General features: G+C 66.3%; 57 protein-coding genes and 1 tRNA gene (2 of these 58 cut by a window edge). 29 read left to right on the forward strand and 29 right to left on the reverse strand.

Translation table 11 applies throughout. The features are described 5' to 3' along the window. From J3U95_RS12395 to J3U95_RS12430, 8 genes are all read left to right on the forward strand, one after another. Window positions 1-648, forward strand: partial view of an enoyl-CoA hydratase/isomerase family protein gene (locus J3U95_RS12395; RefSeq protein ID WP_208278902.1) — the 3' portion only. 141 nt of this gene lie to the left of the window's left edge; 648 of the gene's 789 nt are visible here — the last part of the coding sequence; its start codon lies off the left edge, out of view; the stop codon is at window positions 646-648. Window positions 649-664: 16 nt separating this feature from the next. Next, the gene (bioA, locus tag J3U95_RS12400; protein WP_208278903.1) at window positions 665-1,999 is read left to right on the forward strand and encodes an adenosylmethionine--8-amino-7-oxononanoate transaminase; all 1,335 of its coding nucleotides are present in this window, start codon (window positions 665-667) and stop codon (window positions 1,997-1,999) included. A gap of 2 nt (window positions 2,000-2,001) precedes the next feature. Further along, complete coding sequence (bioF, locus tag J3U95_RS12405) at window positions 2,002-3,186, forward strand: 8-amino-7-oxononanoate synthase (RefSeq protein ID WP_208278904.1); 1,185 nt, start codon at window positions 2,002-2,004, stop codon at window positions 3,184-3,186. Next, complete coding sequence (gene bioD, locus J3U95_RS12410) at window positions 3,183-4,010, forward strand: dethiobiotin synthase (protein WP_208278905.1); 828 nt, start codon at window positions 3,183-3,185, stop codon at window positions 4,008-4,010. The genes bioF and bioD overlap by 4 nt, the downstream gene beginning before the upstream one ends. A 19-nt stretch (window positions 4,011-4,029) precedes the next feature. Next, complete coding sequence (gene bioB, locus J3U95_RS12415; protein WP_109348027.1) at window positions 4,030-5,055, forward strand: biotin synthase BioB; 1,026 nt, start codon at window positions 4,030-4,032, stop codon at window positions 5,053-5,055. Between the two features lie 78 nt (window positions 5,056-5,133). Further along, on the forward strand, window positions 5,134-7,146 hold the full coding sequence (locus J3U95_RS12420; RefSeq protein ID WP_208278906.1) for an acetyl/propionyl/methylcrotonyl-CoA carboxylase subunit alpha: 2,013 nt from the start codon (window positions 5,134-5,136) through the stop codon (window positions 7,144-7,146). A gap of 44 nt (window positions 7,147-7,190) precedes the next feature. Further along, window positions 7,191-8,120 (forward strand): 2-hydroxyacid dehydrogenase, encoded by a 930-nt coding sequence (locus J3U95_RS12425; RefSeq protein ID WP_208278907.1) that lies wholly within the window; start codon window positions 7,191-7,193, stop codon window positions 8,118-8,120. Window position 8,121: 1 nt separating this feature from the next. Further along, on the forward strand, window positions 8,122-9,042 hold the full coding sequence (locus tag J3U95_RS12430; protein ID WP_208278908.1) for a hydroxymethylglutaryl-CoA lyase: 921 nt from the start codon (window positions 8,122-8,124) through the stop codon (window positions 9,040-9,042). A 71-nt stretch (window positions 9,043-9,113) separates the two neighbouring features. On the opposite strand, the gene J3U95_RS12435 is transcribed toward J3U95_RS12430, so the two are convergent. Continuing rightward, window positions 9,114-9,190 (reverse strand) — tRNA-Pro (locus tag J3U95_RS12435). Between the two features lie 99 nt (window positions 9,191-9,289). Here J3U95_RS12435 and J3U95_RS12440 point away from each other — a divergent pair. Further along, on the forward strand, window positions 9,290-9,901 hold the full coding sequence (locus J3U95_RS12440; protein WP_208278909.1) for a hypothetical protein: 612 nt from the start codon (window positions 9,290-9,292) through the stop codon (window positions 9,899-9,901). A gap of 4 nt (window positions 9,902-9,905) precedes the next feature. Here J3U95_RS12440 and rsmI read toward each other — a convergent pair whose 3' ends face one another. Continuing rightward, window positions 9,906-10,811: a 16S rRNA (cytidine(1402)-2'-O)-methyltransferase gene (rsmI, locus tag J3U95_RS12445; RefSeq protein WP_208278910.1), complete on the reverse strand. Its 906-nt coding sequence runs from the start codon at window positions 10,809-10,811 to the stop codon at window positions 9,906-9,908. A gap of 11 nt (window positions 10,812-10,822) precedes the next feature. Here rsmI and J3U95_RS12450 point away from each other — a divergent pair, with 11 nt between their 5' ends. From J3U95_RS12450 to J3U95_RS12470, 5 genes are all read left to right on the forward strand, one after another. Next, the gene (locus J3U95_RS12450; protein ID WP_208278911.1) at window positions 10,823-12,172 is read left to right on the forward strand and encodes a penicillin-binding protein activator; all 1,350 of its coding nucleotides are present in this window, start codon (window positions 10,823-10,825) and stop codon (window positions 12,170-12,172) included. 1 nt (window position 12,173) lies between these two features. Then, window positions 12,174-12,533 (forward strand): YraN family protein, encoded by a 360-nt coding sequence (locus J3U95_RS12455; protein ID WP_208278912.1) that lies wholly within the window; start codon window positions 12,174-12,176, stop codon window positions 12,531-12,533. Window positions 12,534-12,589: 56 nt separating this feature from the next. Further along, complete coding sequence (locus J3U95_RS12460; RefSeq protein WP_208278913.1) at window positions 12,590-13,186, forward strand: phosphoheptose isomerase; 597 nt, start codon at window positions 12,590-12,592, stop codon at window positions 13,184-13,186. Next, window positions 13,179-13,838 (forward strand): BON domain-containing protein, encoded by a 660-nt coding sequence (locus J3U95_RS12465; protein ID WP_208278914.1) that lies wholly within the window; start codon window positions 13,179-13,181, stop codon window positions 13,836-13,838. The genes J3U95_RS12460 and J3U95_RS12465 overlap by 8 nt, the downstream gene beginning before the upstream one ends. A gap of 72 nt (window positions 13,839-13,910) precedes the next feature. Continuing rightward, window positions 13,911-14,429, forward strand: a complete 519-nt coding sequence (locus J3U95_RS12470; RefSeq protein ID WP_208278915.1) for a TlpA disulfide reductase family protein — start codon at window positions 13,911-13,913, stop codon at window positions 14,427-14,429. Between the two features lie 4 nt (window positions 14,430-14,433). Here J3U95_RS12470 and J3U95_RS12475 read toward each other — a convergent pair whose 3' ends face one another. The 3 genes from J3U95_RS12475 to J3U95_RS12485 all read right to left on the reverse strand — a co-directional run bounded on the left by J3U95_RS12475 (window position 14,434) and on the right by J3U95_RS12485 (window position 17,727). Next, window positions 14,434-14,856 (reverse strand): PaaI family thioesterase, encoded by a 423-nt coding sequence (locus J3U95_RS12475; RefSeq protein ID WP_370662066.1) that lies wholly within the window; start codon window positions 14,854-14,856, stop codon window positions 14,434-14,436. A gap of 84 nt (window positions 14,857-14,940) precedes the next feature. After that, complete coding sequence (locus tag J3U95_RS12480; protein WP_208278917.1) at window positions 14,941-16,968, reverse strand: helicase-related protein; 2,028 nt, start codon at window positions 16,966-16,968, stop codon at window positions 14,941-14,943. A gap of 276 nt (window positions 16,969-17,244) precedes the next feature. Next, on the reverse strand, window positions 17,245-17,727 hold the full coding sequence (locus J3U95_RS12485; RefSeq protein ID WP_208278918.1) for an NYN domain-containing protein: 483 nt from the start codon (window positions 17,725-17,727) through the stop codon (window positions 17,245-17,247). 329 nt (window positions 17,728-18,056) lie between these two features. On the opposite strand from J3U95_RS12485, the gene J3U95_RS12490 reads away from it, so the two are divergent. Genes J3U95_RS12490 through J3U95_RS12500 form a run of 3 tightly spaced genes read left to right on the forward strand, consistent with a single transcriptional unit; the run spans window position 18,057 to window position 22,961 of the window. Then, window positions 18,057-20,744: a hypothetical protein gene (locus J3U95_RS12490; protein WP_208278919.1), complete on the forward strand. Its 2,688-nt coding sequence runs from the start codon at window positions 18,057-18,059 to the stop codon at window positions 20,742-20,744. A gap of 5 nt (window positions 20,745-20,749) precedes the next feature. Then, a complete protein-coding gene (locus J3U95_RS12495; RefSeq protein WP_208278920.1) occupies window positions 20,750-22,330 on the forward strand; it encodes a ribonucleotide reductase barrel domain-containing protein in 1,581 nt (526 codons plus the stop codon). A gap of 1 nt (window position 22,331) precedes the next feature. After that, on the forward strand, window positions 22,332-22,961 hold the full coding sequence (locus J3U95_RS12500) for a nucleoside/nucleotide kinase family protein (protein ID WP_208278921.1): 630 nt from the start codon (window positions 22,332-22,334) through the stop codon (window positions 22,959-22,961). On the opposite strand, the gene J3U95_RS12505 is transcribed toward J3U95_RS12500, so the two are convergent. Continuing rightward, window positions 22,921-23,313, reverse strand: a complete 393-nt coding sequence (locus tag J3U95_RS12505) for a rhodanese-like domain-containing protein (protein ID WP_208278922.1) — start codon at window positions 23,311-23,313, stop codon at window positions 22,921-22,923. The two genes, J3U95_RS12500 and J3U95_RS12505, sit on opposite strands and share 41 nt — an antisense overlap. A gap of 95 nt (window positions 23,314-23,408) precedes the next feature. On the opposite strand from J3U95_RS12505, the gene ftrA reads away from it, so the two are divergent. Continuing rightward, window positions 23,409-24,392: a transcriptional regulator FtrA gene (ftrA, locus tag J3U95_RS12510; RefSeq protein WP_208278923.1), complete on the forward strand. Its 984-nt coding sequence runs from the start codon at window positions 23,409-23,411 to the stop codon at window positions 24,390-24,392. 5 nt (window positions 24,393-24,397) lie between these two features. On the opposite strand, the gene lipA is transcribed toward ftrA, so the two are convergent. The 7 genes from lipA to J3U95_RS12545 form a co-directional block, all read right to left on the reverse strand. Next, window positions 24,398-25,390, reverse strand: a complete 993-nt coding sequence (lipA, locus tag J3U95_RS12515; RefSeq protein ID WP_208278924.1) for a lipoyl synthase — start codon at window positions 25,388-25,390, stop codon at window positions 24,398-24,400. A gap of 24 nt (window positions 25,391-25,414) precedes the next feature. Further along, window positions 25,415-26,110 (reverse strand): lipoyl(octanoyl) transferase LipB, encoded by a 696-nt coding sequence (lipB, locus tag J3U95_RS12520; RefSeq protein ID WP_208278925.1) that lies wholly within the window; start codon window positions 26,108-26,110, stop codon window positions 25,415-25,417. A gap of 117 nt (window positions 26,111-26,227) precedes the next feature. Next, the gene (locus tag J3U95_RS12525) at window positions 26,228-26,494 is read right to left on the reverse strand and encodes a DUF493 family protein (protein ID WP_208278926.1); all 267 of its coding nucleotides are present in this window, start codon (window positions 26,492-26,494) and stop codon (window positions 26,228-26,230) included. A 47-nt stretch (window positions 26,495-26,541) separates the two neighbouring features. After that, entirely contained in the window at window positions 26,542-28,464 is a 1,923-nt protein-coding gene (locus tag J3U95_RS12530) for a DUF6600 domain-containing protein (RefSeq protein WP_208278927.1), read from the reverse strand. A gap of 135 nt (window positions 28,465-28,599) precedes the next feature. After that, window positions 28,600-29,238, reverse strand: coding sequence for a LysE family transporter (locus J3U95_RS12535; RefSeq protein WP_208278928.1), 639 nt, complete (start codon window positions 29,236-29,238; stop codon window positions 28,600-28,602). 128 nt (window positions 29,239-29,366) lie between these two features. After that, window positions 29,367-29,654, reverse strand: coding sequence for an HU family DNA-binding protein (locus tag J3U95_RS12540; RefSeq protein WP_005664253.1), 288 nt, complete (start codon window positions 29,652-29,654; stop codon window positions 29,367-29,369). A gap of 89 nt (window positions 29,655-29,743) precedes the next feature. Next, on the reverse strand, window positions 29,744-29,977 hold the full coding sequence (locus tag J3U95_RS12545) for a BrnA antitoxin family protein (RefSeq protein ID WP_208278929.1): 234 nt from the start codon (window positions 29,975-29,977) through the stop codon (window positions 29,744-29,746). A 219-nt stretch (window positions 29,978-30,196) separates the two neighbouring features. Here J3U95_RS12545 and J3U95_RS12550 point away from each other — a divergent pair, with 219 nt between their 5' ends. Continuing rightward, window positions 30,197-31,138 carry a DUF808 domain-containing protein gene (locus J3U95_RS12550; protein WP_208278930.1) on the forward strand — a complete coding sequence of 314 codons (942 nt, stop codon included), beginning with the start codon at window positions 30,197-30,199 and terminating at the stop codon, window positions 31,136-31,138. Window positions 31,139-31,173: 35 nt separating this feature from the next. Here the strand turns inward: J3U95_RS12550 and J3U95_RS12555 are convergent, their stop codons facing one another. Then, window positions 31,174-31,653, reverse strand: coding sequence for a hypothetical protein (locus tag J3U95_RS12555; protein WP_208278931.1), 480 nt, complete (start codon window positions 31,651-31,653; stop codon window positions 31,174-31,176). Window positions 31,654-31,689: 36 nt separating this feature from the next. On the opposite strand from J3U95_RS12555, the gene J3U95_RS12560 reads away from it, so the two are divergent. The 3 genes from J3U95_RS12560 to J3U95_RS12570 all read left to right on the forward strand — a co-directional run bounded on the left by J3U95_RS12560 (window position 31,690) and on the right by J3U95_RS12570 (window position 34,741). Further along, window positions 31,690-32,982 carry an SDR family oxidoreductase gene (locus J3U95_RS12560; protein WP_208278932.1) on the forward strand — a complete coding sequence of 431 codons (1,293 nt, stop codon included), beginning with the start codon at window positions 31,690-31,692 and terminating at the stop codon, window positions 32,980-32,982. Continuing rightward, the gene (locus tag J3U95_RS12565; RefSeq protein ID WP_208279025.1) at window positions 32,982-33,446 is read left to right on the forward strand and encodes a DUF2269 family protein; all 465 of its coding nucleotides are present in this window, start codon (window positions 32,982-32,984) and stop codon (window positions 33,444-33,446) included. The genes J3U95_RS12560 and J3U95_RS12565 overlap by 1 nt, the downstream gene beginning before the upstream one ends. A 269-nt stretch (window positions 33,447-33,715) precedes the next feature. Then, entirely contained in the window at window positions 33,716-34,741 is a 1,026-nt protein-coding gene (locus tag J3U95_RS12570; RefSeq protein ID WP_208278933.1) for a zinc-dependent alcohol dehydrogenase family protein, read from the forward strand. On the opposite strand, the gene J3U95_RS12575 is transcribed toward J3U95_RS12570, so the two are convergent. Both J3U95_RS12575 and J3U95_RS12580 read right to left on the reverse strand, forming a co-directional pair. After that, the gene (locus J3U95_RS12575; RefSeq protein WP_208278934.1) at window positions 34,742-35,530 is read right to left on the reverse strand and encodes a glutaminyl-peptide cyclotransferase; all 789 of its coding nucleotides are present in this window, start codon (window positions 35,528-35,530) and stop codon (window positions 34,742-34,744) included. A 64-nt stretch (window positions 35,531-35,594) separates the two neighbouring features. After that, the gene (locus J3U95_RS12580; RefSeq protein WP_370662067.1) at window positions 35,595-35,957 is read right to left on the reverse strand and encodes a hypothetical protein; all 363 of its coding nucleotides are present in this window, start codon (window positions 35,955-35,957) and stop codon (window positions 35,595-35,597) included. Between the two features lies 1 nt (window position 35,958). Here J3U95_RS12580 and J3U95_RS28525 point away from each other — a divergent pair, with 1 nt between their 5' ends. Further along, on the forward strand, window positions 35,959-36,087 hold the full coding sequence (locus J3U95_RS28525; protein ID WP_267877784.1) for a hypothetical protein: 129 nt from the start codon (window positions 35,959-35,961) through the stop codon (window positions 36,085-36,087). Here the strand turns inward: J3U95_RS28525 and J3U95_RS12585 are convergent. Then, the gene (locus tag J3U95_RS12585; protein ID WP_208278935.1) at window positions 36,071-36,415 is read right to left on the reverse strand and encodes a DUF6152 family protein; all 345 of its coding nucleotides are present in this window, start codon (window positions 36,413-36,415) and stop codon (window positions 36,071-36,073) included. The two genes, J3U95_RS28525 and J3U95_RS12585, sit on opposite strands and share 17 nt — an antisense overlap. A gap of 146 nt (window positions 36,416-36,561) precedes the next feature. Here J3U95_RS12585 and J3U95_RS12590 point away from each other — a divergent pair, with 146 nt between their 5' ends. Further along, window positions 36,562-37,041, forward strand: a complete 480-nt coding sequence (locus J3U95_RS12590) for a GNAT family N-acetyltransferase (protein WP_208278936.1) — start codon at window positions 36,562-36,564, stop codon at window positions 37,039-37,041. 82 nt (window positions 37,042-37,123) lie between these two features. Then, window positions 37,124-37,771 (forward strand): DUF6624 domain-containing protein, encoded by a 648-nt coding sequence (locus J3U95_RS12595; RefSeq protein ID WP_208278937.1) that lies wholly within the window; start codon window positions 37,124-37,126, stop codon window positions 37,769-37,771. Here the strand turns inward: J3U95_RS12595 and J3U95_RS12600 are convergent. From J3U95_RS12600 to J3U95_RS12615, 4 genes are all read right to left on the reverse strand, one after another. Continuing rightward, complete coding sequence (locus J3U95_RS12600) at window positions 37,731-38,492, reverse strand: SDR family oxidoreductase (protein ID WP_208278938.1); 762 nt, start codon at window positions 38,490-38,492, stop codon at window positions 37,731-37,733. The genes J3U95_RS12595 and J3U95_RS12600 overlap by 41 nt on opposite strands. A gap of 25 nt (window positions 38,493-38,517) precedes the next feature. Next, a complete protein-coding gene (locus J3U95_RS12605) occupies window positions 38,518-39,333 on the reverse strand; it encodes an SDR family NAD(P)-dependent oxidoreductase (RefSeq protein ID WP_208278939.1) in 816 nt (271 codons plus the stop codon). A gap of 193 nt (window positions 39,334-39,526) precedes the next feature. Next, window positions 39,527-40,180 (reverse strand): oxygen-insensitive NAD(P)H nitroreductase, encoded by a 654-nt coding sequence (gene nfsB / locus J3U95_RS12610; RefSeq protein ID WP_208278940.1) that lies wholly within the window; start codon window positions 40,178-40,180, stop codon window positions 39,527-39,529. Window positions 40,181-40,227: 47 nt separating this feature from the next. Then, complete coding sequence (locus J3U95_RS12615) at window positions 40,228-41,235, reverse strand: zinc-binding alcohol dehydrogenase family protein (protein ID WP_208278941.1); 1,008 nt, start codon at window positions 41,233-41,235, stop codon at window positions 40,228-40,230. 110 nt (window positions 41,236-41,345) lie between these two features. On the opposite strand from J3U95_RS12615, the gene J3U95_RS12620 reads away from it, so the two are divergent. Further along, window positions 41,346-42,260 (forward strand): LysR family transcriptional regulator, encoded by a 915-nt coding sequence (locus tag J3U95_RS12620; RefSeq protein WP_208278942.1) that lies wholly within the window; start codon window positions 41,346-41,348, stop codon window positions 42,258-42,260. Here J3U95_RS12620 and J3U95_RS12625 read toward each other — a convergent pair. Further along, complete coding sequence (locus tag J3U95_RS12625) at window positions 42,257-43,549, reverse strand: Xaa-Pro dipeptidase (protein ID WP_208278943.1); 1,293 nt, start codon at window positions 43,547-43,549, stop codon at window positions 42,257-42,259. The two genes, J3U95_RS12620 and J3U95_RS12625, sit on opposite strands and share 4 nt — an antisense overlap. Window positions 43,550-43,622: 73 nt before the next feature. Then, a complete protein-coding gene (locus J3U95_RS12630) occupies window positions 43,623-44,240 on the reverse strand; it encodes a LysE/ArgO family amino acid transporter (RefSeq protein ID WP_208278944.1) in 618 nt (205 codons plus the stop codon). Between the two features lie 96 nt (window positions 44,241-44,336). On the opposite strand from J3U95_RS12630, the gene J3U95_RS12635 reads away from it, so the two are divergent. After that, on the forward strand, window positions 44,337-45,230 hold the full coding sequence (locus tag J3U95_RS12635) for a LysR family transcriptional regulator ArgP (RefSeq protein ID WP_208278945.1): 894 nt from the start codon (window positions 44,337-44,339) through the stop codon (window positions 45,228-45,230). Here the strand turns inward: J3U95_RS12635 and J3U95_RS12640 are convergent. Then, a complete protein-coding gene (locus tag J3U95_RS12640; protein WP_208278946.1) occupies window positions 45,155-45,622 on the reverse strand; it encodes a hypothetical protein in 468 nt (155 codons plus the stop codon). The genes J3U95_RS12635 and J3U95_RS12640 overlap by 76 nt on opposite strands. A gap of 132 nt (window positions 45,623-45,754) precedes the next feature. Continuing rightward, the gene (locus tag J3U95_RS12645; RefSeq protein ID WP_370662068.1) at window positions 45,755-48,019 is read right to left on the reverse strand and encodes a PhoX family protein; all 2,265 of its coding nucleotides are present in this window, start codon (window positions 48,017-48,019) and stop codon (window positions 45,755-45,757) included. A gap of 222 nt (window positions 48,020-48,241) precedes the next feature. On the opposite strand from J3U95_RS12645, the gene J3U95_RS12650 reads away from it, so the two are divergent. Next, a complete protein-coding gene (locus tag J3U95_RS12650; protein ID WP_208278947.1) occupies window positions 48,242-50,563 on the forward strand; it encodes a hybrid sensor histidine kinase/response regulator in 2,322 nt (773 codons plus the stop codon). Between the two features lie 3 nt (window positions 50,564-50,566). On the opposite strand, the gene J3U95_RS12655 is transcribed toward J3U95_RS12650, so the two are convergent. The 4 genes from J3U95_RS12655 to tssE all read right to left on the reverse strand — a co-directional run bounded on the left by J3U95_RS12655 (window position 50,567) and on the right by tssE (window position 54,527). Continuing rightward, window positions 50,567-50,974 (reverse strand): DUF2750 domain-containing protein, encoded by a 408-nt coding sequence (locus J3U95_RS12655; RefSeq protein WP_005664212.1) that lies wholly within the window; start codon window positions 50,972-50,974, stop codon window positions 50,567-50,569. A gap of 70 nt (window positions 50,975-51,044) precedes the next feature. Continuing rightward, a complete protein-coding gene (gene tssG / locus J3U95_RS12660; protein ID WP_208278948.1) occupies window positions 51,045-52,184 on the reverse strand; it encodes a type VI secretion system baseplate subunit TssG in 1,140 nt (379 codons plus the stop codon). Next, window positions 52,148-53,989, reverse strand: coding sequence for a type VI secretion system baseplate subunit TssF (tssF, locus tag J3U95_RS12665; RefSeq protein ID WP_208278949.1), 1,842 nt, complete (start codon window positions 53,987-53,989; stop codon window positions 52,148-52,150). Before tssF ends, tssG begins: the two co-directional genes overlap by 37 nt. Window position 53,990: 1 nt before the next feature. Continuing rightward, window positions 53,991-54,527, reverse strand: coding sequence for a type VI secretion system baseplate subunit TssE (gene tssE, locus J3U95_RS12670; protein WP_208278950.1), 537 nt, complete (start codon window positions 54,525-54,527; stop codon window positions 53,991-53,993). 158 nt (window positions 54,528-54,685) lie between these two features. Between tssE and tssK the strand changes: the two genes are divergently transcribed. Then, window positions 54,686-55,131, forward strand: partial view of a type VI secretion system baseplate subunit TssK gene (gene tssK, locus J3U95_RS12675; RefSeq protein ID WP_208278951.1) — the beginning only. Its footprint extends 895 nt past the window's final position; only the first 446 of its 1,341 coding nucleotides appear in the window; its start codon is at window positions 54,686-54,688; its stop codon lies off the right edge, out of view.

Genomic DNA, 55,131 nt, shown 5'->3' on the forward strand with positions numbered 1-55,131 from the left:
ATGGTGCGCGCCATCGTCCTGGCCGCGAACGGCCCGGCCTTCTGCGCTGGCGCGGACCTGAACTGGATGAAGAAGATGGCCGGCTATTCGCATGAAGAAAACCAGGAGGACGCGCTGCGCCTGGCCGATATGCTGCGCACCATCTACCTGTGTCCGAAGCCCACCGTGGCCAAGGTGCAGGGCGACTGCTACGCCGGCGGCATGGGCCTGGTGGCGGCTTGCGACATCGTCGTCGCCGTCGACACCGCCGGTTTTTGTCTGTCCGAAGTGAAGCTCGGCCTGATTCCGGCTACCATCTCGCCTTACGTGATCAAGGCCATGGGCGAACAGGCCGCGCGCCGCTACTTCCTGACCGCCGAACGTTTCGATGCGCTTGACGCGCGCCGTATCGGTTTCGCGCATGAAGTGGTGGCCGCCGACGCGCTTGACGCGACTGTCGCCGGCATCGCCCGTGCCCTGGTCAACAACAGCCCGAACGCCGTGAAGGAAGCCAAGACGCTGGTGCGCGACATCGTCGGCAAACCGGTCGACGATGCGCTGCTGGCGGACACCGCCGGCCGCATCGCCGCCATCCGCGCCTCATTGGAAGGGCGGGAAGGCGTGGCTTCCTTCCTTGAAAAACGCAAGCCGACATGGCTTCAATCATAGATATTGGAAACCTGAAGTGACACAATCGACCTCCTCCGAGTGGATCGCGCGCAGCCTGCGCAGCGTATGGCATCCCTGCACGCAAATGCAGCACCACGAGGAGGTGCCGCTGATCGCGGTCAGCCATGGCAAGGGGCCGTGGCTGGTCGACTATGACGGCAAGCGCTACCTGGACGGCATCAGCTCGTGGTGGGTGAATATGTTTGGCCACGCGAACCCGCGCATCAACGCCGCGCTGAAAGACCAGCTGGACAAGCTCGAACACGCGATGCTGGCCGGCTTCACGCATGCGCCGGTGGTCGAGCTGGCCGAACGGCTCTCGAAGCTGACCGGCCACGCGCTGGGCCACGCCACCTTCGCCTCGGACGGCGCTTCCGCCGTCGAGATCGCGATGAAGATGAGCTTCCACGCCTGGCGCAACGCCGGAAAGTCGAGCAAGCAGGAATTCGTCTGCCTGCAGGGCAGCTACCACGGCGAGACCATCGGCGCGCTGTCGGTCACCGACGTCCCGCTGTTCAAGGATGCCTATGGCCCGCTGCTGCGCGCCTCGCACGTCGTGAGCGCGCCGGACGCGCGCAACGCGGCGGAAGGCGAGACCGCCCAGGACGTGGCGCGCCGCGCGATCCTGGAAGTGAAGGAGCTGTTCGAACAGCGCGGCGACAAGATCGCCGCCATCATCGTCGAACCGCTGGTGCAGTGCGCGACCGGTATGGCGATGTACGATCCGCTCTACCTCAAATTGCTGCGCGACCTGTGCGACCAGCACCATGTGCACCTGATCGCTGACGAGATCGCGGTCGGCTGCGGCCGCACCGGTACCTTCTTCGCCTGTGAGCAGGCGTCGATCTGGCCGGACTTCATGTGCCTGTCGAAAGGCATCAGCGGCGGCTACCTGCCGCTGTCGCTGGTGCTCACCCGCGACGACATCTACCAGACCTTCTACAGCGAAGACATCACGCGCGGCTTCCTGCACTCGCACTCGTACACCGGCAATCCGCTGGCCTGCCGCGCCGCTCTGGCCACGCTCGACATCTTCGAGGAAGACGATGTCTTGAACCGCAATCGCGAGCTGGCGACGAAGATGACGATCGCGCTGGCGCCGCTGGCAGAACATGAACGCGCGCGCCACTTCCGCCAGCGCGGCATGATCTTCGCGTTCGACGCCATCGAACCGGACAAGGATCGCGCCTCGACCTTTTCGCGCCGCTTCTTCTCCACCGCGGTGGAGAACGAACTGCTGCTGCGCCCGATCGGCCGCACCGTTTACCTGATGCCGCCCTACGTGCTGGACGACGAGGACGTCGCCGGCCTGGCCGCGCGCACGCTCAAGACCTTTGAGTCGGTGATCTGACCATGGACCTGATCGCCGCCATCGACCGCAAGCTCGACGCGCTCGCCGCCCACAGCCTGGTGCGCAAGCGTCGCGTGACCGACGGCGCCTGCGCGCCGCGCCAGATCGTCGACGGCCGCGAACTGCTCGCCTTCTGCAGCAACGACTACCTCGGCCTGGCCGCGCACCCGCAAGTGATCGCGGCCCTGCAAGAGGGCGCGGCGCTGCATGGCGCCGGCAGTGGCGCCTCGCACCTGGTGTCGGGCCACGGCCGCGCGCATCACGTGCTGGAAGAGCGCCTGGCCGAGTGGATGGCGCCGCACCTGGAACAGGCGCGCGCGCTCACGCTGTGCACCGGCTATATGGCCAACCTGGCGATCTTGACCGCGCTGGGCCAGGATGCCGACGCGACGATCTTTTCAGAGGAGCTGAATCACGCCTCGCTGATCGACGGCGCCCGCCTGGCGAAGGCCGGCGTCATGGTCTATCCGCATGGGGACGTCGACGCGCTCGAGGCGCAACTGATGGCCAGCAGCGCCGCCACGAAGATCGTCGTCACCGACAGCGTCTTCAGCATGGACGGCAACCTGGCCCCGCTGCCGGCGCTGCTGGCCGTGTGCGAGCGTCACGGCGCCTGGCTGGTGGTCGACGACGCCCACGGCTTCGGCGTGCTGGGGGCGAACGGCCGCGGCGCGCTCGAGCACTTCGGCCTGCGCTCCCCCAACCTGGTGTATATGGGCACGCTCGGCAAGGCGGCCGGCGTCGGCGGCGCCTTCGTGGCCGCGCACGCCAGCGTCATCGAACTGCTGGTGCAGCGCGCCCGTCCGTACATCTACACCACGGCCTGCCCGCCGGCCCTCGCGCACGCCCTGCTCGCCAGCCTTGATATCATTGGCGGCGCCGAAGGCGAAACACGACGCGCCCACCTGGCGGGGCTGATCAAGCAATTGCGCGAATCGCTGGATTTCCAACGTTGGAAACTGGTCGAGTCGCACACCGCGATCCAGCCCGTCATCATCGGCAGCAACGACGACGCGCTGCGCGCCTCCGCCGCCCTGCATGAGCAGGGCCTGTGGGTGCCCGCGATCCGCCCGCCGACCGTGGCGCCGGGCACGGCGCGCCTGCGCGTGACCCTGTCGGCCGCCCACGGCATCGACGACGTCGCGCAGCTGGCACAGGCGCTCAACAGACTGGAAAAAGCCTCATGAAAAACCTGAACGAGACGGACGATCCGATCGCCGCACCGCCGCCGGTGCTGCCGGAGGTCGAGCTCGACGAACCGGCGCTGGAGCCCGAGCTCGAGGCGCGCGCCATCGACGGCCTGCCCTCCCGCTTCGCCTGCTTCGTCACCGGCACCGACACCGAGATCGGCAAGACCCTGGTCTCGAGCGCCATCCTGCACAAGCTCGCCGCCAGCGGCGTGCGCGCCTGCGGAATGAAGCCGGTGGCGGCCGGCGCCGAACTGCGCGACGGCGAACTGCATAACGACGACGCCGACATGCTGTTCAACGCCGGTAACGTGCACCTGCCTTCGTCGATCACCACGCCGTACATGCTGCGCGAACCGGCGGCGCCGCACATCGCCGCCGCGCTGGAGAATGTCACCATCGAATCGGCGCCGATCATCGCCGCCTTCGCCGAGATCCAGGCCGCATCCGACGCGGTCGTGGTCGAGGGCGTGGGCGGCTTCCGGGTGCCGTTCAACGACAATTTCGATAGCGCCGACCTGGCCGCGCAACTGAACCTGCCGGTGATCCTGGTGGTCGGCATGCGCCTGGGCTGCATCAGCCATGCCCTGCTCACGGTCGAAGCGATCGTGGCGCGCGGCCTGGTGCTGGCCGGCTGGGTCGCCAACACGGCCGATCCCGATATGCGCTTCGAGCGCGAGAACATCGAGGCGCTGGCACAGCGCATCCCGGCGCCGCTGCTGGGTCGCGTGCCGCGCCTGCAAACACCGACGGCCGCCGCGGCGGCCGAATTCATCGATCTCGCTGGACTGCCGGGATGGCCGTCCACGCGAGGCCAGTCCTGAAGGAACCACTATGTCCGATATGAATACCATCGCCCTGCACCGCCCTGCGGCCGCCATCAAGCCCGCGGAGAACGCCACCTGGCCGCTGGCCGACGTGCTCGCGCTGTTCGAGCTGCCTTTCCCCGAACTGATGCACCGCGCCTCGACCCTGCACCGCGAATACTTCCCGGACGGCGACGTCGAACTGGCGACCCTGCTGTCGATCAAGACCGGCGGCTGCGAGGAAGACTGCGGCTACTGCCCGCAGGCGGCGCGCTACGATACCGGCGTCGAAGCCAAGAAGATCCTCGACATCGACACCGTGCTGGATGCGGCGCGCGCGGCGAAAGCCAGCGGCGCGACCCGCTTCTGCATGGGCGCCGCCTGGCGCAGCCCGAAGGAGCGCGACATGGAAAAGGTCGAGACCATGGTGCGCGAAGTGAAGGCGCTGGGCATGGAGACCTGCGCCACGCTGGGCATGCTGGAGGCCGGCCAGGCCGAGCAGCTGAAAAAAGCGGGCCTGGACTACTACAACCACAATATCGACACCGCGCCGGATTTCTATAACAACGTCATCTCCACCCGCGAATACCAGGACCGCCTGGACACGCTCGGTCGCGTGCGCGAAGCGGGCCTGAAGGTCTGCTGCGGCGGCATCGTCGGCATGGGCGAGACGCGCGAGCAGCGCGCCGGCCTGATCGCCCAGCTGGCCAACCTGAACCCATATCCGGAATCGGTGCCTGTCAACCACCTGGTGCAGGTGGCAGGCACGCCGCTGCACGGTATGGAAAAGCTGGACCCGATCGAATTCGTACGCACCATCGCGGTGGCGCGCATCACCATGCCGCAAGCGCGCGTGCGCCTGTCGGCGGGCCGCCGCGAGCTGGGCGAAGCGGTGCAGGCGATGTGCTTCATGGCCGGCGCCAACTCGATCTTCTACGGCGACAAGCTGCTCACCACCGACAATCCGGAAGCCGACGACGACCGCGTGCTGCTCGAAAAGCTGGGCCTCAAGACGCGCGCCGCCACGCTCGATTCGGTGCAGAAGGAAGCTTGCGGCTGCTGATGTAGCACCCTGCGCGGCCGGGGAGACACGGCCGCGCGCACAACTCGTTCGAACAACCATAAGCGAAAGATAAAACGCATGTTCACCAAGATCCTCATCGCCAACCGTGGCGAAATCGCCTGCCGTGTGGCCGCCACCGCGCGCCGCATGGGTATTCGTACCGTCGCCGTGTATTCCGAGGCCGACGCCGGCGCAAAGCACGTCGCGGTATGCGATGAGGCGGTCTTGATCGGCCCCGCGGCCGCCAAGGACAGCTATCTTCGTGGCAGCAAGATCATCGAGGTGGCCAAGGCTACCGGCGCCCAGGCGATCCACCCCGGCTACGGCTTCCTGTCCGAGAACGCCGAGTTCGCGGATGCGGTGCAGGCCGCCGGCCTGGTGTTCATCGGCCCGCCGGCATCCTCGATGCGCGCGATGGGCTCGAAGTCGGCCGCCAAGCAGCTGATGGAGAGCGCCAACGTGCCATTGGTGCCGGGCTACCACGGCGACGAGCAGGATCCTGGTTTTCTCCGCCAGCAGGCCGACAGCATCGGTTACCCGGTGCTGCTCAAGGCCAGCGCCGGCGGCGGCGGCAAGGGCATGCGCGTGGTCGAGCGTTCGGAAGATTTCGAGGCCGCTCTGGCCTCGTGCAAGCGCGAGGCGATCTCCAGCTTCGGCGACGACAAGGTGCTGGTCGAGAAATACCTGATCCGCCCGCGTCACATCGAGATCCAGGTCTTCGCCGACAGCCTGGGCAACTGCGTCTACCTGCACGAGCGCGACTGCTCGGTGCAGCGCCGCCACCAGAAGGTGCTGGAAGAAGCGCCGGCCCCGGGCATGCCGGCGGACCGCCGCGCGGCCATGGGCGAAGCCGCGGTGAACGCCGCTCGCGCGGTCGGCTACGTCGGCGCCGGCACGGTGGAATTCATCGCCAACCAGGACGGTTCGTTCTACTTCATGGAGATGAACACCCGCCTGCAGGTCGAGCATCCGGTGACCGAGATGATCACCGGGACCGACCTGGTCGAATGGCAGTTACGCGTCGCCTTTGGCGAACCGCTGCCGAAGAAGCAGCATGAGCTGGCCATCCACGGCCACGCGATCGAGGCGCGCGTGTATGCGGAGAATCCCGAGAAGGGCTTCCTGCCGTCGATCGGCACCTTGCGCCACATGGACGTGCCGCAGGCGGTGGCGTTCGAGCTGGGCGCGGATGGTATGAACCCGGCAGCCGTGCGCGTCGACTCCGGCGTGCGCGAGGGCGATGCGATCTCGCCGTTCTACGATCCGATGATCGCCAAGCTGATCGTCTGGGGCGCGGACCGTACGCAGGCGCTGGCGCGCATGTCGCAGGCGCTGAGCGAGTTCCGCATCGTCGGCCTGGCCACCAATATCGCTTTCCTGAAACGCCTGGTCGAAGGCCAAGCGTTCGCGAGCGCCGACCTCGACACGGGTTTGATCGAACGCAAGCAATCCTCACTTTTCCCGCCCGCGGCCCCTGCCCCGCTCGGTGCGCTGGCCCTGGCCGCGCTCGCCCTTACCAACCACGAAACCGTGCACGGCGCCGCCAACGACGCCGACCCATGGAGCCAGGCAAGCGGCTGGCGCATGAATGGCGACTACCGCCGCACCCTGTCCTTCAGCGATGAGTACGGCGACTATCGCATCGGTCTGACTTACCGCAATAGTGGGTGGGAAATTGACCTTGATAAGCAGCGTCAGCGCATACAACTAGTATCGCAGAACGATGCCGAGCTGGCCCTGCGCCTGGGCGAGACCGCCCTGCACGGCTGTGTGCGCCGCGACGGCGACGCATTCCACGTGTTTACCGGTGGCCGCCATCACACCCTGACGTACAATGACCCGATGGCACATGCCGGTGAGATTGAATCGGCGGGCGGTCGCCTGACGGCGCCGATGCCGGGCAAGGTGGTCGCGGTGCTGGCCCAGTCCGGCAAGACTGTTGCAAAGGGCGAGCCGCTGGTGATCATGGAAGCGATGAAGATGGAACACACGATTTCCGCGCCGAGCGACGGCCTGGTGGAAGAAGTGCTGTACGAGGTCGGCGACCAGGTGGCCGATGGCGCGCCGCTGCTGGCTTTCAAGGCAGCATAGACAGACACATACAAGAACCACCCTGACAAAAACGAGGGGGAGACATGCGCATTGTCCTGTACCGGGGCGATGGCGTCATCGAGCCGTGGGAACGCGAGTTCTCGGCCGTGATGCCAGGCGTCGAGACGGTCACCTGGAAGGAGGGCCAGCTATTGCCCCCCTGTGATTACGCGGTATTGTGGAACCCGGCACCCGGCCTGCTGGCGCAGCTGGACGAGGTCAAGGCGATCTTCCTGATGGGCGCCGGCGTCGACGCCGTGCTCAAGTTCGGCGAGACGCTGCCGCGCGTGCCGCTGGTGCGCCTGGGCGACGCCGGCATGGGCGTGCAGATGGCCGAGTACGTGGCGCACGCCGTGCTGCGCTACTTCAGGCGCTTCGACGAATACGAACAGCAAGCGCGCCACGGCGCCTGGAATCCTCTGCCCCAGCATCCGAAAGAATCGTTCACGATCGGCGTCATGGGACTGGGCAAGCTTGGCATGCCGGTGGTCGAGGCGATGCGCCATTTCGGCTTCCCGGTGCGCGGCTGGAGCCGCAGCCCGAAGGATATCCCCGGCCTGCCGACCTATGCCGGCATGGAGCAGCTCGACGAATTTTTGCATGGCACACGCGTGCTGGTCTGCCTGCTGCCGCTGACCGCGGACACGACCAACCTGCTCGACCGCCACCGGCTGGGCAAGCTGGCGCCCGGCGCCTACCTGATCAACGTCTCGCGCGGCGCGATCCTCGCCGAGCCCGACCTGATGACCCTGATCCGCTCGGGGCACATCGCCGGCGCCACGCTCGACGTGTTCCGCCACGAGCCGCTGCCGGCTCCGCATCCGTTCTGGAACGAACCGCGCATCGCCCTCACCCCGCACATCTCGGCGCTCACCATGCGCCTCGACGCCGTGCGCCAGATCGCCGACAAGATTGGCGCCCTGGAAGACGGCCAACCGGTCGACGACCTGGTCGACCGCCAACTTGGATACTGACATGACCCACCAGCCCGCCCTGCCTGCGAAAGTAAAAATCGTCGAAGTCGGCCCGCGCGACGGCCTGCAGAACGAGAAGGAAGCGCTGAGCGCCGACGTGAAAGTGGAACTGGTCGAGCGCCTGGCGCGCGCCGGCTTCGTCAACGTGGAAGCGGCCGCCTTCGTCTCGCCGAAATGGGTGCCGCAGATGGCGACCAGCGCCGAGGTGCTGGCGCGCATCGAGCGCCTGCCAGGCACCATCTATTCGGCGCTGGTGCCGAATATGCAGGGCTTCGAGGCCGCCCTGGCCGGCGGGGCCGACGAGGTGGTCGTGTTCGGCGCGGCCTCGGAGGCCTTCTCGCAAAAGAACATCAACTGCTCGATCGCCCAATCGATCGCCCGCTTCGAACCGGTAGCGCGCGCCGCGAAGGAACACGGCCTGCGCCTGCGCGGCTCGATCAGCACGGCCTTCGGCTGCCCCTACCAGGGCGAGGTGCCGCTCGATGCGGTGGGCGACGTGGTGGCGCGGATGCGCGACCTGGGTTGCGACGAGATCGACATCGCCGACACCATCGGCGTCTCGACCGCCCGCAAGACGCAGGCCGTGATGCTGCGCGCGGCGCGGGAATTCCCGATCGGGCAACTGGCAGGCCACTTCCACGACACCTACGGCCAGGCGCTGGCCAACATCTATGCAGCGATGGAAATCGGCGTGGCGATCTTCCACTCCTCGGTGGCCGGCCTGGGCGGCTGCCCCTATGCCAAGGGCGCGACCGGCAACGTGGCGACCGAGGACGTGCTGTACCTGATGCAGGGACTGGGCATCGAGACCGGCATCGATCTCGACCAGGTGGTCGACGCCGGCCTGTTCATCTCGCAGCAGCTGGGCCGCAAGAGCATTAGCCGCGCCGGGAATGCGATCGCGGCCAAGCGCGCCGGATAAATCGTCGGGGTGGACGACACCCCACAACGAAAAAAGCCGACAACTCACGTTGTCGGCTTTTTTCTTAATGCTGGTCGGAGTACAAGGATTCGAACCTTGGACCCCCTGGTCCCAAACCAGGTGCGCTACCGGGCTGCGCTACACTCCGAAGAAGCGAGATAATATCGGTTTCGCGTGACCTGGTCAAGTTTTCGTTGCAAAATAGCGAGCTGGTAGCTTTCTAAAGTTAAGTTGAGGTATGTATGTCATGCATATGGCTCTAAACTTTGGCGAGCCGGTCAGCCTGCAACGAGACAACCGGCGCATCGTCATCGGCGTCGCGGTATCGATCGCGGTGCACGCATTGTTCCTGCTGGCGTACCGGAACACGACGTTCAAGACCATGGAGATCGGGCCGGCCGAGCCGACGGTGCTCTCCGTCATGATCGCCCCTCCGGCGCCGCCACCGCCGCCACCCGAGCCGGAAATCGTTCGTCCCGCAGCGCCGGCCCCGAGCGCCCCCACTGCACCACGCACGACCCGGCCGGCGCCACCGCAGGCCGTGATCGCAGTGCCGGAAAGCGCAAGCGCCACTCCCGATCCATTCGTCGTGCAACAGGACGAAACAGCTGAACCGGCGCCGAAGTTCGACATGAACGCGGCGCGCGAGACGGCGCGCGCGAACGCCCACCTGCGCGACCCGTCGAAAGAAGGCACGGCGCTGGCGCAATTCCCCGAGCCGGCCCTGCAGACCGAATCGAAGCTGGCGCGCGGCATCCGCGAGGCCAAGCGCCGCGATTGCAAGGACGGTATTCCGGGCGGGCTGCTGGCGCCGATTTACTTATTGATGGACAAGAAGGATTCGGGGTGCAAGTGGTGACCCCTCATTCGCCCTTGATCTGCAGCGCCCGCTCGTAAAGCGCATTCTTCTTGCGGCCAGTGATCTGCGCCGCCAGGTTCGCCGCCTGCTTCACGCTGCATTCGCTCAGGAGAATCTGCAGCACGCGCTCGGCCTCTGCGTCTTCCGCGTCCGTGGCTTCGACGGCGCCGGCCACCAGCACCACGAATTCGCCGCGCTCGCGGTGCTGGTCGGCCTTGACCCAGGCCAGCGCATCTTTCAGTTCGCAGCGGTGCACTTCCTCGAACATCTTGCTCAGCTCGCGGGCGAACACCACTTGCCGGGTCGGCTCGAACGCCGCCGCCAGCGCCTCGACGCAATCATTGATGCGATGCGGCGCCTCATAGAACACGAGGGTCGAGGTCTCGCGCACCAGCGGCGCCAGCGCCGCCTCGCGGCCCTTGGCCTTGGCCGGCAGGAAGCCGACGAAGTGAAAACGGTCGTTCACCAGGCCGCTCGCCGACAGCGCCGCGATCGCGGCCGAGGGGCCGGGCAGCGGCACCACGTTCAGGCCGGCATTGCGCACCGCGTCGACGATGCGGGCGCCGGGATCGGACACGCCGGGCGTGCCGGCGTCGGACACCAGCGCCACGCGCTGTCCGGCGCGCAGGCGCTCGACGATTTTATCGGCCACTTCACGCTCGTTGTGCTGGTGCGCGGCGATGGTCGGCTGGGAGAGGCCGAAGCGCTGCAGCAGCGCGCCGGTCTTGCGCGTGTCCTCGCAGGCGACCACGTCGGCCAGCGCCAGCAGGTGTAAAGCACGCAGGGTGATGTCAGTAACGTTGCCGATCGGAGTAGCCACGACGTACAGCGTTGCGGTAGGATAGGACTGCTGGGCCGCCTCGCCCATGACGGGAAGTCGGGCGATGTCGATGGTCTGCTGATCTGTCATAAAGGGTTCCGATGCTGAAGAAAAAAAATCTACCGGGCTTGCTCGCGGCCGCCGTCATTACACTATTAGCCGGTTGCGGCAGCACGCCGCTGCCTCCCGATACCGGCTGCGGCATGCCCGGCGGAGTATGCGGTCCCGCGACGCCGGTGACGAATGCGCCGCCGCCGGCGCCAGCTTACACGCCGCCGCCGCGTGACGAAAGTGGCGTACAGACCAATCCGGTCGAACTGCCGCCGAGTGCCGGCGGCAGCCCGCGCGCCGCGGCGCCATCGTCGGCGCCCTACAGCGGCCCGGCCGTGCGCGTGGCGCTGCTGCTGCCGCTCGACTCGCAGGCGCTGGCCCAGCCGGCCGAGGCGGTGCGCGCCGGCTTCATGGCCGCCCATGAACAGCAGCGCGAGGGCGTCACCGTCAACCTGGTGCCCACCGGCGACTCGGCGCAGGCGGCGCTCGACGCCTACCGCAGCGCGGCCGAACAGAACGATATCGTGGTCGGCCCGCTGGCGCGTTCCGCCGTGGTGTCGCTGGCCACCAGCGGCGCGGTCAACAAGCCGACCATCGCCCTGAACCACCCGCAAGTCAACTCGCCGCTGCCGCGCCAGATGCTCGTCATCGGCCTGTCGCTCGAGGACGAAGCGCGCCAGGTGGCCGACTGGGCCGCCGGCGAGCAGCCCGTCGGCCAGGCCCTGGTGCTCACCGGCCGCGCCGCCTGGCAGCAACGCCTGTCGGGCGCCTTCAGCCAGCGCTGGGCCGAACTCGGCCGCATGCACGCGACGGTCGAACTGCCGGCCGAAGGCGGCTACGTCGACGGCAATGCGCTGGCCGAGCTGCGCGCCCGATTATCAAGCGAACCGCCGCAGCTGGTCTACGCCGCGCTCGACGCCAACGGCCTGCGCCAGGTGCGCATGGCGATCGGCACCTCGCTGCCGACCTATGGCACCGCGTCGATCAACCCGGGCCGCGATCCGGCCAGCGTGCCGTCCGAACTGGTCGGCGTACGCATCCTCGACCTGCCCTGGACCGTGCAGCCCGATCACCCCGCCGTCGCCGGCTATCCGCGCTGGAGCAGCGGCAGCGAAGCGCTCGACCTGCAGCGCCTGTACGCGCTCGGCATCGACGCCTTCCGCATCGCGCGCGAACTGGCGCAGCGCCCTACCGGCTCGTTCGAGCTCGACGGCGCCACCGGCCGCCTGTCGGTCAACATGGGGCAAGGTGAACGCGCCTTCCGCCGCGTCGAGACCGGCGTCGTCGTGCGCGACAACGGCCCGACTGAACAAATCCTCACCGACGACGCCGGCGGCGACAGCGTCCCGCCTCCGCGCCGCGTGTTCGAACCGGTCGCGACCGGCGTGACCGGCCAATGAGATGTGGCCCTTGCGCCTGTCCCGACGGCAGGCCCAGGGCCAGCAATGGGAACGCGCCGCCCTCGATTACCTGCGGCGCCATAAACTGTCCCGGGTCGAGGAGAATTTTCGCTGCAAAGGCGGCGAGATCGACCTGATCATGCGCGATGGCGCAACCCTGGTGTTCGTCGAGGTGCGCCAGCGCGCCGACCGCGAACACGGCGGCGCCGCCGCCAGCATCACCCCTGCCAAGATCCGCCGCCTGGTCTGTGCGGCGCAAGTCTATCTGTTGCGTTTTCCCATCACTCCTCCCTGCCGTTTCGACCTGGTCGCCATCGATGGCGAGCAAATTGAATGGTTGCGGAACATCATTGAAGTGTAAGCAATTTTTACTGCGCTTGCTCAGGTGGGGTTGCCGCTGCACTATAATCCTCGGCTATGAATACTCAACGCATCCTCGCTCACTTCCAGGAGAGCGCCGACCTGAAGATGAAGTCGGCCGCCACCCTGGCTCCTTCCATTTCGGCGGCGGTAGAACTCATGTTCAGCGCCCTCTCCAACGGCAACAAGATCCTGGCCTGCGGCAATGGCGGCTCGGCCGCCGACTGCCAGCACTTCGCGGCCGAGCTGGTCGGCCGTTTCGAGCGGGAGCGCTTCCCGCTGCCGGCGATCGCCCTGACCACCGACACCTCGATCCTGACCGCGGTCGGCAACGACTACAGCTTCAAGGAGATCTTCTCGAAGCAGGTGCAGGCATTCGGCCAGGCGGGCGACATCCTGCTGGCGATTTCGACCTCGGGCAACTCGGCCAATGTGCTGGCCGCGGTCGAGGCGGCCCTGGAGCGCGAGATGCGCATCGTGGCCTTCACCGGCAAGGACGGCGGCCAATTGGCTAAGCTGCTGACCGATGCCGACGTGCACATCAACGTCCAGCATGCACGCACCGCGCGCATCCAGGAAGTCCATCTGTGCGCCATTCACTGCATCTGCGACGGCATCGACGTCGCGCTGTTCGGAGGAGACGAGAATGCGTAACACCCGCCGGCCCATGGCCGCGCTGCTGACCAAGACGCTGTTGACCAAGATCGTACTGGGCACTGCCCTGGCCGCCTCGCTGTCGGGCTGCTTCGGCCTGGTGGTCGGCGCCGGCGTGGCGGGTGCCGTTTCGACGGTCGACCGCCGTACGCTGGGCGCCCAGACCGAGGACAAGTCGATCACGGTCAAGGCCGAGCTCGAAATGCGCAAGGTCACCGGCGACGCCGGCAACGTCAACGTCACCAGCTTCAACCGCCGCGTGCTGCTGACCGGCGAAGTGCGCGACGAAGCGATGAAGCAGGCGGCCGAGCGCGAAGTGCGCAAGATCGCCAACGTGGTATCGGTCATCAACGAACTGCAGGTCTCCGGCTCGTCGAGCTACACCTCGCGCTCGAACGACGCCCTGATCACCACCAAGGTCAAGGCCAGCCTGGTCGACATGAAGACCGTGTCGGCGATCTCGTTCAAGGTCACCACCGAACGCGGCGTGGTCTACCTGATGGGCCTCGTCACCCCGCGCGAAGGCAATATCGCCGCCGACGTCGCCAAGGGCGTCTCGGGCGTGACCCGCGTGGTGAAGATCTTTGAATACATCAACGAAGAAGATCCACGCGTGCGGCAGAACAGCCCCGTGCAGGCTTCGCTGGACTAATCCGGAGGTCTCACTGACCATCCAGGACGGCAGGACTATAATGGTCCTGCCGTTTTTTTATATCGATCGACCATGACCGCTCCCACCTCTTCCCGTTCCTGGTTCAAACCCGCCGCCATCGGCGCCGTGGTGCTCGCCCTGGCCGGCATCGGCTACGCCTCGTTCAGCAGCACGACACAGGCGCCGGACGTCACCTTCATCAGCATCGCCGGTGAAAAGATCAGCACCCAATCCTTGCGCGGCAAGGTCGTGATGGTCAACTTCTGGGCCACTTCCTGCGTCACCTGCGTCAAGGAGATGCCGGACATGGTCGCGACCTACAACAAGTACAAGGACCAGGGCCTGGAATTCGTCGCGGTCGCGATGCAGTACGACCGCCCCGACTACGTGCTGAACTTCACCGAGCAGCGCAAGTTGCCGTTCAAGGTGGCGCTGGATTCGGCCGGCGACATCGCGCGCCAGTTCGGCGACGTCACCCTGACCCCGACCACCTTCCTGATCGACAAGCAGGGCCGCATCCTCAAGACCTATGTGGGCGAGCCGGATTTCGCGGCCGTGCACAAGCTGATCGAGAAAGAACTGGCGGGCTGATTCTTTACGCTTTTGGGTAGAGGATCATCTGGGTGCAGCGGAACAGGGCGATGGTCTTGCCGCTGGCCTGGTCCGTGACGGTGGCGTCCCACACCTGCGTGGTGCGGCCCAGGTGCACCGCAGTGGCGGTGCAGGCCAGGGTGCCTTCGCGCGCGGTGCCCAGGTGGTTCGATTTCAGTTCGATGGTGGTGAAGTTCTGCGCGCCTTCCGGCAGGTTGCTGACGCAGCCATAGCCGGCGCAGGTGTCGGCCAGGGTGACCACGCTGCCGGCGTGCAGGTAGCCATTGGGCGCCAGCAGCTGCGGCTCGACCTTCATCTCGGCCGACAGCTTGCCGGGGCTGACTTCAGTAATGCGGATGCCCAGGTGGCCGGGGAGGAACTTGGCGCCGAATTCGTTGAAGGCTTCCGGGATGTACTTGGTATTCACGTATGTCTCGATGTTGTTGTAAAAAACGGCATCGTACACCGGTAACGCCCCGCCGGTTCGAGTGAAGCTTCTATTCAGGCAGAATCAACGGCGCTTGCCGCCCTGCCTGTTGCCTGGCTTGCCGCCCGGCCGGCCGCCCTGCTTGCCGCCACCCTGCCTGCGGCGCGCCGCCGAATTCTGCTGCTGCAGCACTGCATCGACCCGCTCCGCCGCCTCGCGCGCCAGCTCCTGGGCCAGCGCGATGCTCGGGAAGTACTCCGGTTCGCGGTAGCCCAGCCAGGCATAGGCCGAATAAACGCGGCAGGTATCCTCGACCTCCTGCAGGTTCATGTAGAACAGGTGCTGCGGATTCGGATGCGGCTGCAGCTTGACCACCTTCTTCTTGGCCAGCGACAGCGCCCAGTGTTCCCAGGCGCTTTGCAGCACCGGCACGCGGCTCGAGATCGGCACCAGCGACAGCATGAATTTTTCAGCCACCGACAGCGGCAGCGTGTCGAGCCATTCGGCGCGCTCGTTCTGCTCCTCGGTGATGCGCGGATAGAAGAAGCCGTCCGGCACGTCGATATTGTGCACGAAGCGTTTCAGGAGCTTGACCAGCGAGGTCTCGCCGGTCACCGCCGCGATGCGGTGCAGCTGCTCGAGCGACGGCGCGACCGCGAAGCCGGTGGCGGCCACCGGCGGGATCTTTTCCTTCATCAGTGCGCGCATCACCTGGTGGGTGTCGTCGTCGTAGCCGGCGACGAAGCCTTCCTCGTGCACGCCATAGCGCCCTGCCCGGCCCGCGATCTGCTTGGCCAGCGCCGCCGGGATCTCTTCTTCCTCATAGCCGTTGTACTTGACCGTGGTGGTCATCACGATGCGCGCGATCGGCATGTTCAGGCCCATCGCCAGCGCATCGGTGCCGACCACGATGTCGGCCTGCCCCTCGCGGAAGCGCTCGGCCTGGGCCCGGCGCACCTCGGGCGACAGATTGCCGTAGACCGTCGCCACCGACAGGCCCTTCTCGGTGATCATGTCGCGCCACATCAGGACCTCGCGCCGCGAGAAGCAGATCACGGCGTCGCCGCGGCGCAGATTCGACAGCTTGCGCACGCTGGACGGCTCCATCGACAACGGCCCCATACGCTTGAGCACATGGACTTCGAGCGGCACCTCCAGGCGCTCGGCCAGCGCCTCGATCGCGCGCCGCGCTTCCACCGCGCCGACCAGGTAGACGACGTTCGCCGGCGCGCCGCACACGGCGGTGGTCCAGGCGGCGCCGCGGTCGCGGTCGGCCAGCATCTGGATCTCGTCGATCACGGCGACTTCCACCGGCGTCTTCGTGTCGAGCATCTCCACCGTGCTGGCGACGTGGGTCGCGCCTTCCTCGAGGCGCCGTTCCTCGCCCGTGACCAGGCTGACCTTGATCGGCTCACCGTGCGGCCGTGCAGCCTGCAGGCGCTCGTAGTTCTCCAGCGCCAGCAGGCGCAGCGGCGCGAGGTAGACGCCGCTGCCGGCCTTGGCCAGCGCTTCCATCGCGCGGTGGGTCTTGCCCGAGTTGGTGGGCCCCAGCAGCGCGATGAACTTGCGCTGCATGCGGCTGGCCACCTCGAACGAGCGCGGGTACTCGGCCAGGTTGATGCTTTCCTTGGTGCGCGCCGCGTGGCGCTCTTCCTCTTCGCGCTCGGCCGCGTGGGTCAGGCGCTGCGAGATGCGCTGGAACACGTACTCGGCCGGCTCGGAGGTTTCCAGCTCGTCGAGCACGTCGAGGAAGGTCATCGGATCCCAGCCGAATTCGTCCGCATCCTCGGCGATATCGCGCACGAATTCCTTGGCTTCAAGGTGCAGGCGCTGCAGGTCTTGCTCGTCGGTGCGCTCCTCGATCAGCTCGCGCCGCGCCAGCAAGTCCATCTTGCGCCACTTGCTCGGCTTGGCCAGCACGCCGCGCGCCGGCACCAGGCGGTAGGGCACACGCAAGCCTTCGTACAGGACCTCGCCGGAAAAGCGCAGGAAGACGCGGCCTTCGAGCTTGACCAGCTCGATGCCGCGCGCGGCCAGGCCGAGTTCGCGCTCGAGGAAGGCGTCGTCGGGCTCGGTGTTGTCGGAAGGAAGTAGATCTCTGTGGTCGGTCATGATGTCAGGCAGGATGTCTTGTTGCCGCCACTATATCGTGCGGAGACCCCAGGCATCGCGCGGGGTGCCGGAACGCAAAGCGAGGACGGCGCCATTCCCGCTCTGCTTTCCGGCGATAGGTCAACGTTTACGACATTTTCTCCTCGACGGCTTCGACGACTTTGGTAGCGACCTGGGTGACGACGGCAACGACGATAGTCTTGAGCAAAGTATCAAACATGGCATTCTCCTGAAAAATCAAAAAGACAGCGGAACCGCCGCTGCGCCGGTAAAAATTCAGTGCAGCGGACGGCCGATCAGTTCGCGCAAGCCATCGATGTTGGCGTAGGCGCTGGCCGCTTCCGCGAGGGCGGGATGCAAGGTGCCATCCCAAGCCAGCACCACCACGTTCTTGCCGGCGCGGCGGGCGTCATGGACGGCATTGGTGAAGCCGCCGTCGCCGCTCAACACCACGATGGTGTCGCAATGACGGAACGCGGCTGCGGCGCGGATCTGCTTCCTGACGTCGCCATCGACCAGACGTTCGTTCTCCATCGGGTGGCCGGCCTCGTCATACAGCAGCTCGAAGCTGTTCACCTTCCAGCCGAGACGCCTGGCCAGCTCATAGTAGGCGGTCTGGCTGGGACGATCGTGTGCGGCAAGGCTGACCGACATCGTGGCCGCCACCAGCTTCTCGCCGCTCAGGTGTTCCAGTACCAGAGCCGGGTCGACCCGAAAGTCCCAGCCCAGGCCGCCACGCAGGATGTTGGAGTTGTCCATGGCGATGCAAGTGTGACCGATGATCTGGCTGCGGATATCGACATGACCAATGCCCACTCCTAGGTTGGCCGGACGATGAAATTTTCTTGGCGGCGTGCGCAACGGCAACAGTACAGGCATCATATGTATCATCCTCACATCCTCGTTGATCGGAACAGGAGCGATGAACGGTGGCGGTGTAGCGGTGTTCAGCGCGTGGACCGAACTATGAAACCACTTCGCGCAGGATGCAATTTTTCAGCGATTTTTGCGATAATCGCAAAATTCGTCGCAGTTGACTAAGATTTTTTGAACGCCTATGATGGTTTCATCGATTGATGGAGCCTTTCATGCGTAATCCTGTTCAAGCTTCGCCGCGCTTTGGCGAATTCAAGTCTTACGACAAAGTCGCCTCCAGGTTGCTCGCTTCCCACCCGGATGTATTCTATAAGCCTGGCAAGAGCAAGGAAGTCCTGGTGCGCTCGCTCGGCGCCAAGATCGGTGAGCTCGACCGCGGCAAGACGGCCTGGTGGCTCAAACGCGAAAGGGAAATGCAGTGCCTGATCGACTTGCTGGAAATCGAGCGGGATGACCTAGGCCTGTACCAGAAGAGTGGCAAACACATTGTTGCCCTGCCCGTCTTCCCCGACTTCCCGCCGCTCGATCTGCAGCGTGAGAACTACTGGAGCATCGCTGCGCCCCAACTGCTATCGAAAGAACAATACGACGACAGCCGTTATGCCGTCCGCTCCATACCGAAGCTCGATGCTTGGTTCTCCGCACGCGGACATATCAGTTCGGACAAGACCATGGAATGGCTGCATGTGCCTGATAAAACCGAATACCAACTGCTGACCGAGAAGCTCGATGCAACAGGCCGCCATCAGTTCATTGGGCATCCTTCCGTGCGGGAAGCGCTCGTCAACGATATCGAGCACGTGCACAGCCAGCAGCCCTTGGTACTGGCAATCCATGAGAACCCCGAGGCAGACCACGTGAACGTCTTGCTCGGCTACCGTCAGGGTGCACCGCTGCTGGTGATCTCGCCATTTCCCATGCCGAACCTGTGGACGAAGGACGCCGAGGAGGACGAGAAAGACGGAAAAAGCACCGAGCCTGCAAGTCCGGAAAAGGACATACCAGCCGGGCCGGATGACGTACGCAACTGGATCTGGACCATGCTCCCTGACTGGCGCATGCGCTTGCTGGACTGGCTCGAGAAGCGCATGACGAAGCTTGAGGTCGACAGCTTCTTCACCAGTGGAGCCGCAGATGGCGTGCTCCAACAATTTGACCCGAGCGGCAAGTGGTTCGCCAGCGTCGAAGATGTGCTGGTACTGTGCCAGGCCGTGAGCGAAAAGCGGGAGAAGAAACTGCAAGCGAGTGCGGGCAGCAGTGCCGACGTCAATGAACTGCTCGCTTTGCTATTCAACGACGACACCTCGGGCGTCCATCTGATCCGGCCTTTGGTAGAGCGACGCTGGAAACGCTGGGATCTCGCCTGGGAAGGCGAGTTGGATCAGCAAACGTGGAACAGGCTGGTAGACAATTTATCCTCGTTCGAGTCGTTGCTAAAGCAAAAAGTGATTGTCCAAGGCATGAAAGGATTCGATTTCCGGCGTCCGATCCTGACCCGCTTGCTGTTGCGCAGCCACTTGATGGCGGCAATGAAGGAAGGCGACCTGACGTCATGGGCGCCGGCGTGCTTCGACAACCAGCGTCGTCCGATGGTGGACGCGGCGCTCGACGTACTCGATATTAACGAGCTGGAACTGATCTCTAGCCAACTACGCGAAGCCCCCGCGTTGGCTGACACGATCGGCGCCAGTGAAGCTGTATTCGCCGCCATTGGCCGCCGCATCATTCGCGAAGAAGACATCGGCAGCGAGCTTCCTTTACTGGCCGACCAGGTATTGGCTCACCTGACCTTAGAAAAAGACCTGCTTTTCCCTTGCTCGCGTCCATTGAACGATATGGCACAACAGCTCGAGTGGATCGGTGCCTGCTGGGCCTGGAGCCTGACGCCCGCGCCAGATTCGGAACACCGACACAACTGGATCTTCCCTGGATGGAATACTGCGCCTTCGGAAACCCTGCCGAAATTGATTGACTTCTACGCGAGCAGCACTTCCACCCACCATTGGAGCCAGATGGCGGTTCCGGTACGCGATTTCCTCTCGGTCGTCACCCGCTGGCTGGCGCGCCATGATTCCCCGCCCATGTACAAGCACATGCCGTTGCTGTTCAACGCGGGACTGCTGGCATGTGCGGCGGCAAACCAGTGGGAAGCTCGTGATTACTGGTGGCATGGCCTGCTCGGTTCTCCTGTCCCTGAGCAGACCTTACTGCGCCAGGTCGAGTCGGCAGACCCCGCGGTGAACCGGCGCACTGCGCTGGCATGGTGGCCGTCCCTGGTCAAGCACCGTCGCGAGGAATTCAATCGGAAGCTCGCGCAAAGCCAATTTGTGGGGTCTGGCTTGTTCACGCGTAACCCCAGGGAGCCTGGCTACTCGGCCCTGCTTGGCTGGGTAATGGAACAAATGGACAAACACGGTGAACAGGCATTGCGCGGACTGGATGACGAAGACCGCCAATTCCTGATCAGGCATCCTGCCGCCCTGTCGACACCGGTCAAGCGTCAGCTCCTGAAATCGTTGGCAAAAGACTTTCCGAAAGACTGGCATCCCATCCAGTTCATCAACCTGCTGCTGCACTACGGGCCAGAGACCGCCGCCGAAATGGAAGCCTTCCTCGACAGAAACGAGCTTGGCGATCAGGCCGCCGGATACCTGTGGGAATGGGCGCCGCGCAGGGCTGAAGAACTGCTGCGCAAGAGCCAGGTCAGCCACGACGCTTTGCGCCGGCTGGTGCTGGCTTCACCCGACTTCGCCATCGGCAACGCGGTCGCCCTGCTGAAACAAGAACCCGCGCTGCTCGAGCCGCACCGACTGCAGCAATGGGCCCGGGCCCGCCTGCCCAATGCGCGCTTGCACGCGCAAGACCTGATGTATTTTCTGACGTCCACCAGGGAGAAGTGATAACAATGAAATCGTATAAAGCGTTTACCTTGGGAACCAGTCCCTTCGTCGGACCGCTGGAGAACCGTATTCTGCACCAGCACAAGGAACAAGGCTGGGATGGCCTGGCCGACCGAGTGGCCGCTCTGGCCTTACAGGCCGAGGCTTTGCGCCCTGAGCCCGACCGTGATGCCTTCCCGGAACGCGTACGCGACGCCATGATGAACGGGAAAATGCTCCCCAACAGCCCTTTGCTGGTGAATGCCGGACACAACGAGCAACGGATCTTTGCCTGCTTCGCCGTCGATGTGCGCCGTCCGCTCGAAGATGCGCTCGCCACGTTCCGCTACATCCATGACGGCATGGGCGGGGTGGGCTATGCGGTCAGCGGCAAGGAGCTCGACTTTCCCGAGCTCATCCGCTCGATCGACGACGACACCGTCCAGCACCAGGCCGGCCGTCCACGTCCCGCTTCGAACGCCGTGACGATGCCGATGAGCGGCCGTCTGGATGATTATCTGGACCTGGCTGGTACGCTAAAAGTGACCAATATGAACGTGGCCCTGGATGACGGCTTCATGGCCAGCGTCCGGCACGACAGCGCCAGCTTGGAACGCCTCGAACGCGTTGCGCAGTCGATCCACGCCACCGGCCAGCCTGGCGTCATCTTCCCGGATCGTATCGCCCGCATCGCCAACACCGAGGCGCCAGTGATGGCCGCCAACGTGTGCGGCGAAGCGCCGCTGGCGACCGACGAATCTGCGCTGCTGGCCTCGCTCAATCTGGTCGCCTTCTGTCATGCAAACGACGATGGCATTGTGCGTTTCGACGAAGCGGATTTCCAGGCCCATGTGAAGCTTGCGGTGCGCTTCCTCGATGGCATGCATGATGTGCACTGCCACGCCAACGAAACACTACGCCGTAACACCGAAGCAACCCGCAAGATCGGCGTCGGCATCATGGGCTTCGCCCACGCCCTGATCCTGTGCGGCATGCGCTACGGCGACGAAGCCAGCGTGGCATTCGCCGAGCGCCTGGGACGGCTCATGATGGATGCCGCCAGCACCGAATCCGAACGCCTTGCGGCGCTGCTTGGCCCCTATCCCGCCTGGCAGCCCAGCCACGGTCCGGCACGCCGCAACGGTGCGCTGGTCGCCATCGCCGGCACCGCCACCATCGCCCTGATCGCCGGCGCCTCGTGCGGCGTCGAACCCTTGTTCTCGCACGTATGGAACCAGATCGTCATCGGCGAACATATTCGCATCCTGGATCCTGTGATTGGCTTCGTGCTGGAGCAGCACGGCATCGACAGCCGCCAGGCGCTCGCGCGCCTTTTGATCGGCGAGAGCCTGTCCGCGATCGCCGGCCCTGCGCTGGCAGCGTTGATGCCGGCCGCAATCGAGATCCCAGGTACGTCGCATATCAAGGTGCAGGCGGCGTTCCAGAGACACATCGACGGCGGCATCACCAAGACCATCAACTGCGTCAGCGAGACCAGCGTCGGGCAGATCCGCGATTGGCTGATGGACGCGCACGAAGCCGGCTGCCTCGGATTGACGATCTACCGGGCCGGCTCGCTCGACGGCCAACCCATGGCGGGAGTGTGAAATGGCGCTGATCGTGAGTTTCGACGGTCCCAAGGCGGTCGGCAAGACCACGCTGATCGAGCGGGTGCGCGAGCGCCTGACCGGCGCCGGGCACGAGGCCGCCGTACTGGTGGAAAAAGAACTACTGCCGCCCGCGATCCAGAACCAATTGGCCTCACTGTATGCGACGTTTCGAGCAGCCCCGACGGCCGCCGCCGACCAGGCGATCGCCGATGCCCTGCGCGCCGGCAGGGCCGACATCAGCACGCGCCACTTGGCCGCGCGCGGCGGCATCGTGTTGCTCGACCGCTGGTATCCGTCGGACGCCGTGTTCCGACGCTACCTGTCCGCACAAGACCTGGTGGCGAACAATATCGCCGCCGGCGCGCGGGTGCCGGACCTGGTAATTGCGCTCGTGTGCGCCCCCGAGGTCTCCTGGAAGCGAGCCCATCAGCGCCAGCGCTCGCTGGACAGCAAGGTCATCGCAGACTACGACAGCCACGCGGCGTCGACCGACAACTTCAGGCAGGCGGCCGCAACGTTCGATTGGATGCTGATGGAGTCGGATCGGCGCACGCCTGACGAGCTGGCACTCGCGGCCTGCAAGGCGATCACGGCAACAGCGCAAAACCTTCATCCAGCCAGCCCGTGACGCCGCCGATCATCAGCTTGACCGGCCGCCCCAGCCGGGCCAGGCGCTCGGCGCCGCGGTGCGCCCCGTTGCAGTGCGGCCCGGCGCAGTAGACGACGAACAGGGTATCCATCGGATAGTCGCGCAGCTTGGCCTCGACCAGCTTCGCATGCGGCATGTTCAGGGCCCCGGGCACGTGGCCGGCCGCGTACAGGGCAGGGCCGCGCACGTCGAACAGGACGAAATCGGGTTGTCCGCCCGCGAAGGCTGCATGCACGTCGGCGCAGTCGGTCTCGTATTCGAATGCGGCGCCAAAATGCGCCAGCGCCCTGTCGCTCGGCGCCGCCGGAACCGCGGAAACGGGTGTAGTCATGGTGCTTGCTCCTCGTTGAAAAAGAGCCTCGAGTGTGGCAGCGAAGGCGGGCCGGGGGCAGGGGCCGGGATGACAGAAACTGGTAACATCGCGCCATGCCCCACCACGTCGCCATCCTCGCCTACGACGGCCTGTGCACCTTCGAATTCGGCTGCGCGGTGGAGCTGTTCGCCCTCGAGCGGCCGGAGCTCGGCGTGCCCTGGTACACGCATGCGGTGTGCGCCGTCGAAGCCGGCCCGCTGCGCGCCATGGGTGGCCTCTCCGTCGTCGCGCCGCACGGACTGGAGGCGATCGACGCCGCCGACACGATCGTCATCCCCGGCTGGCGCGACGCGGCTGAGCCGCCGCCCCCAAGCCTGGTCGACGCGCTGCGCCGCGCCGAAGCCCGCGGTGCGCGGCTGTGCGCGATCTGCTCCGGCAGCTTCGTGCTGGCCCATGCCGGGCTGCTGGACGGCCGCCGGGCGACCACCCACTGGCGCTACCTGGAACGGCTCGCGAACGACTTCCCGACAATCGAGGTGGAGCAGGGCGTGCTGTACGTCCAGGACGGACGCATCGTGACTTCGGCCGGCTCGGCCGCCGGCCTGGACATGCTGCTGCACGTAGTGCGCAGCGACTTCGGCGCCGAGCTGGCCAGCCGCGTGGCCCAGCGCCTGGTGATCCCGGCCCACCGTGACGGCGACCAGGCCCAGCTCGTGGCGCGCCCCTTGCCTTCAGCCGAGAGAAATGCGGTCGCGCAGCTGATGGATTGGGTAAGAGAAAACGTGCGGGCCGGGCACACGGTGGAGTCGATGGCGGCCCGGGCGCGGATGACCAGGCGCACCTTCCAGCGCCGCTTCAAGGACGCCACCGGCGTGACGCCGCTGGCCTGGCTGGTGCGCGCACGGGTCGCGCTGGCGGAACGGCTGCTGGAAACGCGGCCGGCGCTGACGATCGATGCCGTCGCCGACCTGGCCGGCCTGGGGTCGGCCGAATCGCTGCGGCGGCATTTCAGGAACCATGGACTGCCGCCGCCGGCGCGCTATCGCCGGCTGGGCAGGACGGCTGCCGGGGCAGCCAGGGTAGCCGAGGCGGCTTAGGCGGCTTAGGCGGCGACGCCTGCGTTATGCGCCTGCTGGTCGGCGTGGTACGACGAACGCACCATCGCGCCCACGGCCGCGTGCACGAAGCCCATCTCGTACGCCTTCTCTTCGAACATCTTGAAGGTGTCCGGGTGCACGTAGCGGCGTACCGGCAGGTGCGAATTGGTCGGCGCCAGGTACTGGCCGATGGTGAGCATGTCGATGTCGTGCTCGCGCATGTCGCGCATGACTTCCAGGATCTCTTCGTCGGTCTCGCCCAGGCCGACCATCAGGCCCGACTTGGTGACCGCGTTCGGGTACATCTTCTTGAAGTCGCGCAGCAGCACCAGCGAGTGCTTGTAGTCGGCGCCCGGACGCGCTTCCTTGTACAGGCGCGGCACGGTTTCCAGGTTGTGGTTCATCACGTCCGGCAAGCCGTCGGCGAAGATGTTCAATGCTTTTTCGAGGCGGCCGCGGAAGTCGGGCACCAGCACTTCGATCTTGGTGTTGGGCGACAGCGCGCGGGTCTTCTGGATGCACTCGACGAAGTGGCCGGCGCCGCCGTCGCGCAGGTCGTCGCGGTCGACCGAGGTGATCACGACGTAGGACAGGCGCAGGTCGGCGATGGTCTTGGCCAGGTTGCCCGGCTCATTGACGTCCAGCGGATCCGGACGGCCGTGGCCGACGTCGCAGAACGGGCAGCGGCGGGTGCACTTGTCGCCCATGATCATGAAGGTCGCGGTGCCCTTGCCGAAGCATTCGCCGATGTTCGGGCAGCTGGCTTCCTCGCACACCGTCACCAGCTTGTTGGCGCGCAGGATGTCCTTGATCTCGTAGAAGCGCGACGAGGCGGTGGCGGCCTTGACGCGGATCCAGTCCGGCTTTTTCAGGCGCTCGACGTCCGCGATCGGCACGATCTTGATCGGGATGCGCGACGTCTTGCTGGCGCCTTTCTGCTTTTCGCTGGCGTTGTAGGCGGATGCGGAGGCGATGCCGGTGTCGATTTCGGAAGTCATTTGGCTCGTTGCCCCAGAAGGGCGTCAGTTGGTTTGTTCGGTTCGGACCTGGCTGGGTTCGATCTGCGGGCCGAGATGCAGGATCAGGGCCTGGGCCAGCGCCTGCTGGACGTCTGCCAGCGGCGCCTCGACGCCCATGGTGCGCATGTCGACCGTGGCCAGTCCCGAATAGCCGCACGGGTTGATCCAGGTGAACGGGGCCAGGTCCATGCCCACGTTCAGCGATACGCCGTGATAGGTGCAGCCGTTGCCGCGCACCTTGAGGCCGAGCGCGGCGATCTTGGCGCCCTTGCGCGGGCCTTCGGCGATATAGATGCCGGGCGCGCCGGCGATGCGCTCACCGGCCAGATTATACGCCCCTAATACGTCGATCACCGCCTGTTCGATTTTTTCCACAAACTGGCGCGCGTACAGCTTGCCGCCCGGCTTGTTGCGGCGCAAGTCCATCAACAGGTAGATCACGACCTGGCCCGGGCCGTGGTAAGTGACCTCGCCGCCGCGGTCGGTCTGGACCACCGGCACGCCCTGCGGCGCCAGCACGTGGCCCGGATCGGCGCCCAGGCCCAGAGTGAACACGGGCGGGTGCTCGACGACCCACAATTCGTCCCGGGTCTCGGGCGTGCGCGCGTCGGTGAAGGCGCGCATGGCGGCGAAGGTGGGTTCGTAGTCGGCACGGCCGAGTTCACGGATGAGCGGCGCGGCGGGGTGGATCGAAGACATGGAATCGGGGCGAGGCATCGGGCCATAGTATGGACAGCCCCGTCATTATAAGCCAGCACGATGGGGCGTGCCTGCCGAACAGGCAGCCTGCCCCGTTGACGAGATGGCAAGCCGCCCTTACAGGACCATCTTGACCATCGGGTGGGTCGACAGGGTGCGATACACCTCGTCCAGCATCTCGCGGCTGGTGGCGGTGACGGTGACGGTCAGGCCGGTGTAGTTGCCCTTGGCCGAAGGACGGGATTCCAGCTTGCCTTCATGGAAAGTCGGATCCAGCTGGGTCACCAGCGCGACGATGGTGGGAGCGAAATCGATATGGGTCGCGCCCATCACCTTGATCGGGAATTCGCTCGGGTATTCGATGAGGGATTCTTTCGGGTCCATGACTAATCCTGTGTAAATGCGCATTGTAGCCAATGCCGGCGTTTTCCTCAGCGTTCCTGCATGCGTTGGCCGCGCGCATCGGTATGGGCGCGCTGCTCGCCGCCGCCACGCGGCGTGAACGCGGGCGTCGAAGGTTGCGGGCGCGGCGCGGGCGGGGCGACCATCTGCGGCGGCGGGGCGGGACGTGGCGGCGGGGCGGTCACCATCTGCGGCGGCGGACGCACATCGGGCCGCGGCATCGGACGCGGCTCGGGGCGTGAAAAGGCCGGCGCCGGATTGGTCGCCATGGCCGGCGGCCGCTGCTGTTGCAGTTGCTGGCTGCGTTCGGCCCGCTCGCGCATGCGTTCGCGCTGCTCGCGTTCGCGCTCGGCGTGGCGCCCGAAACTCATGCGGTCGGCCTGCATGCGGTTGTCCAGGTCGCGCTGCATGCGGTCGCGTTCTTCCTGCTGGCGCACGACGCGCTCCTGCTGCTGCATGCGCTCGCGCGACAGGCGCTCGTTGCTCTCGCGCTGGCGCGCCATCGGGTCCGGCTCGAGGCGGCGATCCTGCACGAAGCCGTCGCGCGTCACCTGGCCGGTCTCCAGGCGCTGGCGCACCTCGCGCCGCTCGAGCAGGTCGCGCCGCGCGTCGTTCCCGCGGTTCCAGTCGGCGCGCGTCACCAGCGGCGGCGGCGGGGCGCTGCCCTGTCCGCGCGGCAGCGCGAAGTTCGCGCGGTCGGGGCGCGGCGCGCGTGGCACGACCACCGGACCACGGCCGCCGAAGTGCTCGCGCGGCACCACGGTCAGGCCGTGGTGTCCCGGCCGCTGCTGGGCCGCGCGGCGGGTGGCGTGGCGCCAGTCGTTCAGGCGCCGCAGGCGCTCGCTGGACAGGCGATAGCCGGGCACGTAGCGGTCGTAGGGGCTGAGCGGATACCAGCCGTGCGCGTGCAGGTCGTGCGAGGCGAAGCCGACGCTCCAGTTGCCGCCGCCGACCCAGCCGACCAGCGCCGGCGACCATACCGGCCGCCGCTCGAGGCGGCCCGGGGCCCAGGCCCAGCGGTTGTGCACCTGCACCCAGCGGCCGTAGTGGAAGGGCGCATAGCCCCATGGCGCGTTGTCGACCCAGGTCCAGCCCCAAGGCGCGATATAGCTCCACTGGCCGTCGCGGTAGGGCGTCCAGTCGGATGCCACCACGGTCGGCGTCCACAGGGTGCCGTAATCGGAATGGGTGCTCCAGCTGCCGTAGCGGTCGAGCTCTTCGTAGCCGGTCATCTCGGTGCCGATGTGGCGCGAGGACTGCTCGGCCACCAGGGTCTGGTCGCGCGTCAGGGCCCAGTCGTCGAATTCGTCGCGCCGCGCCTGCTGCGTACGCACGTCCTCGTCGCGCACTTCGGCGGCGCGGCCGGTGCGGACGGTGAGGCTGGCGCCGGCGCCGTCGACCTGGGCCTCGCCATCGAGCACGCTCACCAGGCTGGTGTCGGGCACGCGGTCGGCATCCACGCGCAGGCGGCCGGGCTGGGTCAGGCGCACGGTCGCCTGGGCCGTACGCAGCTCGAACTCGGGCACCACCTCGCTGTTCATGACGCGGATGCTGGCGCTGCCGAAATGCAGGCGCAGGCGCAGGCTGTCGTCGTCCAGTTCGGTAAACTCGAGCGAGCTGTCGCCATCCAGGCGGATCGAGGTGGAGCCGATCCGGATCTCGGTGCGGGCGCCGGGCGAGGTCGTGACGAGGTTGCGCGTGGTGACCGGCCAGTTGACCACGGCGGCGCTGCTCTCGCTGCCGACGTCGCCGCCGATCTCGACCTGGCCCTGGACCAGGGAGACGCGGCCCACCCGGCCCGGCGGCTCGGTCTCCATGACACCGTTGCCGGTCGCCTCGGCCTGGCCCGGCGGGTCGGTCTGCAGCACGGTCTGCGCGGACGCGCCTGTGGAAAACGCGGCCAGGGTGGCCACGGTCAGCAGGGCGGCAGTATGGGCGAGGCGATGGGTCATGACATGCTCCAGGATGGAACGCGGACGGGGTGGCTCAACCTCATTACAACGCCCGAGCTCCCGCACGGACAACGCGGGTAACACAAAGTTGCATCTGCCGGCGTAACAGAAATAGTAGCCGGCCTCATGGCGCATTCAGGCCGGCTGGCGCTTGACGAAGAATAGCATCGAGCCGATCAGCACCAGCACCGCGCCGAACACGCGGTTCTGCAGGCGCATGTGACGTGGATCGCGCATGAAGCGCTGCATCGAGGCGGCCAGGGCGGCGTAGCCGTGCATCACGATCGAATCGATCGCCACCATGGTCACTCCCAGGATCGCCAGCTGGGTGAGCAGCGGCGCATCCTTGGCGATGAATTGCGGCAGCACCGCGACCATGAAGATGATGCCCTTGGGGTTCGTGGTATTGGTGAGAAAACCGGTCAGCACGCGCTTGCCGAACGACGGATGCGCTTCCAGGCCGGCGGTCGACGCCGTCGGGCCGGGCGCCGGGGCGGCGCGCCACTGGCTGACGCCGAGGTAGATCAGGTACAGCGCGCCGATCACCTTGACCGCCGTGAAGGCGACCGAGGACGCCAGCAGCAGCGAACCGACGCCGGCGCCGGCGATGACCAGCACCAGGACCAGGCCCAGCTGCAGGCCGAGGACGGTCGCGCTGGCCTTCCTGAGGCCGTAGGCCAGGCCATGCGACATCGACAGGACCGCGCCGGAGCCGGGCGAAATGGCGATCAGCGAACCGGCGATGACGAAGGCGATCCAGGTAGCGAAGCTCATGGTGGCGAAAAAATGAAAGTACTGCGGAGGAGAAGCGGGGAAACTACGGCGGAGACGGCAAATAAACGGCAAATTCAGCCAGCGCGCGCGACCCGTAGACGGGCCGCGACGCGAGGCCGGGGTATTGATTACTTCTTCTTGGTCGGGTTGACCGCTGCCTTCAGGGTCGCGCCAGCCGAGAAACGCGGGCTCTTCGATGCCGCGATCTTGATCACTTCGCCGGTGGCAGGGTTACGGCCCTTGCGTGCGGCGCGCTTAGTCACCGAGAAGGTGCCGAAGCCGGTGATGCCCACCGTGTCGCCCTTTTTCAGGCGCTCGGTGATGATCTCGATGATGGTGTTCACGGCGTCGCCAGCGGCAGCGCCCGACATCTCGGTGCGCTTCGCGAATTCTGCGATCAGTTCGCCTTTTTTCATAAATCCCTCCGGGGTTAAAAGAGCGGGAAGATTAGCATAAATATTGCTATGTGTAATGCCGCTCCCCGAGGGAAATTTGAAAGGAAGCCTTATGCGACGCCAGATTCGATGACCGGACCGCCCAAACGGTTGCGCAGCGCGGCGTTGATCAGGGTTTGGTAACCGGTGCCGCAACGCTCGGACAGGTTGCGGAATTCCTTCAGCACCTCGTCGTCGAGATAGATCGTGATGCGGGTCTTGCGCTTCGGCGGGCGGGCGCGGCGAACCGGAGCGGAGGTGGCGGCGGAAACGGAAGCGGCAGGCTGGATCGACTCGGTATTCATTGGATGATCTCCTTCGTTTGGGGGGACGAGGCTGCAGTGCCGCAACCTTCAGCGTTGCACTATACGTATGCAGACCGCTGGTCACACGTCAAAAGCGACGAGATGCAGATTTCCAGGCATGAAACGCAAAAAGCCGCGCCGAACGGCGCCGCGAACCGTGTAGCCAGCATTTGGCGGCTCGGTTAATATCGTATCAACTTGACATGAAGGAGCAGAACCATGGCTGGAGTCGGATTACTTGCACTCTTGGACGATATCGCCACCATCCTGGACGACGTCGCCGCGATGAGCAAGGTCGCGGCCAAGAAGACCGCTGGCGTGCTGGGCGACGATCTGGCGCTCAATGCGCAGCAGGTCTCCGGCGTGAAGGCCGATCGCGAGCTGCCGGTGGTGTGGGCGGTGGCCAAGGGATCGATGGTCAACAAGGCGATCCTGGTGCCGGCGGCCCTGGCGATCTCGGTCTTCCTGCCCTGGCTGATCACGCCGCTCCTGATGATCGGCGGCGCCTTCCTGTGCTTCGAGGGCTTCGAGAAGCTGGCGCACAAATACCTGCACAGCGCGCGCGACGAGGCCCAGCACAAGGCGCAGCACGAGGCAGCCGTGGCCAACCAGGCGGTCGACATCGTCCAGCTCGAAAAGGACAAGGTCAAGGGCGCGGTGCGCACCGACTTCATCCTGTCGGCCGAGATCATCGTGATCTCGCTCGGCGTCGTGGCCGGCATGGCGCTTGGACAGCAGGCCCTGGTGCTGACCATCATCGCGGTGGTGATGACGGTCGGCGTCTACGGCCTGGTGGCAGCCATCGTCAAGATGGATGACGCCGGCCTGCACCTGAGCAAGAGCCAGAGCGGCGCCGCGCGCGGTCTGGGCAGGGGTCTGCTGGCCGCCGCGCCACGCCTGATGAAGACGCTGGCGGTGGTCGGCACCGCCGCCATGTTCCTGGTCGGCGGCGGCATCATCTCGCATGGCGTGCCGGCGCTGCACCACTTTTCGCAAGGACTGGCCGCATCGGTAGCCGATGTGCCGGCGGTTGGCGGGGTGCTGGCCTTCCTGGCGCCGATCCTGTTCGATGGCCTGGTCGGCGTGCTGGTGGGCGCCGCGGTGCTGGCCGTGGTGACCATGGTGCAGCGCATGCGCGGCAAGAAGGCGGCCGCACACTGATGTTCCCGTCGGCGCGGGCCTCCTGCCCGCGCCTCTCATCCTGGTGTCAAAGGCTGATCCTTGCGCGTCAGGACCGCCCCGATCGCCAGGCCAATCGCAAACCCCACATACACCACGCCCAGCGCATTGCGCGACAGGCGCTTTTCATACCCCGGCTGCAAGGACCTGGGCGTCAGCTTGTAGTCGGTGAAGGCGGCGAATGCCGACGTTGCCGCCGAAGCGGCGGCGATGGCCATCGGATTCTTTCCATCCATTACGCCCCCCAGGGCGCGTTCGAACACGAAGGACCAGAAGGTCGCGCTGGCATGATGGATCAGGTAGCCGGGCACCGTGTAGCGCAGCGAGAAGCGGTCGCGGTAGCCTGCTTTATCACCATGGACATAGTGGCTGACGGCATTGGTTGGTGCGAAAGCACTGCCGGCCTGGATCTTGCCGACCAGCGCCATCGCCACCGTGGAGAGCACGCTCGAGGTCGCACCAGAGATGAGTGCGCGCTGTAATGCCGAATTTTCCATACAATCCTCTTTTACTTGATGTGAAGGGAAGCACGGATGCGGATTTTGCTGACGGGGGCAAGCGGTTTTATCGGGCAACATCTGCTGCAGGCCTTGCTCACCGAAGGGCACCACGTCGTGTGTGCGCTGAGAGCACCCGAAGCGAAGCTTCCGAAAAGCGATGACCCACGCCTAAGCACTATCCACGCCGATTTTTCCAAAGATACCGATAAATCCACCTGGCTGGCGCGCCTGTCGCACATCGACGCCGTGATCAACACGGTGGGGATTTTCCGCGAAAGCGGACGCCAGGATTTCGCGCGCCTGCACCGCGACACGCCGCGCGCGCTGTTCGCGGCCTGCGCCGAATCGCACGATGTGCAGATGGTGATCCAACTGTCGGCGCTGGGCGCCGACCGCGATGCCCAATCGCCCTACCACCTGTCCAAGCGCGATGCCGACGACTACCTGGCCGGTTTGCCGCTGCGCTCCTACATCGTCCAGCCCTCGCTCGTGTATGGCCGCGATGGCGCCAGCGCGCGCACCTTCCGCACCCTGGCCAGCATGCCGTTCACCGTGCGCTTCGGCGGCAAGCCGCAGCTGGTGCAGCCGATCCACGTCGACGACCTGGTGCTGGCCATCGTCGGCCTGCTCAAGCACCGCCTGCCGATGACGCCGGGGGCCGGCACCTCGATGCGGGTGCCGCTGGTGGGGCCGCAGGCGATGCCGTTCACCGACTATCTGGGCCTGCTGAGATCGAGCATGGGCATGGGGCGCCAGCGCGTGTTGCCCCTGCCGGGACCGGTAGCGCGGCTGGCGGCCGCCATCCTGCCCGGCACATTGATCAGCCGCGACGCGCTGAGTATGCTGGACCGCGACAACACGGCCGACGTCATGCAAACGGCGATGCTGCTCGGCCATCTGCCGCGCTCACCGAACGAGTTCATCGGCGACCCGGACGGCGAACGCGCGCGCGCCAAGCTCGGCTGGCTGCTGCCGATGCTCCGCTACAGCATCGCGGCGGTCTGGATCCTGACCGCGATCGTCTCCTTCGGCCTGTATCCGGTCGAGGCCAGCTACGAGCTGCTGGCGCGCACCGGCATTCCTCCCGACCTGCAACCATTGATGCTGTATGGCGCCGCCACCTTCGACCTGCTGCTGGGACTGGGCATCCTGTTCCTGGCGCGGCGGCGCTGGCTATGGCTGGCGCAACTGGGCCTGATCGGCTTTTATACGATCGTGATCGCGGTCAAGCTGCCTGAATTCCTGCTTCACCCCTACGGGCCGCTGACCAAGAACCTGCCGATGCTGGCCGCGATCTGGCTGCTTTACCAACTCGAGGAAAAATGATGGATTACGTGGTGCTGAAGTGGCTGCATATCGTCTCGTCGACGCTGCTGTTCGGCACCGGGATCGGATCGGCCTGGTACATGCTGTTCGCGAACGTCAGCCGCGACGTGCGCGCGATCGCAGTGGTGGCGAAATACGTCGTCATCGCCGACTGGCTGTTCACGGCCACCACTGCCATCCTGCAGCCGCTGACGGGCTTCTACATGATCCACCTGGCCGGCTATCCGCTGCACAGCAAGTGGATCATGTGGTCGATCGTCCTGTACGTGATCGCCGGCGCCTGCTGGCTGCCGGTGGTGTGGCTGCAGATCCGCATGCGCGACATGGCTACGGAGGCGGCCCGGCTCGATACGCCATTGCCGACGCTGTACTGGCGTTATTTCAGGATCTGGGTGACGCTGGGCGTGCCGGCGTTTGCGGCGTTCATCGTGATTTTCTGGCTGATGGTGGCCAAGCCGATGTAGCGGGTTGAATCCTTCATTTCAAAATATGTTTGCGCCATGGCCCACCCACCCCGGACGCCCATGCCGAAGGCGATCAGACAGGCTACCACGAGGACTGCTTTAAGCACTTTCCAAGCTGCTTGATCTTTCATTTTTCCCTCTGCGAGTTACAACCAAGAATCCTAATTTATCATCAACGCCGGCACCCGGATACGAAACTAGCGAGCGTCCCGCCCTTGGACAGCCGCGTACAATGGCCCGCGTACCGACCAACCAGAAGGGGATTACGCATGCGGGCTTACCAGATTCTTCACGGCGCAAACATCGACGGCCTCCAGTGCATCGACTACCCGGAGCGCGACCTCGGCCTGGGCGAAGTACGCATCCGCGTGCATGCCGTCTCGCTCAACTACCGCGACCTGATGGTCGCCGGCGGCAACTACCTGGTATCGGTCGAGGATCCCATCATCCCGTGCTCGGACGGCGCCGGCGAAGTGCTGGCGGTCGGTCCCGGCGTGACCCGGGTGCAGGTGGGCGACCGCGTGGCCGGTTCCTTCTTCCCGCACTGGCTGGAAGGCGGGCCTACGCCTGATAAAGTGCGTCACGGCCTGGGCGGCGACATCGACGGCATGCTGGCCGAGGAAGTCGTCCTGCACGAGGACGCGCTGGCCATCGTCCCGGCCAGCCTCTCCTTCATCGAGGCGTCCACCATGCCGTGCGCCGCGGTCACCGCCTGGAACGCGATCTTCGTCTCCAGCAATCACGTCAAGCCGGGCGATACCGTGCTGCTGCTGGGCACCGGCGGCGTCTCGATCCTCGGCCTGCAACTGGCGCGCGCGGCGGGCCTGCGCACCATCGTCACCTCGTCCAGCGACGAGAAGCTGGCGCGGGCGCGCGCGCTGGGCGCCCACCACACGATCAATTACCAGGCGATTCCCGAGTGGCACGACGAGGTGCTGCACCATACGCACGGCGTCGGTGCACAGGTGGTGCTGGAGGTGGGCGGCAAGGGGACGGTGAACAAATCGGTATCGAGCGCCGCGATGGGCGGCACCGTCGCCGTCATCGGCGGCGTCAGCGGCTTCGGCGGCGAAGTCAATCCGGCTTCGCTGCTGTCCAGCGCCAAGCGCCTGGTGGGCATCTATGTCGGCAGCCGCGCCATGCTGGAAGACGTGATGCGCTTCGTGGACGTGGGCGGCGTCAAGCCGGTGATCGACCGCGTGTTCCCGTTCGGCCAGGCGCGGGAGGCGTATCGCCACATGGCGTCCGGCGCGCACTTCGGCAAGGTGGTGATCGACATAACCGACCGCTCCTGATCAACGTCGAAGCTTCGGCACCAGCTCGATCTCGAACAGCTTGGGCCACAGCTTGCCGGTAACGAACAGGCGCTTGCCCTTGCCATCCCAGGCGATGCCGTTGAGGACGGCGTCGACTTCCTTCGTGCCGCGCTGGTCCGGCGGCAGCAGCCCGGTCAGGTCGATCACCCCGAGCACCTTGCCGCTGTCGGGATCGATGCGGGCGATGAGTTCGCTGCCCCAGATGTTCGAGTACAGCTCGCCGTCGACCATTTCCAGCTCGTTCAGGCGGTCGACCGGGCGGCCCTCGGCCGTCACCTGCACCCGGCGCAGCTCCTTCATCGTCTTCGGATCGAGGATGCGGATGAAGGAACTGCCGTCGCTCATGTACAGCTGCTTCGCATCGCTGGCCAGACCCCAGCCCTCGCCCTCGTACTTGAAACTCTGCTTGAGCTTGAAGGTCTTGAGGTCGAACACATAGCCTACCTGCGAAGTCCAGGTCAGGCCGATCAGGTTGTTGCCCACCGCGGTCGAACCTTCGCCAAACACCTCCTTCGGCAAGTCGGCCTTCTGCACCACCTTGCCGGTCTTGAGCTCCACCTTGCGGATCGTCGAGCGGCCATACTGGCCGGTGCTTTCGTACAGGTGGCCGTCGCGGTAGAACAGGCCTTGCGTGAAGGCCCCGGGATCGTGGGGATAGGTATTCTTGACAACAAAACCGTAGACCGGCAGCGCGGCCTGGGCGGCGCCGGCGCTCACGCAGGCGATGGAGCAGGCGACGGCGAAGGTGGAGATCTGTTTGAGCATCATGGTTGGCTGAAAAAGCGGCAACAGACTGTAGCACGATAGCCGCCGGTTCGCCCTCGAGTGCGCATCAGACATAGGCCAGCAAGCGCCCGCAGGCGATCACGGCGATCCAGAGCAGCAGCGACAGCGCCGCATGCAGCCTGGCCCAGGCCGGCGCGCCAGCCGGCCAGTCGGCGGCCCCGCGCCAGGGGCCGGCATGGAAGACGAGGGCATTCACGCCGGCCGCAGCGATCAGCGCCAGCTTGAGCACGAAGACATCATTGTCCAGCAGCTCGGGCTGGGTCGAGAACATCAATAGCCCACTCGGCACGATCAGCAGCAGTCCGAACCAGGACCACGGAAGCAGGTGGCGCGCCAGCGCCTGCACGGGAAGCGTACGGCCGAAGCCGAGCAGGCGCAGGTCGAACATCGCCGCCGCGCCCACCAGCACCGTGAAGCCGACGATGTGGACGATCTCGACGACCGGATACAGCCAGGCATCGTCGCGCAGGGCCTGGGCCAGCGGCGTCGAGGCGGCCCAGGCGGCCGCATCCTTGATGACGCTCAGCGCAGCTCCGTGACCTTCTCGCCGACGGTGATGCGCTCGGCGCGCAACTCATCGGGCTTGCTGCGATTGGGATAGCCGTAGACGGTAACCTTGTTGCCGACGGCCAGCATATCCTTGGCCAGGCCGCGGTTTTCCATCCGTCCGGGAGGCGCCAGCACTACGAGCCAGGTCTTGTCGGCCGTCTTCAGGCGCACGAAGCCGTGCGGCTGCTGGTAACCGGATTCTTCGATGGTGCCGGTCAGCTGTTGCGGTTGCTTGGCATCGTATTCGCTCCACCCGTGGTGGGCGGAAGCGGTGGCGGCCACGATGGACAATACGGCGGCCAGGAGTGTGCGTTTCATTGTGTTCCTCCAGGGTGAAGAAATCCATGATGCATGCGGCAAGCATATCCTTGAACAGGGAGTGAAGCGCGCACGACTGCTCTACGGGAATGGCTATCCCGGCGGCGGTATAGTATGCATTTATTGCCCGCATTCAAGGAGACGCCATGCCATCGCGCCGCCCGGCCACCCTGGCCGACCTGTCGACATTATGGGAATTGCGCACCCGGGCGGTGCGCGCCGGTTGCGCCGACCATTACCCGGCCGCGGTGATCGACATCTGGTGCGCCGCCCCGGCTCCCGTCTCGCTGCCGCTGCTGGTCCAGGCCGGTGGCGCCGTCGTGGCGGAGGAAGAAGGGCATATCGTGGGCTACGCCGTGCTGAACCTGGATACCGGCGAAATCAATGCCGCCTTCGTCGAGCCGAGCCACCAGGGCCGCGGCATCGCCCTGCAACTGCTGCAGCAGCTGGAATCGATGGCGCGCGAACGCGGACTGGCCCGCCTGTTCCTGTCGGCCTCGCTCAATGCCGTGCCGTTCTACGAACGCGCCGGCTTCGTGTCGCTGCGCGAAGAGTTGTATTCGCACCGATGCGGAGTCGATCTCGCATCGGTATTCATGGAAAAGCAGCTAGCCCGGCCTTCCTGAGACAGCGGCTCATGCAGGACGAATGGACCGGTGCGCCGGCGCCGCTTACACTCAGCCATTCGTCCACTTCGCCCAAGCGCCGATGCACCGTTTTCCTGCAACCCTGGGGATCGCGATTTCCGCCATCCTGACCGTCCTGCCAGCCCACGCCGCCTGCGACAACTATCCGCAAGAACTCGCCACGCGAGTCAGCGCCGACCAGGCCTTGCGCTCGCGCCTCGATTTCAGCAGGATGAACGATCCCGACCAGAAGAAACTGATGCAGCAAATGGGCATCGTCGACCGTGCCAACACAGCGTGGCTGAAAGCCGCGTTCGAGCAATGCGGTTTTCCGGACAAGGACAAGCATGGCGAGAAGGCCCAGGGAAACGCCTGGCTGCTGGTCCAGCATGCCGACCACGATGTGGCGTTCCAGAAGCACACCCTGTCGCTGCTCGAAAAGATGGCCGCGCAGCGCGGCGAACCGGTGCGCCCCAGCTTCGCCTACCTGGCGGACCGGGTCGCGGTGGCCGAAGGGCGGCCGCAGCTGTACGGGACGCAGTTGATGGCGCCGGCCGAGCAGCCCTGCAATTTTGACTTCAACACGATGGACGAGCGCGAGAAAGTGGAAGCGCGGCGCGCCGCCCTGGGGCTGCCGCCGCTCGACATCTACAAGGAGATGGTCCTGGAGAATTCGAACTGCGCGCCGCCTAGTGCGTCGGAATCGGGTTCGCCACCAGGTAGGCATTGAACTCGTTCACCAGCTTGTGCTCGCCCGGCCCCGCGTTATCCCGCATCGGCTGGGCCGACTCCACCACCACCTCTTCCTTGCCGGTCGCAAGACCCTCCATGGTCTGGGCGATGAAATCCTCCAGCGGCATGGCGCGCGGATCGTCGCCCTTGTGGATCAGATCCGTGTTCACCCATGGCGGGGCGATCTCCTGCAAGCTCACCGAGGTATCGCGCAGCATGAAGCGCTGCGACAGCGTGTACGAGTGCAGCGCCGCCTTGGTGGCCGAATACACGGCGGTCGAGGCCAGCGGCACGTAAGCCAGCACCGAGGTGTTGTTGACGATGGTGGCGCGCGGCTGGCGTTTCAGGTGGCCCAGCAGCGCGGAACTCATGCGGATCGGACCCAGCAGGTTGGTGGTGACGGTGGACAGCATCACGTCTTCGTCGACCGCCCCGGCCGCATCGTCGAAGGGCATGATGCCGGCGTTGTTGACCAGGACGTTCAGGTTCGGGAAGTCCTGCGTGAGCCGGGCCGCGACCTGTTTGATGCTGGCGGGATCGGCGATGTCCAGCTCGACCGCGTGCATTCCCGGGTTGGCCTTCACCACCTCGTCCAGCAGCGCCTTGCGGCGGCCCGCGATGATCACGGTATTGTCCAGCTTGTGGAAGGCTTCCGCCAGGCCGCGGCCAATGCCCGAGGTGCCGCCGGTGATGAGGATGGTGTTGTTGGTCATTTGCATGGTGTTCTCCTTGAGATAGCGGTGATCAGGCGGCGTTGGACAGGACTGTGGCGTAGCGTGCGGCGGGCTTGGTATGCGACAGGTTCGGCCCCAGCGCGCGGCGGGCGCTTTCGAAGGCGTCCCAGTCGGCGCTGTCCGGCAGGGCCGGGATGGTGATGATTTCGCCCTGGTCGAGCCCGGCGAGCGCGGCATCGACCATGTCGTCGACGCGCATCACGATCTCTTGCGGCAGGTGCGCGACCGGCACCCCGGCGTGGTCCCAGAATTCGGTGGCGGTGGCGCCCGGCAGCACGGCCTGGACCCGGATGCCCTTGCCGCCGACTTCGTGCTGCAGCGACTGGGTGAGCGCCAGCACGAAGGCCTTGCTGCCCCCATAGGTGCCGTTGAGCACCTCGGGAGCGATGGCGGCGATCGACGAGATATTGATGATGGTGCCCTGGCCGCGCGCCACCAGGCGCGGCACGACGGCGCGCGTCAGGCGGGTCAGCGCCGTCACGTTCAGGGCGATCATGCGGTCGAGGTCTTCGACGCTCGAATCGAGCATGCTTGCGGTGGCGCCCAGGCCGGCGTTGTTCAGCAACAGGGTGATCGACGCATCGCTTGCCAGGCGCTCTTCCACGCGGCGCAGGTCGGAAATTTGCGTGAGGTCGGCAGGCAGGATGTCGACCTTGCGGCCGGTCTCGGCGCGCAGCCGCGCGGCGACCTGCTCGAGGCGCTGCTGGTTGCGCGCCACCAGCACCAGGTCGTAGCCGCGTTCGGCCAGGCGTTGGGCGTAGCGGGCGCCGATGCCGGTCGAGGCGCCGGTGATCAGGGCGGTGGTGGCTTGTGCGGTCGTGGTCATGTCGTTCTCCTTGTTGGTGTTTCGTTGTCGATGGAAACAGTCTACGGAGACAAAGCATGTCCTGTTGGTCGTATATCCCTCAATTTCAGCCATCATGCGTGTGGCCGAATCCGAGGGGCGGACGCAAAAAAAACGGCGTGCATCGCTGCACGCCGTTTTCACGCACCACCCGCAGGTGGCAAACCTCACGCGATCAGATGAAGGTGAACGTCGCTTCCTGCGTCAGGCGCGATTTAGGCAGGCCGGCATTGAAATCGCTTTCCGACGAATAGCCGAAGCTCACCAGCACCAGGCTGGTCAGGCCTTTCGCGTTCAGGCCGAATTCCTCGTCCAGGATCTTCTGGTCGAAGCCTTCCATCGGGGTCGCGTTGATCTCGAGCGTGGCCGCGCCCAGCAGCGCGGTGCCCAGCGCCAGGTAGACCTGCTTTTCGAGCCACTGCGCCACGTCCTTGCCGCCGAAGCGGTGCTGGTTGACGTAGCCGCGGCGGGCGCCGTCCTGGCCGGCACGCGCGGCGGCGTCGCGGAAGCGGCCATCGCGTTGTTCCTGGTCCAGCAGCGCTTCCAGGTGCGCCTCGTCCATGTCGATGCGCGAGCACAGCACGATTACGTGCGAGGCATCATTGATCTTGGCCGCGTTGTAGGCATAGCCGCCCTGCGCCGCCTTGGCGATGCGCGCACGGCCTTCCGGCGTGTTGGCGACGACGAAGTGCCACGGCTGCGAATTCACCGACGACGGGCTGCTGCGCAGCAGGTCGTACACTTGCTGCATCACTTCTTCGGGAATGCGGCGCTCTGCATCGTAGGCTTTGGCGGTATGGCGTTTTTGTGCGGCCGACAGGATATTCATGGTGCTCCTTCTGATGGACAATCCAACGATCTTAAGCGATCTGCGTCTTAAAAGTTTTCGAGCACGATTTTTCCGATCGCGCGGTTGCTTTCGATAAGGGCGTGGGCGCGGCGCAGGTTGGCGGCATTGATGGCGCCGAAGTGCTCGCCCAGCGTGGTGCTCAAGGTGCCGTCCTCGATCATCGCGGCCACCCGGTTCAGGAGCTCGTGCTGGCGCACCATGTCGGCGGTTTCAAACATCGAGCGGGTGAACATCAGTTCCCAGTGCAGCGAGATCGACTTGCGCTTGAGCGGCACCGCGTCGAGCGTGGCCGGATCGTCGATCAGCGCCAGCTGGCCCTGCGGCGCCAGCGCTTCGATGATGTCCTGGTAATGGCGGTCGGTGTGGGTCAGGCTGATCACGATGTCGACGTTGGCCAAACCCAGCTCTTCGAGCTGCGGCTGCATCCGGCGGGTGTGGTCGACCGTGTGGTGGGCGCCCAGCTTGGTCACCCATTCGCGGGTGGCGTCGCGCGAAGCGCTGCCGATCACGGTCAGCTTGGTGAGCCGACGCGCGAGCTGGGTCAGGATCGAACCGACGCCGCCGCCGGCGCCGATGATCAGCAGCGACTTGCCTTCACCGCCGCCTTCCGGCACGCGCAAGCGGTCGAACAGCAACTCCCAGGCGGTGATCGAGGTCAGGGGCAGGGCGGCCGCCTCGGCGAAGCCGAGATTCGCGGGCTTCCTGCCGACGATGCGCTCGTCGACCGTCTGGAACTGGCTGTTGGAGCCGGGGCGGACGATCGAGCCCGCATAGAACACTTCATCGCCCGGCGCGAACAGGGTCACGCTGGCGCCGACGGCGCGCACGATGCCGCTGGCGTCCCAGCCCAGCACGCGCGGCTCGCTGACGGCGGAACCCAGGCGGATCTTGGTGTCGACCGGATTGACGGACACGGCGCGCACTTCGACCAGCAGGTCGTGCGGGCCGGCCAGCGGCATGGGCAGCTCGGTGTCGACCAGGGCCTGCGGGTCGTCAATGGGCAGGCCGTGTTGGGTATAGACTATCGCTTTCATTTTCTTCTCCAGGGACAAAGTGGGGGCAATACAGTGACGACGATTCTAGAGAAGAGCCGGCCGGCGAAACACCGCCACGGCAGGGTTTCACTTTCACTGTGGGAGAGAAAATGATCCGTCTCGACGACCTGTCGCTGTTCGTGCGCGCCGCCGCCCTGGGCAGTTTTTCGCAGGCCGCGCGCGAAGTGAACCTGCTGCCCGGCCAGGCCAGCGCGGCGATTGGACGGCTCGAACGCGAACTCGACGTCCGCCTGTTCGCACGCTCGACGCGCAGCCTGCGCCTGACCGACGAGGGCAAGCGCTACCTGCCCTTCGCCCAGGATGCGCTGCAGGCGCTGCGCGATGGCCATGACGGCATGCGCGGCGAGAATGCGTCCCTGTCCGGCACCTTGCAGGTGGCGGCGCCGTCCGACTTCGGCCGCAACGTGCTGCTGCCGTGGATCGCCCAGTTCCGGTGCGCGCACCCGGGCCTGGACATCCAGCTGCTGGTGTCGGACCAGGTGGCGGACGTGTTCCGCGATCCGGTCGACATCGCGCTGCGCTACGGCCAGATCGACGACGCCAGCTTCATCGCGCTGCCGGTGGCGCCGGAGAACCGGCGCGTGCTGATCGCTTCTCCCGCCTACCTGGAACGGCATGGCCGCCCGCGAACGCTGGCCGACCTGGCCTCGCACTGCTGCCTGGCCTACCGCCTGCGCGGGCGCATCTATGACCGCTGGTGCTTTCCCCTGCCTGAAGGTGACCAGGTGGTGCAGGTCAAGGGGTCGCTGGTGAGCGACGACGCCGACGTGGTGCGGCGCTGGGCCGTCGCCGGCGAAGGCATCGCCTATAAATCCTGGCTCGACGTCTATGCCGACGTGGCGGAGGGAAGGCTCGAGGTGGTCTTGCCGGAAGTCCCCGGCGAAGCCACCCCCTTGAACCTGGTGTGCCCGCACCGCAAGCAATTCTCGCCCGCGGTGAAGCTGCTGCATGCGCTCGTGAAGGACCGCTGCGCTCCATTGCTGGAGCGCTTGGGCAGCCTTTAAAGCGCGCCGCCCTTGACGATGGCGCCGCCCTGGATCACCACCGCCGGCGCTTCCAGCAGGGTGACGTCGACAGTCGGATCGCCCTTCACCGCCACGATGTCGGCATAGCGGCCCGGTTCGACCACGCCGACGTCCTTGCGCGCCAGGGCCTCGGCCGCGTTGACGGTGGCGGTCTGGATCGCCTGCAGCGGCGTCATCCCGTACTGGACCATGACGGCGAACTGCTTGGCGTTGCCGCCGTGCGGGTGCACGCCGGCGTCGGTGCTGAACACCATCTTGACCCCGGCCGCATGCGCCTTCTTGAAGTTCTGGCGCTGCAGTTCCGTCACTTCGCGGTCCTTGCGCAGATTATCTTCCAGCACGCCGTTCTTCTTGCCCTCGGCCGCCGTGTAGCTGCCGTTATAGATGTCCATGGCCAGCCAGGCGCCGTGTTTCTTGGCCAGGGCAATGCCTTCGTCGTCGATCAGGCTCGCATGCTCGATCGTGTCGATGCCGGCGCGGATCGCGTCCTTGATGCCGGCCGCGCCGTGGGCGTGGGCCGCCACCTGCAGGCCCCACTGGTGCGCTTCGTCCGCCGCGGCGCGCAGCTCGGCCAGGGTCATCTGCTGCTGGCCCGGTTCGGTATTGCGCGAGAAGACGCCGCCGGTGGCGCAGACCTTGATCACCTGGGCGCCGTACTTGCGCAGTTCGCGCACCGACTTGCGCACTTCGTCCGGGCTGTCGGCGTTGTACTTGTTCTTCTCTTCCATCGACGGCGGGAAGTAGGTGCTGTCGCAATGGCCGCCGGTCGCGCCGAATGACCAGGCCGCGGGCACGATGCGCGGGCCGCGCACCTTGCCGGCGGCGATCGCCTGGCCCAGGCCGACGTCGTTCCAGTCCGACGCGCCGAGATTGCGCACCGTGGTGAAGCCCGCGTCGAGCGTCTTGCCCGCATGGGCCACGGCCAGCGCCGACCAGAAGCGGTCGCTGTATTCGAGGCCCTTGTAGCCGCCGTAGGTCGGGTCGGCATCGAGGTGCACGTGCATGTCGATCAGGCCGGGCAGCAGGGTCATGCCGGGCAGGGCGATGCGGGTCGCGTCGGCGGCGGCCGGCGTGGCGGCGTCGGGCTTGAGGCTGACGACCTTCCCGTCGCGCACCAGGATCTCGGGGTTCTGGATCATGCGGCCGCTCTTGACGTCGAGCAGGCGGTCGGCGGTGATGACGACATCCGCGGCATGGGCGGCATGGACGGAGCAAAGGCCGGCGGCGGCCAGGCACAGGGAGAGGACGTTCAGGGTCAAGCGGTTCAAGCAGCCTCCGGGCGGTGAGATGGGCAAATGGCAACTTTACACCGGACAACATCTCACCTACCCATTTTTTTGCTTAGCTGTCTATCAGCAGCAACGCTGCCAATACCAGCATCATGGCGCCGGTGAGGGCCTCGAACACGCGCCATACCGCAGGCCGCGCCAGCACCGAGGCGAATCTCTGCGCGCCAACGCCGATCGCCGTGAACCACAGGATCGAGGCCGTGATGGCGCCCAGCGCGAAGGAGCTACGCTGCTCGGCAGCCAGGCTGCTGCCGACGGCGCCCAGCAGCACCACGGTGTCGAGATAGACGTGCGGGTTGAGCAGCGAAAGCGCCAGCACGGTCGCCAGCGCCGCGCCGAGGGTCTGGGCCTGCGCCGACGGGTCGGCCGCCAGCGAAGCGCCGCCGCGCAGGCTGCTGCGCCAGCAGCGCAGGCCATACCAGAGCAGGAAGGCGGCGCCGCCATAGCGCGCTACTGCCATCATGAGCGGCGACGCCTCGATCAGGGCGCCCAGGCCGGCAGTGCCGGCGGCGATCAGGATCACGTCGACCACGATGCAAGTGACGACCGTCGGCAGCACGTGGCGGCCGCGCACCGCCGTGCGCAGCACATGGGCATTCTGGGCGCCGATGCCCATGATGAGGCCGGCGCCCAGGCCCAGCCCCTGTAGATAAACCTGATGCGAGAACATGGCCGCCTCCTTTCGTAAAGGCGTCACTATCCCAGCCCCGCGGACCCGATTCAATTATATTCATGATTATTCAAGCTACTTAAGAAAATCTAATCCATGACGATCGATCCCCGCCGCAGCGCAGCCTTCCTGGCCGCCATCGATTGCGGCAGCCTGGAAGGCGCCGCCGCCCAGCTCAAGGTGACGCCGTCGGCGATCTCGCAACGCATCGCGGCCCTCGAGCAAGAGCTGGGCACGCCGCTGCTGGTGCGCAGCCGCCCCTGCCGCCCGACCGCGCCCGGTACGCGGCTGCTGCAATACCTGCGCCGCTCGACGCTGCTCGAATCGGAATTCCTGGCCGGGATGAAGGATGACCCCGGCCCGGCCCGGGTTGCGCTGGCCGTCAACAACGACACGCTGGCGACCTGGCTGCTGCCGGTGCTGGCGCCGATCCTCGATGCGGAAGGACTGCTGGTCGAATTCGTCCTCGACAACCAGGGCCATACCTTCGCGCTGCTGGAGGGCGGCCATGCGGTGGCCTGCATCTCGGGAGAGACCGAGCCGATGCGCGGCTGCAGCGCCAGCCCGCTGGGCGTGATGCGCTACCGGATGGTGGCCTCACCCGGCTTCGCGCGGCGCTGGTTCCCGGACGGGATGACGCGCACGACGGCCCAGCGCGCGCCGCTGGTGGTGTTCGACCGCAAGGATGCGATGCAGTCGGCTTTTCTACTCACCCATTTCGGGCTGCCGGACGGCGCCTATCCGTTTCACTACGTGCCGGCCAGCGATCCCTTCGTGCACGCGGTACGCCACGGCATGGGCTACGGCATGCTGCCTGAGGAGCAGTGCGGGGCGTTTCTCGAGAGTGGCGAACTGGTCGACCTGGCCCCGGCCCTGTTCCACGACGTGCCGCTGTACTGGCACGCCTGGCGCATTCAGCCGCCGCGGCTGGAGCGCATGGGAACGGCGCTGGTGAAGGCGGCGCGCGGCGTGCTGCTGCCGCTCGCCTGAGCGACCGGCCACCACTGCGCCACGCCCCACAGCAGCTCGGGCACCAGGAACAGCCACAGCACCGGCAGATCCGCCTTCAGCGTCGCCCAGCCTATCCAGAACGCGAACAGCAGCCGTCCGAGGCCGTCGAAGCGGCCCAGGCGCAGGCTGGGTTCCTTCAGGCGCACGGCGCACCACAGCAGCACCAGGGTGCCGAGGAGAGACGACAGCAACAGGTGCAGCGGCGCGAACGGCGGCAGCGGCGCGCCGCCCAGCCACACGTTCAGCGCCGACAGGCGGTCGAGCAGCAAAACGAAAGTCCAGGGCGTGGCGAAGGGCAGGATCTGGATGACGTCATAGGCGGCGCTGGCGCGCGCGAGGCGCAGGTAGGTCGATAGCGGCAGGACAGGCATGGCGGGCTCCCGGTTGAACGATCCGCTTGATGCTGACACGAGCCGGGCTGGCCCATCTTGCGCGCAATAAAGAAAGGGCCGGCTGCGTGTGCAACCGGCCCTTTCAAGCCTTACGGCTGGGAGGACCTTACATTACGAACCGATGCGACCGCCGTCGTTCTTGGTGATGACCAGGGTCGCCGAGCGCGGACGCTTGCCGGCGCCGTAGCCCGCGTTCGCCGGCCACTGGCTGGTGTACTTGCTGGCGTCGCCGATGTTGGCGGCGGCGGTGGTCTCGCCCGGGTGCTGGATGTTGACGAACAGCGCCTTGCCGTCCGGGGTCTCGGTGATGCCGGTCAGTTCGCAGCCGACCGGGCCGACCAGGAAGCGCTTGAGCGTATCGGCGCTGGCGGCCTTGCCCACGAAGGTGTCGACGCTCAGGGTCGAGCCGTCGGTCTTCGGATAAGTCAGGGTGACCTTCTTGCCGTCGCCCACCTTGCCCGGCAGGCCGGCCACCATCATGCAGTTGGTGACGTCGGTGTAGGCGCCATCGTCGGTCTGGAACCAGCAGATGCCGGTCGAGGTGCTGAAGGCCAGGCCGTCCGGGCTCGAGAAGTCCTGGTCGGCGGTCAGGCCCGACAGGTTGATGCGGGCGGCATCGGCGGCGGCTTCGGCGCCGAACAGGTAGACGTCCCAGGCGAAGCCGGTGGAGGTCGAGCCGGCGTCTTCACGCACGCGGATGATGTGGCCGTTCGAGTTGCCCAGCTGGGCGGTCGAGCCCTTCATGTCGGTGTACGAACGCGGGTTGGCGGCGTCCGGAGCGACCTGGCTCGAGCTGCTCGGCTCGACGCGACGGTTGCTGTTGTTGGTCAGCGTGTAGTAGATCTCGCCGGTGGCCGGGTTCACCGCGCACCATTCCGGACGGTCCATCTTGGTCGCGCCGACGGCGTCGGCGGCCAGGCGGGCGTTGACCAGCACGTCGGCCTGGTCGGCGAACTTGTAGTTCGCGTAGTTGGCGATGACGCTGTTGGCGATGGTCAGTTCGATCCACTGGCCCTTGCCGTCGGCGTTGAATTTGGCGACGTACAGCTTGCCGCTGTCGAGGTATTTGTCGCCGGTGGCGATACGGTCCGTGGCGGCGGCGTCGGCCGGGTTCCACGGTGCGGAGGAGACGAATTTATAGATGTATTCGCCGCGCGAATCGTCGCCCATGTAGACGGCCAGCGGCTGGCCGGCGGTCAGGCGGCCGAACGAGGCGCTTTCGTGGGCGAAGCGGCCCAGCGCGGTGCGCTTCTTGATCGCGCGGGTCTTGTCGTAGGCGTCCATCTCGACGATGTAGCCTTCGCCATTCAGTTCGTTGCGGTAGTCGTCGCTGCCGTCCGTCGACGTGCCCTTTTTGCTGATGTCCCAGCGCTGGTACTTGTCGTCCGCGCCGCCGGTTTCCCAGCCGTGGCGCGAGGCCGCGCCCTGCGAGACGCCATAGCGGTTGAGCGAAGCGACGCTCTTGTCGCCGCGCGCCGCGTTGTCGGTGCTCGAACGGGTGAAGTAGCCGGCCCAGTTTTCTTCGCCCGACAGATAGGTGTTCCATGGGGTGCGGCCAGTGCCGCAGTTGTTGATCGTGCCGCGGAATTTGGTTCCGTCCGGCGAGTACTTGGTCTTGACCAGGGCATTGCCGCGCACCGGACCCGACAGCTGGACTTCGGTCTGCTGGTGCACGCGGCGGTTGAAGGTCGAACCCGGCAGGTATTCCCACTTGCCGTTGTTGCTGCGCACTTCGAGGACCGACAGGCCATGCAGGGCCATTTCCTTGTCCACCTCGAGGGCAGGGCGCGGCAGCGAATTGGTGCCGCCGTTGGCGTGCACGAAGTACGACGGCAGGCCTTCGTTGGTGGTGGCTTCGTGGTTCATCGCCAGCAGGCCGCGGGTGGCGCCGCTGGTCGAGACGCCGCCGCTGTCGGACAGCGAGAAGAATTCCATGCCGTCGTGGTGGTCGCCCGCGCGGTTCTCGAAATCGGTATCGGTGCCGTCGTTCTTGTAGGCCGGGGTGCTGCTCGTGAGCGGATCGCCCAGCGCGTACAGGACGGTGGCGGTATAGCCGGCCGGAACGACCACTTTGTCGGCCAGGCTCTTGCCCACGGCGGTGAAGCCGAGCAGCTTTTCGACCGGCGCCGGCGGCGGGTTGGTGTTGGTTGGCGGGTTGGTCGGTGGGGTGACGGGATCGTCGTCCGAACCGCCGCAGGCGGTCAGGCCGAAGCTGCCGAGCAGGGCGGTCGCGGCCGTTGCAGCGCTGCCGCGCAACATGTTGCGGCGGCTGAGGCGGGTCTGGAGAACGGTGCTGAAGTGTTCGTTCGACGAGTTGTTCGAATCGATGTCATCGTGGTCGACGGGCATGCGGGCGAGATCGGTCGGCTTGTTCACGGAAGTGGATCCTGTTTTCTAGTGTGGGAAAGGAAAGCCACTGAATAGTAGTAAGGCAACATGACCACTTTGTGACGGTTTGATCACAGTTTGATGACAGGGGAGCGGCACGCTTGTGCTTTTCTCGGCGGCATTTGCAAGATTCCCGTGTCATTCACCGGACGCGGACGCTATCAGCACGGCCGCTGTGGTATAGATGAGTTTTTACCGGGAAACAGACAGATGCAGGAAAACCGCGCCACCACGACGCAGCAGGACACGATCACCCTGGGATGGACGCTGTTCGAAGCGATTCCCGATTGCGTGAAACTGCTCGACATGGACGGCATGGTGTTGGCGATCAACCGCAACGGCCTGCACTCGATGGAGATCGACGACATCGAGACGGTGCGCGGCAAGCCGTGGACGGCCTATTGGCCGCAGCCGTCGCACGCGGTCATCGACGCTGCCCTGGACGCGGCGCGCGCCGGCGGCACCGGGCGTTTCAGCGCCGCCTGCGCAACGCTCAAGGGCAGGCTCAAATGGTGGGACGTGATGGTCACCCGCACCGCCGCGAGCGACGGCCAGGAGAAACGCTTGCTGGTCATCTCGCGCGACATCACCGAGCAGGTGCGGCTCGATGCCGAACGCAAGGAGGCCGAGCGCGCGCTGCACGCCAGCCGCGAGCGCTTCGAGAAGATCGTCAGCCAGGCTTCCACCGGGGTGGTCCAGATCGACACCGCTGGCCGCATCGTGCTGGCGAACCAGAAGTATTGCGCGATGGTGGGCCGCAGCGAGGCCGAGCTGCTCGGCATGAGCGTGACCGAGGTCACCGCGCCGCAGTCGCGCGCCCAGACCCACGATGCACTCGAGCGCCTGAAGGCCGGCGCCCCCGGCATGGCGCTCGACAAGTACTACCTGCACAGGGACGGTTCGCTCGTCTCGGCCACCAGCAGCGTCAATGCCCTGCGCGGCCCCGACGGCGAGTTCGAGGGCCTGGTCGCGATCGTGCTCGACACCACCGAGAGCAAGCAGGTGCAGGAGCGGCTGCGCGCCAGCGAGGAGCGCTACCGCACCCTGTTCGAGTCGGTCGACCAGGGCTTCTGCATCTTCGAGATGATCTTCGACGACGGCGGCAAGGCGGTCGACTACCGCTTCCTGGAGATGAACCCGATGTTCGAGCGCCACACCGGCCTGGAGGACGCCGTCGGCCGCACCGCGCGCGAGATGCTGCCCGCCCTGGACGACTTCTGGTTCGAGACCTATGGAAGGGTGGCGCTGACCGGCATCCCGGCGCGCTTCGAGAACGAGGCGCCGGCCATGGGCCGCTGGTTCGACGTGTACGCCAACCGCATCGGCGGCCCGGACAGCCGCAAGGTGGCGCTGCTGTTTTCCGACGTCTCGGCGCGCAAGCGCGCCGAGAAGGAGCTGCGCCGGCTGGCCGACGACCTGGCCGAGGCCGACCGCCGCAAGACCGAGTTCCTGGCCACGCTGGCGCACGAACTGCGCAACCCGCTGGCGCCGATCCGCAACGGCCTGTCGGTGATGCGCCTGGGCGGCGACGATCCGGCGGCGGTCGGCAAGGTCAGGGAAATGATGGAACGCCAGGTCGGCCACATGGTGCACCTGATCGACGACCTGCTCGACGTCGCCCGCATCAGCGGCGGCAAGCTCGAGCTCAAGCGCCAGCGCGCCGACCTGCGTGCGATCCTGGCCAGCGCGGTCGAGACCAGCCTGCCGCTGATCGAGGCCGGCCAGCACGCGCTGGAGGTAGACGTGCCCGACCTGCCGCTGCTGGTGGACGCCGACGCCACCCGCATCGCCCAGGTGGTGGCCAACCTGCTCAACAATGCCGCCAAGTACACGCCGGCGCGCGGGCGCATCCGGCTGTCGGTGCGGCGCGATGGGTCCGAGGCGGTGGTTGCCGTCAGCGACACCGGGGTCGGGATCGCCGGCGACGCGCTGGCCGGCGTGTTCGACATGTTCAGCCAGATCGGCCGCACCGTCGACCGCTCGCAGGGCGGGCTCGGCATCGGCCTGTCGCTGGTGCGGCGCCTGGTCGAGATGCATGGCGGCAGCGTGGTAGCCGAGAGCGGCGGCGCGAACGCCGGCAGCGTGTTCACGGTGCGCCTGCCGCTGGCCGAGCTGGCCGACAATCAGGCCACCCACCCGCCGGACGTGGGCGCCCCGGCCAGCGACGGCGGCGCCGGCCTGAAAGTGCTGGTGGTGGACGACAACGTCGATGCCGCCCTGACGCTGTCGATGATCCTCGAATCGTCGGGCTACGTCACCCGGGTGGCGCACGACGGCCACGGGGCACTGGAGGCGGCGCGCGCGTTTCGCCCGCGCGTCGCCTTTCTCGACATCGGCATGCCGGGCATGAGCGGCTACGACACGGCGCGCGCCATGCGCGCCATGGAGGAACTGGACGGGATCGTGCTGGTGGCGCTTACCGGCTGGGGCGCCGAGAGCGACCGCCGGCGCTCGAGCGAGGCCGGCTTCGACCACCATCTCACCAAACCGGTGCAGCTGGAGGTGGTGGTGGAGTTGCTGGAGCGGGTGTGAACCCTACGTCCTCCTCAGTTCATCTTCGAGGTCGCCGATCAGCTGGACCACGCTGGGCGTGATGCCCTTGTCGCCCGGGGTATAGAACACACCCGGCAAGACCCGGTCTTCTTCCAGCTGCGGCAGCAGTTCGTCGATCAGCTCCTCGAGCGAGAACGCCTGGGCGTCATAGCCGTCCCATTCGTATTCGGCGCACAGGCTGGCGTAGTCGCTCGCCGGCCACATCGGAAACACCAGGGTGCCGTCGTCCGTCTTGGCCAGGGCCCAGCCGTCCTGGTAAAGCCCCCACACTTCGCGCGCGTCGGCGACGCGCTTGATGAAATACTCGTAGCGCTCCGGCCCCGGCAGCGTGACCACGGCGGCCAGCTGCTGCCCGCCCAGCTTGATCGCCGAGATGATACGTTCGCTCATCACCATTCCCGTTCATTGAGGCGCAAAGCCTGACATCATCAGGATACGCCATCGGCGCCGGCAGGTGCGTTCAGCAGGCGTGCGGCGGTGTTCCGGCCGCGTTCAGCGCATAGCGCACGTCATGGCGGTCGCCCGGCGGGGCGTCCAGCACCAGGAAGGCGTCCCAGCCGAGGCGGCCGGGATGCAGGTCGTCCAGCGTGGTGTTGTGGACGTCGGCGGCGCGCAGCACCACCTCGACCTCGTATTCGAGCACGACGCCGGTAAACAGCGCCAGCACGCTGCCGAGGGCCCGCGCCGCCAGGCCACCCGGCAGGAAGCCCTGGAAGCCGGCATGCGCCAGCGGCCCCACGACCAGGCGCAGGCGCAGGCTGCGCTGCCAGACGCGCGCGCCGGCGATCGCGCGCGTGCCGAGAACGGCGCTGTCCTGGCCCAGCGTGGTCTGCTGCGCCGGCGGCACGTCGTACCAGGAACCGATGAACTGTTCGGCCTCGATCCGCTCGCCGAAGTATTCCGACAACACCCGCGCCAGCTGCACGGCGGACACCGGCCTGTGCCGGATCGCGGCCGCGAAATACCCGATCGACTCGTCCAGCACGGCGCCGTCGGCTTCGCCGGCCAGGCGCCGGCGCAGCGCGGCGTCGCCGAGGCCGGCCAGGGACAGCAGCAGGGGCAGGAAGGCATCCTGGCCGTCCAGCTGGTACTTGAACGGCAAGCGGTACTTGCGCCAGGCGCCGTAGAACAGCGCCAGCGAGCGGTTCGAGAACGCGTCCAGGAAGGCGCGCGGGCCCTGGTCCTCGTCCTCGTTCTTGTGGCGCGCCGCGTGCTCGGCGATGCGCTCGGTGTAGTGGGCCGGCAGCACGCCATGCCCTCCCAGCAGGCCCATGAAGGCGGGGGTCAGGTGCACACGGCGCAAGGTCCCTTCCCGCACTGCCTCGCCCAGCGCGGCGGCGTCGATCGGCAGCTCGAAGGGCATGCCGACTTCGAGGTCGCGCAGCTCGGGCTCGATGGATTCGATCTGGCTGGCCGGGAAACCCAGGGAGAGGGTGTTCCGGAAGCGCAGCATGTCGGCCACCAGGCCGTGCGGCCCCCGGCCGCGGCGCTTGAGCCACAGCTCGAGCACGCGCACCGCCTGGAAGAACTCGAAGCGCCACGGCTCGCGCAGCAGGCGCTCGATTACAGGAGACTCAGTTCGCCGCTTCTCGGCCCGCATCGCAGCAGCTCCTCTCCGGATTGGTGGGACACGATCACCAGCTGGGTGAAGCTGTTGGCGTGCACGTACAGCGCCAGGAAGCGCTCGACGATGTGGGCGAAGGCATGGATGCCGCTCCCCACGAAGGCTTCCTCGTCGATCGCGATCCTGACCTCGACGCCGCGCACCAGGCAGTTGAAGGGGTTCCCGGACAGCCAGGCGCTGGTGGGCACATAGGCGATCGCATTGACGCCGCCGACCTGGCGCGTCGACGCCGCCGAACGCGGCAAGTCGTGCAGGGCCAGCATCTCGCGGAAGGCGTCGACGCCGCCGTCGGCCAGCGACAGGTGGTTGAGCGAGAGCAGCGAGATCAGGCGCCAGTGCGCGCTGCGTCCGCGCGCGAAGCGCCAGGTGGGGCTGGGTTTGCGCAGGAAGGAAATCTCGCGCACGCCCGATCCGCCTTCGAGGAACAGGTCGCCGCCCGGCTGGCCGTAGCTGAGCAGTTGCGGCAAGTCGCGGTTGGTGCAGGTCAGCTCCAGGTTCAGGGTCGTGGTCTCGACGTCGGCCGGGTCGAAGTCGATGTCGACGATCGAGATCTGGGTCTCGAAGCCCGGGCTGCGCTCGGCCATCGTGTCGTCGCGGTGCATGGCCCAGTAATGCCCGTTCTGCTCGGGCGTCTGCGCATGCTTGAGCGAATAAAAGGGCTGGAACCGCACCACCGTCTCGCCCTGCGGCGTCTGGCGCACCAGGTTGACCTCGTCGATCGCGTTGACCTCGTAGGCATAGGCGCGGCGCGCATCGGCCAGCACCGGATAGCTGGCCGTGGCATGGGTCAGGCGGATCGGTTCGCCGCGCTGGGCGAACAGGTTGATCACCGGCGTGCAGCCCGCCACCAGGTTGTTGGTCGACAGGGTGGACAGCATGCGCGCCAGGTTCGAGTCGCTGCGGATCCCGTTCAGGGCCAGGTGCACGGTGAGGCGGCGCGTGCCCGCGGGCAGGCTGCGCGCCAGCAGCGCCAGGTCGAGGTCGACGAAGTTGAACTTCTCGGGAAAGCAGAAGTATTCGGTCAGCAGCCGGTAGGCGGTGTGGGAACGGGCCGGGAAGTCGATCAGCGCGTCTTCCTCGACGAAGCCGGCGGCGCGCACCGGCAGCGCCGGCAGGGCGATCCAGTGGCCGCCCTCGGGCTGCGCATAGGCGGCGACCGTGCGCGCCAGCAGCGCGTCGCGCATGGCCGCGCAGAACGAGGGTTCGCCATCGAGGAACAGGCGCAGCGCCGGCAGGTCGATCGCCTCGAGGCCGCCCCCTTCGCAGCTGACGTTCAAGGACAGGCTGATGCTCGCGCTGGCGCCGGGCGGCAGGCGCACCGCATCCGGCGCGTGAATGATCGGCGAAAACACCGCGCGGCTCAGGACCAGCGGCGCCATCGCGACCGGGTACACGGTGCGGAAGATGCAGGTCACGCCGCGCACCGGGCGCGTGGTCAGCTTGGTGCCGCGCGGGATGGTGCTCACCGTGGTCTGCTGCTTGGCCGCGGCGGCGACGTCCAGGCGCGCGATCGAGCACGATGGAAAGGGCCGCAGGTAGTGCGGATACAGCACGTCGAACAGCGCCTCGGTGAACTCGGGATAGTCGTCGTCCAGGCGCTTGGCGATGCGCGCGTTGAGGAAGGCGAACGACTCGATCATGCGTTCGGTATGCGGGTCTTCGCATACTTCGCCGCTCATCGACAGGCGGCCGGCGATGCGCGGATAGCGCTCGGCGAATTCGCGCAGGTTGCGCCGCAGGTAGGCCAGTTCGCTTTCGTAATAGGGCAGCAGGCGGTCCAACTCAGGCCCCCGCCGTTGCCGATGATGCCGCCGCCGCGCCGGCGGCACTGCCCGCTCCCGCGCGGCCGGCCTTGCGGATGCTGTACTGGAGCGTGGACGGCTGCAGCACGGCGTCGAAGTTGACCGGCTCCTCCGACATGCTCCCCACCAGCACCGCCGTGATCGAGAAACTCAGGCGGTTGACCGACGGCGCGCCGCCATCGTCCTGCATCTCGAGCAGCGCCTTCACCTTCTGCAGCCGCGGCTCGTGGCGCGCGATGGTGTTTTCGATGGAGGCACAGATATGGGCGCGGTCGGTTGGACTGGACAGCGAGCGGTCGGCGAAGTCGCACAGCCCATAGCCGACCATCGACCTGCCGCATTCGGGAAAGACGGCCAATGCGCCGTCCTGGATGGTCGAACGCGTGTTGAGCAGCGCTTCGAGGTCGCGCGCCACCGCATCCTTCAGCTCCTCGACGTTCAGGCGCGCGACCACCACGCCATTGCGCAGCGGCTGGCCGAGCAGGCGGTCGAACAGGTCCGGTGTGAATCCTTTCATCGATCCCCCCTCGTTGGCACAAGCCTGTGTTGCGTACTGAAAACCAATCGCATGTTGCCACGGCGTTCAGCGCCAACCTTTGATCAAGTTCACATGCGCAACAGCATCTCGTCGTTATCGTTTCCTTTCGCAAAGAACAAGGGGAAGGAACGACAGCCATGACCAGCAAAGTCCTCTGGGGCGAAGGCCTGCTGCTGCGCCCGCAGCATTTCCAACGCCAGGACGCCTATCACGAGCATTGCCTGTACAAGGGCGTCAAGGCGGCGCACCCATATGCATGGGGGGTCGAGCAGCTCGAGATCGACCGCGAAGCGCTCGCCAGCGGCATGCTGCGCGTGCAGGGACTGTCGCTGCGCTTCCAGGACGGCGAGCTGTACGAGGCGCCCGGCCTCGACGAGCTGCCCGGCACCGTCGACCTGAGCGGCCTGCAGCAGTCGGTGCAGGCCGTGACCTACTACGCGGCGCTGCCGGGACTGAAGCCCTTCAACGCCAACTTCGTGCAGCCGGGGCAGGCCGCCAACACGACCCGCTTCATGCAGGCCAACGAGGAGACACCCGACCTCTACACGCAGGCGGCGCCGGTGCAACTGGCCTACCTGAAGCG

This window comes from Massilia oculi, from assembly GCF_017582745.1.
In the GTDB taxonomy this organism is placed as follows: domain Bacteria; phylum Pseudomonadota; class Gammaproteobacteria; order Burkholderiales; family Burkholderiaceae_D; genus Telluria; species Telluria oculi_A.

Bases quoted from the DNA above. Each gene is read 5' to 3' on its own strand.
- bioF (WP_208278904.1), top strand. From the start codon at position 2,002: ATGGACCTGATCGCCGCCATCGACCGCAAGCTCGACGCGCTCGCCGCC.
- bioD (WP_208278905.1), top strand. From the start codon at position 3,183: ATGAAAAACCTGAACGAGACGGACGATCCGATCGCCGCACCGCCGCCG.
- bioB (WP_109348027.1), top strand. From the start codon at position 4,030: ATGAATACCATCGCCCTGCACCGCCCTGCGGCCGCCATCAAGCCCGCG.
- J3U95_RS12420 (WP_208278906.1), top strand. From the start codon at position 5,134: ATGTTCACCAAGATCCTCATCGCCAACCGTGGCGAAATCGCCTGCCGT.
- J3U95_RS12425 (WP_208278907.1), top strand. From the start codon at position 7,191: ATGCGCATTGTCCTGTACCGGGGCGATGGCGTCATCGAGCCGTGGGAA.
- J3U95_RS12430 (WP_208278908.1), top strand. From the start codon at position 8,122: ATGACCCACCAGCCCGCCCTGCCTGCGAAAGTAAAAATCGTCGAAGTC.
- J3U95_RS12440 (WP_208278909.1), top strand. From the start codon at position 9,290: ATGCATATGGCTCTAAACTTTGGCGAGCCGGTCAGCCTGCAACGAGAC.
- rsmI (WP_208278910.1), bottom strand. From the start codon at position 10,811: ATGACAGATCAGCAGACCATCGACATCGCCCGACTTCCCGTCATGGGC.
- J3U95_RS12450 (WP_208278911.1), top strand. From the start codon at position 10,823: ATGCTGAAGAAAAAAAATCTACCGGGCTTGCTCGCGGCCGCCGTCATT.
- J3U95_RS12455 (WP_208278912.1), top strand. From the start codon at position 12,174: ATGTGGCCCTTGCGCCTGTCCCGACGGCAGGCCCAGGGCCAGCAATGG.
- J3U95_RS12460 (WP_208278913.1), top strand. From the start codon at position 12,590: ATGAATACTCAACGCATCCTCGCTCACTTCCAGGAGAGCGCCGACCTG.
- J3U95_RS12465 (WP_208278914.1), top strand. From the start codon at position 13,179: ATGCGTAACACCCGCCGGCCCATGGCCGCGCTGCTGACCAAGACGCTG.
- J3U95_RS12470 (WP_208278915.1), top strand. From the start codon at position 13,911: ATGACCGCTCCCACCTCTTCCCGTTCCTGGTTCAAACCCGCCGCCATC.
- J3U95_RS12480 (WP_208278917.1), bottom strand. From the start codon at position 16,968: ATGACCGACCACAGAGATCTACTTCCTTCCGACAACACCGAGCCCGAC.
- J3U95_RS12485 (WP_208278918.1), bottom strand. From the start codon at position 17,727: ATGGACAACTCCAACATCCTGCGTGGCGGCCTGGGCTGGGACTTTCGG.
- J3U95_RS12490 (WP_208278919.1), top strand. From the start codon at position 18,057: ATGCGTAATCCTGTTCAAGCTTCGCCGCGCTTTGGCGAATTCAAGTCT.
- J3U95_RS12495 (WP_208278920.1), top strand. From the start codon at position 20,750: ATGAAATCGTATAAAGCGTTTACCTTGGGAACCAGTCCCTTCGTCGGA.
- J3U95_RS12500 (WP_208278921.1), top strand. From the start codon at position 22,332: ATGGCGCTGATCGTGAGTTTCGACGGTCCCAAGGCGGTCGGCAAGACC.
- J3U95_RS12505 (WP_208278922.1), bottom strand. From the start codon at position 23,313: ATGACTACACCCGTTTCCGCGGTTCCGGCGGCGCCGAGCGACAGGGCG.
- ftrA (WP_208278923.1), top strand. From the start codon at position 23,409: ATGCCCCACCACGTCGCCATCCTCGCCTACGACGGCCTGTGCACCTTC.
- lipA (WP_208278924.1), bottom strand. From the start codon at position 25,390: ATGACTTCCGAAATCGACACCGGCATCGCCTCCGCATCCGCCTACAAC.
- lipB (WP_208278925.1), bottom strand. From the start codon at position 26,110: ATGTCTTCGATCCACCCCGCCGCGCCGCTCATCCGTGAACTCGGCCGT.
- J3U95_RS12525 (WP_208278926.1), bottom strand. From the start codon at position 26,494: ATGGACCCGAAAGAATCCCTCATCGAATACCCGAGCGAATTCCCGATC.
- J3U95_RS12530 (WP_208278927.1), bottom strand. From the start codon at position 28,464: ATGACCCATCGCCTCGCCCATACTGCCGCCCTGCTGACCGTGGCCACC.
- J3U95_RS12535 (WP_208278928.1), bottom strand. From the start codon at position 29,238: ATGAGCTTCGCTACCTGGATCGCCTTCGTCATCGCCGGTTCGCTGATC.
- J3U95_RS12540 (WP_005664253.1), bottom strand. From the start codon at position 29,654: ATGAAAAAAGGCGAACTGATCGCAGAATTCGCGAAGCGCACCGAGATG.
- J3U95_RS12545 (WP_208278929.1), bottom strand. From the start codon at position 29,977: ATGAATACCGAGTCGATCCAGCCTGCCGCTTCCGTTTCCGCCGCCACC.
- J3U95_RS12550 (WP_208278930.1), top strand. From the start codon at position 30,197: ATGGCTGGAGTCGGATTACTTGCACTCTTGGACGATATCGCCACCATC.
- J3U95_RS12555 (WP_208278931.1), bottom strand. From the start codon at position 31,653: ATGGAAAATTCGGCATTACAGCGCGCACTCATCTCTGGTGCGACCTCG.
- J3U95_RS12560 (WP_208278932.1), top strand. From the start codon at position 31,690: ATGCGGATTTTGCTGACGGGGGCAAGCGGTTTTATCGGGCAACATCTG.
- J3U95_RS12565 (WP_208279025.1), top strand. From the start codon at position 32,982: ATGGATTACGTGGTGCTGAAGTGGCTGCATATCGTCTCGTCGACGCTG.
- J3U95_RS12570 (WP_208278933.1), top strand. From the start codon at position 33,716: ATGCGGGCTTACCAGATTCTTCACGGCGCAAACATCGACGGCCTCCAG.
- J3U95_RS12575 (WP_208278934.1), bottom strand. From the start codon at position 35,530: ATGATGCTCAAACAGATCTCCACCTTCGCCGTCGCCTGCTCCATCGCC.
- J3U95_RS12585 (WP_208278935.1), bottom strand. From the start codon at position 36,415: ATGAAACGCACACTCCTGGCCGCCGTATTGTCCATCGTGGCCGCCACC.
- J3U95_RS12590 (WP_208278936.1), top strand. From the start codon at position 36,562: ATGCCATCGCGCCGCCCGGCCACCCTGGCCGACCTGTCGACATTATGG.
- J3U95_RS12595 (WP_208278937.1), top strand. From the start codon at position 37,124: ATGCACCGTTTTCCTGCAACCCTGGGGATCGCGATTTCCGCCATCCTG.
- J3U95_RS12600 (WP_208278938.1), bottom strand. From the start codon at position 38,492: ATGCAAATGACCAACAACACCATCCTCATCACCGGCGGCACCTCGGGC.
- J3U95_RS12605 (WP_208278939.1), bottom strand. From the start codon at position 39,333: ATGACCACGACCGCACAAGCCACCACCGCCCTGATCACCGGCGCCTCG.
- nfsB (WP_208278940.1), bottom strand. From the start codon at position 40,180: ATGAATATCCTGTCGGCCGCACAAAAACGCCATACCGCCAAAGCCTAC.
- J3U95_RS12615 (WP_208278941.1), bottom strand. From the start codon at position 41,235: ATGAAAGCGATAGTCTATACCCAACACGGCCTGCCCATTGACGACCCG.
- J3U95_RS12620 (WP_208278942.1), top strand. From the start codon at position 41,346: ATGATCCGTCTCGACGACCTGTCGCTGTTCGTGCGCGCCGCCGCCCTG.
- J3U95_RS12630 (WP_208278944.1), bottom strand. From the start codon at position 44,240: ATGTTCTCGCATCAGGTTTATCTACAGGGGCTGGGCCTGGGCGCCGGC.
- J3U95_RS12635 (WP_208278945.1), top strand. From the start codon at position 44,337: ATGACGATCGATCCCCGCCGCAGCGCAGCCTTCCTGGCCGCCATCGAT.
- J3U95_RS12640 (WP_208278946.1), bottom strand. From the start codon at position 45,622: ATGCCTGTCCTGCCGCTATCGACCTACCTGCGCCTCGCGCGCGCCAGC.
- J3U95_RS12650 (WP_208278947.1), top strand. From the start codon at position 48,242: ATGCAGGAAAACCGCGCCACCACGACGCAGCAGGACACGATCACCCTG.
- J3U95_RS12655 (WP_005664212.1), bottom strand. From the start codon at position 50,974: ATGAGCGAACGTATCATCTCGGCGATCAAGCTGGGCGGGCAGCAGCTG.
- tssG (WP_208278948.1), bottom strand. From the start codon at position 52,184: ATGCGGGCCGAGAAGCGGCGAACTGAGTCTCCTGTAATCGAGCGCCTG.
- tssE (WP_208278950.1), bottom strand. From the start codon at position 54,527: ATGAAAGGATTCACACCGGACCTGTTCGACCGCCTGCTCGGCCAGCCG.